Annotated in this window: 58 protein-coding genes (1 of these 58 cut by a window edge); 30 read left to right on the forward strand and 28 right to left on the reverse strand. The window is 70.9% G+C overall.

The genetic code is table 11. The annotated features are described in order from the left end of the window. The 3 genes from ACZ6TU_RS10960 to ACZ6TU_RS10970 form a co-directional block, all read left to right on the forward strand. Positions 1–1,335: the 3' portion of an ABC-F family ATP-binding cassette domain-containing protein gene (locus ACZ6TU_RS10960; RefSeq protein ID WP_467673663.1), read on the forward strand. 264 nt of this gene lie to the left of the window's left edge; 1,335 of the gene's 1,599 nt are visible here — the last part of the coding sequence; its start codon lies beyond the left edge, outside the window; it ends in the stop codon at positions 1,333–1,335. A 351-nt stretch (positions 1,336–1,686) separates the two neighbouring features. Continuing rightward, positions 1,687–1,905, forward strand: a complete 219-nt coding sequence (locus ACZ6TU_RS10965; protein ID WP_010037790.1) for a helix-turn-helix domain-containing protein — start codon at positions 1,687–1,689, stop codon at positions 1,903–1,905. Positions 1,906–2,013: 108 nt separating this feature from the next. Next, positions 2,014–2,817: an enoyl-CoA hydratase/isomerase family protein gene (locus ACZ6TU_RS10970; protein ID WP_467673661.1), complete on the forward strand. Its 804-nt coding sequence runs from the start codon at positions 2,014–2,016 to the stop codon at positions 2,815–2,817. A gap of 78 nt (positions 2,818–2,895) precedes the next feature. Here ACZ6TU_RS10970 and ACZ6TU_RS10975 read toward each other — a convergent pair whose 3' ends face one another. Then, positions 2,896–3,612 carry a nucleopolyhedrovirus P10 family protein gene (locus ACZ6TU_RS10975; protein ID WP_467673659.1) on the reverse strand — a complete coding sequence of 239 codons (717 nt, stop codon included), beginning with the start codon at positions 3,610–3,612 and terminating at the stop codon, positions 2,896–2,898. Positions 3,613–3,699: 87 nt separating this feature from the next. On the opposite strand from ACZ6TU_RS10975, the gene ACZ6TU_RS10980 reads away from it, so the two are divergent. From ACZ6TU_RS10980 to amaP, 5 genes are read left to right on the forward strand one after another with little or no spacing between them, the layout of a single operon-like run. Continuing rightward, complete coding sequence (locus ACZ6TU_RS10980) at positions 3,700–4,176, forward strand: Asp23/Gls24 family envelope stress response protein (protein WP_467673657.1); 477 nt, start codon at positions 3,700–3,702, stop codon at positions 4,174–4,176. A 49-nt stretch (positions 4,177–4,225) separates the two neighbouring features. Continuing rightward, on the forward strand, positions 4,226–4,408 hold the full coding sequence (locus ACZ6TU_RS10985) for a hypothetical protein (RefSeq protein WP_467673655.1): 183 nt from the start codon (positions 4,226–4,228) through the stop codon (positions 4,406–4,408). Next, the gene (locus tag ACZ6TU_RS10990; RefSeq protein ID WP_467673653.1) at positions 4,405–4,818 is read left to right on the forward strand and encodes an Asp23/Gls24 family envelope stress response protein; all 414 of its coding nucleotides are present in this window, start codon (positions 4,405–4,407) and stop codon (positions 4,816–4,818) included. Before ACZ6TU_RS10985 ends, ACZ6TU_RS10990 begins: the two co-directional genes overlap by 4 nt. Further along, on the forward strand, positions 4,815–5,510 hold the full coding sequence (locus ACZ6TU_RS10995; protein ID WP_467673651.1) for a DUF6286 domain-containing protein: 696 nt from the start codon (positions 4,815–4,817) through the stop codon (positions 5,508–5,510). Before ACZ6TU_RS10990 ends, ACZ6TU_RS10995 begins: the two co-directional genes overlap by 4 nt. Positions 5,511–5,515: 5 nt before the next feature. Next, positions 5,516–6,094 carry an alkaline shock response membrane anchor protein AmaP gene (gene amaP / locus ACZ6TU_RS11000; protein WP_467673649.1) on the forward strand — a complete coding sequence of 193 codons (579 nt, stop codon included), beginning with the start codon at positions 5,516–5,518 and terminating at the stop codon, positions 6,092–6,094. Between the two features lie 23 nt (positions 6,095–6,117). Here the strand turns inward: amaP and ACZ6TU_RS11005 are convergent, their stop codons facing one another. The 5 genes from ACZ6TU_RS11005 to ACZ6TU_RS11025 are packed head-to-tail and all read right to left on the reverse strand — an operon-like array spanning position 6,118 to position 11,157. Continuing rightward, positions 6,118–6,873 carry an SDR family oxidoreductase gene (locus tag ACZ6TU_RS11005; RefSeq protein ID WP_469547805.1) on the reverse strand — a complete coding sequence of 252 codons (756 nt, stop codon included), beginning with the start codon at positions 6,871–6,873 and terminating at the stop codon, positions 6,118–6,120. A 5-nt stretch (positions 6,874–6,878) separates the two neighbouring features. After that, on the reverse strand, positions 6,879–8,672 hold the full coding sequence (locus tag ACZ6TU_RS11010) for a glycoside hydrolase family 15 protein (RefSeq protein WP_467673645.1): 1,794 nt from the start codon (positions 8,670–8,672) through the stop codon (positions 6,879–6,881). 33 nt (positions 8,673–8,705) lie between these two features. Further along, a complete protein-coding gene (locus tag ACZ6TU_RS11015) occupies positions 8,706–9,038 on the reverse strand; it encodes a hypothetical protein (protein ID WP_467673643.1) in 333 nt (110 codons plus the stop codon). Then, on the reverse strand, positions 9,035–9,613 hold the full coding sequence (locus tag ACZ6TU_RS11020; RefSeq protein ID WP_467673641.1) for a SigE family RNA polymerase sigma factor: 579 nt from the start codon (positions 9,611–9,613) through the stop codon (positions 9,035–9,037). Before ACZ6TU_RS11020 ends, ACZ6TU_RS11015 begins: the two co-directional genes overlap by 4 nt. Beyond that, a complete protein-coding gene (locus tag ACZ6TU_RS11025; RefSeq protein WP_469547808.1) occupies positions 9,610–11,157 on the reverse strand; it encodes a sodium:solute symporter family protein in 1,548 nt (515 codons plus the stop codon). The genes ACZ6TU_RS11020 and ACZ6TU_RS11025 overlap by 4 nt, the downstream gene beginning before the upstream one ends. Before the next feature lie 168 nt (positions 11,158–11,325). On the opposite strand from ACZ6TU_RS11025, the gene ACZ6TU_RS11030 reads away from it, so the two are divergent. Both ACZ6TU_RS11030 and ACZ6TU_RS11035 read left to right on the forward strand, forming a co-directional pair. Beyond that, on the forward strand, positions 11,326–11,538 hold the full coding sequence (locus ACZ6TU_RS11030) for a DUF3311 domain-containing protein (RefSeq protein WP_086852193.1): 213 nt from the start codon (positions 11,326–11,328) through the stop codon (positions 11,536–11,538). 43 nt (positions 11,539–11,581) lie between these two features. Further along, positions 11,582–13,720 (forward strand): carbon starvation CstA family protein, encoded by a 2,139-nt coding sequence (locus ACZ6TU_RS11035; protein ID WP_467673637.1) that lies wholly within the window; start codon positions 11,582–11,584, stop codon positions 13,718–13,720. Positions 13,721–13,848: 128 nt separating this feature from the next. Here ACZ6TU_RS11035 and ACZ6TU_RS11040 read toward each other — a convergent pair whose 3' ends face one another. The 3 genes from ACZ6TU_RS11040 to ACZ6TU_RS11050 form a co-directional block, all read right to left on the reverse strand. Further along, positions 13,849–14,646, reverse strand: coding sequence for an SURF1 family cytochrome oxidase biogenesis protein (locus ACZ6TU_RS11040; RefSeq protein ID WP_469547811.1), 798 nt, complete (start codon positions 14,644–14,646; stop codon positions 13,849–13,851). Between the two features lie 49 nt (positions 14,647–14,695). Then, positions 14,696–14,929, reverse strand: coding sequence for a hypothetical protein (locus ACZ6TU_RS11045; RefSeq protein ID WP_467673633.1), 234 nt, complete (start codon positions 14,927–14,929; stop codon positions 14,696–14,698). A gap of 107 nt (positions 14,930–15,036) precedes the next feature. Next, positions 15,037–16,038, reverse strand: coding sequence for a DEDDh family exonuclease (locus tag ACZ6TU_RS11050; RefSeq protein WP_467673631.1), 1,002 nt, complete (start codon positions 16,036–16,038; stop codon positions 15,037–15,039). A 267-nt stretch (positions 16,039–16,305) separates the two neighbouring features. Between ACZ6TU_RS11050 and ACZ6TU_RS11055 the strand changes: the two genes are divergently transcribed. Then, on the forward strand, positions 16,306–17,190 hold the full coding sequence (locus tag ACZ6TU_RS11055; protein WP_469547812.1) for a sterol desaturase family protein: 885 nt from the start codon (positions 16,306–16,308) through the stop codon (positions 17,188–17,190). Further along, positions 17,187–17,867: a lysoplasmalogenase gene (locus tag ACZ6TU_RS11060; RefSeq protein ID WP_467673627.1), complete on the forward strand. Its 681-nt coding sequence runs from the start codon at positions 17,187–17,189 to the stop codon at positions 17,865–17,867. Before ACZ6TU_RS11055 ends, ACZ6TU_RS11060 begins: the two co-directional genes overlap by 4 nt. 3 nt (positions 17,868–17,870) lie before the next feature. On the opposite strand, the gene ACZ6TU_RS11065 is transcribed toward ACZ6TU_RS11060, so the two are convergent. From ACZ6TU_RS11065 to ACZ6TU_RS11080, 4 genes are all read right to left on the reverse strand, one after another. Beyond that, positions 17,871–18,083 carry a hypothetical protein gene (locus tag ACZ6TU_RS11065; RefSeq protein ID WP_469547815.1) on the reverse strand — a complete coding sequence of 71 codons (213 nt, stop codon included), beginning with the start codon at positions 18,081–18,083 and terminating at the stop codon, positions 17,871–17,873. Next, complete coding sequence (locus ACZ6TU_RS11070; protein ID WP_467673623.1) at positions 18,076–18,606, reverse strand: hypothetical protein; 531 nt, start codon at positions 18,604–18,606, stop codon at positions 18,076–18,078. Before ACZ6TU_RS11070 ends, ACZ6TU_RS11065 begins: the two co-directional genes overlap by 8 nt. Before the next feature lie 77 nt (positions 18,607–18,683). After that, the gene (locus tag ACZ6TU_RS11075) at positions 18,684–20,204 is read right to left on the reverse strand and encodes a S8 family peptidase (protein WP_467673621.1); all 1,521 of its coding nucleotides are present in this window, start codon (positions 20,202–20,204) and stop codon (positions 18,684–18,686) included. A gap of 59 nt (positions 20,205–20,263) precedes the next feature. Beyond that, entirely contained in the window at positions 20,264–21,793 is a 1,530-nt protein-coding gene (locus ACZ6TU_RS11080) for a S8 family peptidase (protein WP_469547819.1), read from the reverse strand. A 255-nt stretch (positions 21,794–22,048) separates the two neighbouring features. On the opposite strand from ACZ6TU_RS11080, the gene ACZ6TU_RS11085 reads away from it, so the two are divergent. The 3 genes from ACZ6TU_RS11085 (at position 22,049) to moaA (ending at position 25,188) form a co-directional block, all read left to right on the forward strand. Further along, the gene (locus ACZ6TU_RS11085) at positions 22,049–22,405 is read left to right on the forward strand and encodes a DUF485 domain-containing protein (RefSeq protein WP_467673617.1); all 357 of its coding nucleotides are present in this window, start codon (positions 22,049–22,051) and stop codon (positions 22,403–22,405) included. Beyond that, positions 22,402–24,027 (forward strand): solute symporter family protein, encoded by a 1,626-nt coding sequence (locus ACZ6TU_RS11090; protein WP_467673615.1) that lies wholly within the window; start codon positions 22,402–22,404, stop codon positions 24,025–24,027. The genes ACZ6TU_RS11085 and ACZ6TU_RS11090 overlap by 4 nt, the downstream gene beginning before the upstream one ends. Positions 24,028–24,198: 171 nt before the next feature. Continuing rightward, positions 24,199–25,188: a GTP 3',8-cyclase MoaA gene (moaA, locus tag ACZ6TU_RS11095; RefSeq protein ID WP_467673613.1), complete on the forward strand. Its 990-nt coding sequence runs from the start codon at positions 24,199–24,201 to the stop codon at positions 25,186–25,188. Here moaA and ACZ6TU_RS11100 read toward each other — a convergent pair. Together ACZ6TU_RS11100 and ACZ6TU_RS11105 are read right to left on the reverse strand one after the other, a co-directional pair. Beyond that, a complete protein-coding gene (locus ACZ6TU_RS11100) occupies positions 25,185–25,403 on the reverse strand; it encodes a hypothetical protein (RefSeq protein WP_467673611.1) in 219 nt (72 codons plus the stop codon). The genes moaA and ACZ6TU_RS11100 overlap by 4 nt on opposite strands. A gap of 216 nt (positions 25,404–25,619) precedes the next feature. After that, entirely contained in the window at positions 25,620–26,015 is a 396-nt protein-coding gene (locus ACZ6TU_RS11105; protein ID WP_467673610.1) for a DUF3099 domain-containing protein, read from the reverse strand. 242 nt (positions 26,016–26,257) lie between these two features. Between ACZ6TU_RS11105 and ACZ6TU_RS11110 the strand changes: the two genes are divergently transcribed. Beyond that, positions 26,258–26,533, forward strand: coding sequence for a GlsB/YeaQ/YmgE family stress response membrane protein (locus tag ACZ6TU_RS11110; RefSeq protein ID WP_467673608.1), 276 nt, complete (start codon positions 26,258–26,260; stop codon positions 26,531–26,533). Between the two features lie 60 nt (positions 26,534–26,593). Here the strand turns inward: ACZ6TU_RS11110 and tyrS are convergent, their stop codons facing one another. The 3 genes from tyrS to ACZ6TU_RS11125 are packed head-to-tail and all read right to left on the reverse strand — an operon-like array spanning position 26,594 to position 30,875. Continuing rightward, positions 26,594–27,862 carry a tyrosine--tRNA ligase gene (gene tyrS, locus ACZ6TU_RS11115; protein WP_469547824.1) on the reverse strand — a complete coding sequence of 423 codons (1,269 nt, stop codon included), beginning with the start codon at positions 27,860–27,862 and terminating at the stop codon, positions 26,594–26,596. 56 nt (positions 27,863–27,918) lie between these two features. Next, positions 27,919–29,322, reverse strand: coding sequence for a metallopeptidase TldD-related protein (locus ACZ6TU_RS11120; protein ID WP_467673604.1), 1,404 nt, complete (start codon positions 29,320–29,322; stop codon positions 27,919–27,921). Continuing rightward, a complete protein-coding gene (locus ACZ6TU_RS11125) occupies positions 29,319–30,875 on the reverse strand; it encodes a TldD/PmbA family protein (RefSeq protein ID WP_467673602.1) in 1,557 nt (518 codons plus the stop codon). Before ACZ6TU_RS11125 ends, ACZ6TU_RS11120 begins: the two co-directional genes overlap by 4 nt. Before the next feature lie 273 nt (positions 30,876–31,148). Between ACZ6TU_RS11125 and fabG the strand changes: the two genes are divergently transcribed. From fabG to ACZ6TU_RS11140, 3 genes are all read left to right on the forward strand, one after another. After that, positions 31,149–31,853 carry a 3-oxoacyl-[acyl-carrier-protein] reductase gene (gene fabG, locus ACZ6TU_RS11130; RefSeq protein WP_467673600.1) on the forward strand — a complete coding sequence of 235 codons (705 nt, stop codon included), beginning with the start codon at positions 31,149–31,151 and terminating at the stop codon, positions 31,851–31,853. A gap of 5 nt (positions 31,854–31,858) precedes the next feature. Beyond that, positions 31,859–32,626: an enoyl-ACP reductase FabI gene (gene fabI, locus ACZ6TU_RS11135; protein ID WP_467673598.1), complete on the forward strand. Its 768-nt coding sequence runs from the start codon at positions 31,859–31,861 to the stop codon at positions 32,624–32,626. A gap of 200 nt (positions 32,627–32,826) precedes the next feature. Then, a complete protein-coding gene (locus tag ACZ6TU_RS11140; RefSeq protein WP_467673596.1) occupies positions 32,827–33,174 on the forward strand; it encodes a hypothetical protein in 348 nt (115 codons plus the stop codon). Here the strand turns inward: ACZ6TU_RS11140 and ACZ6TU_RS11145 are convergent. Then, complete coding sequence (locus tag ACZ6TU_RS11145) at positions 33,155–33,844, reverse strand: FadR/GntR family transcriptional regulator (protein ID WP_467673594.1); 690 nt, start codon at positions 33,842–33,844, stop codon at positions 33,155–33,157. The genes ACZ6TU_RS11140 and ACZ6TU_RS11145 overlap by 20 nt on opposite strands. Positions 33,845–33,935: 91 nt before the next feature. On the opposite strand from ACZ6TU_RS11145, the gene ACZ6TU_RS11150 reads away from it, so the two are divergent. The 4 genes from ACZ6TU_RS11150 to ACZ6TU_RS11165 all read left to right on the forward strand — a co-directional run bounded on the left by ACZ6TU_RS11150 (position 33,936) and on the right by ACZ6TU_RS11165 (position 36,537). Continuing rightward, a complete protein-coding gene (locus ACZ6TU_RS11150; RefSeq protein ID WP_467673592.1) occupies positions 33,936–35,396 on the forward strand; it encodes an MFS transporter in 1,461 nt (486 codons plus the stop codon). Between the two features lie 68 nt (positions 35,397–35,464). Next, entirely contained in the window at positions 35,465–35,581 is a 117-nt protein-coding gene (locus tag ACZ6TU_RS11155; RefSeq protein WP_467673590.1) for an SGM_5486 family transporter-associated protein, read from the forward strand. A 165-nt stretch (positions 35,582–35,746) separates the two neighbouring features. Further along, a complete protein-coding gene (locus ACZ6TU_RS11160) occupies positions 35,747–35,953 on the forward strand; it encodes a hypothetical protein (protein WP_467673588.1) in 207 nt (68 codons plus the stop codon). Between the two features lie 65 nt (positions 35,954–36,018). Continuing rightward, entirely contained in the window at positions 36,019–36,537 is a 519-nt protein-coding gene (locus ACZ6TU_RS11165) for a SixA phosphatase family protein (RefSeq protein ID WP_469547828.1), read from the forward strand. Positions 36,538–36,648: 111 nt separating this feature from the next. Here the strand turns inward: ACZ6TU_RS11165 and serB are convergent, their stop codons facing one another. Together serB and ACZ6TU_RS11175 are read right to left on the reverse strand one after the other, a co-directional pair. Beyond that, a complete protein-coding gene (serB, locus tag ACZ6TU_RS11170; protein ID WP_467673584.1) occupies positions 36,649–37,863 on the reverse strand; it encodes a phosphoserine phosphatase SerB in 1,215 nt (404 codons plus the stop codon). 128 nt (positions 37,864–37,991) lie between these two features. Then, positions 37,992–40,325 (reverse strand): streptophobe family protein, encoded by a 2,334-nt coding sequence (locus tag ACZ6TU_RS11175; protein ID WP_469547830.1) that lies wholly within the window; start codon positions 40,323–40,325, stop codon positions 37,992–37,994. Positions 40,326–40,566: 241 nt separating this feature from the next. Between ACZ6TU_RS11175 and ACZ6TU_RS11180 the strand changes: the two genes are divergently transcribed. Continuing rightward, positions 40,567–43,098: an ABC transporter ATP-binding protein/permease gene (locus ACZ6TU_RS11180; protein WP_469547832.1), complete on the forward strand. Its 2,532-nt coding sequence runs from the start codon at positions 40,567–40,569 to the stop codon at positions 43,096–43,098. A 107-nt stretch (positions 43,099–43,205) separates the two neighbouring features. Here the strand turns inward: ACZ6TU_RS11180 and ACZ6TU_RS11185 are convergent, their stop codons facing one another. From ACZ6TU_RS11185 to ACZ6TU_RS11195, 3 genes are all read right to left on the reverse strand, one after another. Further along, positions 43,206–43,934, reverse strand: coding sequence for a transglycosylase SLT domain-containing protein (locus tag ACZ6TU_RS11185; protein WP_469547834.1), 729 nt, complete (start codon positions 43,932–43,934; stop codon positions 43,206–43,208). Between the two features lie 344 nt (positions 43,935–44,278). Further along, complete coding sequence (locus ACZ6TU_RS11190; RefSeq protein ID WP_469547836.1) at positions 44,279–45,322, reverse strand: S-adenosylmethionine:tRNA ribosyltransferase-isomerase; 1,044 nt, start codon at positions 45,320–45,322, stop codon at positions 44,279–44,281. Next, positions 45,319–46,017 carry an SDR family NAD(P)-dependent oxidoreductase gene (locus tag ACZ6TU_RS11195; protein ID WP_467673574.1) on the reverse strand — a complete coding sequence of 233 codons (699 nt, stop codon included), beginning with the start codon at positions 46,015–46,017 and terminating at the stop codon, positions 45,319–45,321. Before ACZ6TU_RS11195 ends, ACZ6TU_RS11190 begins: the two co-directional genes overlap by 4 nt. 235 nt (positions 46,018–46,252) lie before the next feature. On the opposite strand from ACZ6TU_RS11195, the gene ACZ6TU_RS11200 reads away from it, so the two are divergent. From ACZ6TU_RS11200 to ACZ6TU_RS11210, 3 genes are all read left to right on the forward strand, one after another. Beyond that, positions 46,253–47,431, forward strand: a complete 1,179-nt coding sequence (locus ACZ6TU_RS11200) for a GAF domain-containing sensor histidine kinase (protein WP_469547839.1) — start codon at positions 46,253–46,255, stop codon at positions 47,429–47,431. Further along, a complete protein-coding gene (locus ACZ6TU_RS11205) occupies positions 47,424–48,065 on the forward strand; it encodes a response regulator (protein WP_467673570.1) in 642 nt (213 codons plus the stop codon). The genes ACZ6TU_RS11200 and ACZ6TU_RS11205 overlap by 8 nt, the downstream gene beginning before the upstream one ends. A 156-nt stretch (positions 48,066–48,221) precedes the next feature. After that, positions 48,222–48,464 (forward strand): chaplin, encoded by a 243-nt coding sequence (locus ACZ6TU_RS11210; RefSeq protein ID WP_059423450.1) that lies wholly within the window; start codon positions 48,222–48,224, stop codon positions 48,462–48,464. 233 nt (positions 48,465–48,697) lie between these two features. Here ACZ6TU_RS11210 and ACZ6TU_RS11215 read toward each other — a convergent pair whose 3' ends face one another. Further along, positions 48,698–49,483, reverse strand: a complete 786-nt coding sequence (locus ACZ6TU_RS11215) for a hypothetical protein (protein ID WP_467673568.1) — start codon at positions 49,481–49,483, stop codon at positions 48,698–48,700. 161 nt (positions 49,484–49,644) lie between these two features. On the opposite strand from ACZ6TU_RS11215, the gene ACZ6TU_RS11220 reads away from it, so the two are divergent. The 3 genes from ACZ6TU_RS11220 to ACZ6TU_RS11230 all read left to right on the forward strand — a co-directional run bounded on the left by ACZ6TU_RS11220 (position 49,645) and on the right by ACZ6TU_RS11230 (position 52,057). Further along, positions 49,645–50,442 (forward strand): ABC transporter ATP-binding protein, encoded by a 798-nt coding sequence (locus tag ACZ6TU_RS11220; RefSeq protein ID WP_467673566.1) that lies wholly within the window; start codon positions 49,645–49,647, stop codon positions 50,440–50,442. 95 nt (positions 50,443–50,537) lie between these two features. Continuing rightward, complete coding sequence (locus ACZ6TU_RS11225) at positions 50,538–50,969, forward strand: NfeD family protein (protein ID WP_086847490.1); 432 nt, start codon at positions 50,538–50,540, stop codon at positions 50,967–50,969. 131 nt (positions 50,970–51,100) lie between these two features. Further along, positions 51,101–52,057, forward strand: coding sequence for an SPFH domain-containing protein (locus ACZ6TU_RS11230; protein WP_467673562.1), 957 nt, complete (start codon positions 51,101–51,103; stop codon positions 52,055–52,057). Positions 52,058–52,117: 60 nt separating this feature from the next. On the opposite strand, the gene ACZ6TU_RS11235 is transcribed toward ACZ6TU_RS11230, so the two are convergent. The 3 genes from ACZ6TU_RS11235 to ACZ6TU_RS11245 all read right to left on the reverse strand — a co-directional run bounded on the left by ACZ6TU_RS11235 (position 52,118) and on the right by ACZ6TU_RS11245 (position 54,208). Continuing rightward, positions 52,118–52,624, reverse strand: coding sequence for an HNH endonuclease (locus ACZ6TU_RS11235; protein WP_467673560.1), 507 nt, complete (start codon positions 52,622–52,624; stop codon positions 52,118–52,120). A gap of 210 nt (positions 52,625–52,834) precedes the next feature. Beyond that, complete coding sequence (locus ACZ6TU_RS11240; RefSeq protein ID WP_467673558.1) at positions 52,835–53,374, reverse strand: YbhB/YbcL family Raf kinase inhibitor-like protein; 540 nt, start codon at positions 53,372–53,374, stop codon at positions 52,835–52,837. A gap of 51 nt (positions 53,375–53,425) precedes the next feature. After that, positions 53,426–54,208, reverse strand: a complete 783-nt coding sequence (locus ACZ6TU_RS11245) for a sporulation protein (protein ID WP_467673556.1) — start codon at positions 54,206–54,208, stop codon at positions 53,426–53,428. Between the last annotated feature and the right edge of the window lie 129 nt (positions 54,209–54,337).

Below are 54,337 nucleotides of genomic sequence, written 5' to 3' on the forward strand. Positions count from 1 at the left end.
GGCCTCGACGTACTGATCCGCAAGATGCGCGACAACGAACAGCGCATCGCCAACGGCCAGGGGTCCACCCGCGAGAAGGCGCTCAAGCAGTACGAGCGGCAGGAGACGGAGTTCCTCACCAAGGGCGGGTACGCCGCCGAGGCCGAGGCCGCCACCATCGCCGCCGCGCTCAACCTGCCCGACCGGGTGCTCGGCCAGCCCCTGCACACGCTCTCCGGCGGTCAGCGCCGCCGTATCGAGCTGGCCCGGATCCTGTTCTCCGACGCGGACACGCTGCTGCTCGACGAGCCGACCAACCACCTCGACGCCGACTCGATCATCTGGCTGCGCGACTACCTCAAGACCTACCGCGGCGGCTTCATCGTGATCTCCCACGACGTCGACCTGGTCGAGACGGTCGTCAACAAGGTGTTCTATCTGGACGCCAACCGCTCCCAGATCGACATCTACAACATGGGCTGGAAGCTCTACCAGCAGCAGCGCGAGGCTGACGAGAAGCGCCGCAAGCGTGAGCGGCAGAACGCCGAGAAGAAGGCCTCCGCGCTGCATTCGCAGGCCGACAAGATGCGGGCCAAGGCCACCAAGACCGTCGCCGCGCAGAACATGGCCCGCCGAGCGGACAAGCTGCTGGCCGGCCTGGAGGCCGAGCGGAAGTCCGACAAGGTCGCCAAGCTGCGCTTCCCCGAGCCCTCCCCGTGCGGCAAGACCCCGCTCATGGCCGAGGGCCTGTCGAAGTCCTACGGATCGCTGGAGATCTTCACCGACGTCGACCTCGCCATCGACAAGGGCTCGCGCGTCGTCATCCTCGGCCTCAACGGCGCGGGCAAGACGACCCTGCTCCGCCTTCTCGGCGGGGCCGAGGAACCCGACACCGGCGAGGTCATCAAGGGCCACGGCCTGAAGCTCGGCTACTACGCGCAGGAGCACGAGACCCTCGACCCGGAGCGCACGGTCCTGGAGAACATGCGCTCGGCCGCCCCCGACCTGGACCTGGTGGAGGTCCGCAAGACGCTCGGCTCGTTCCTGTTCTCCGGCGACGACGTCGACAAGCCCGCCGGTGTCCTCTCCGGCGGCGAGAAGACCCGCCTGGCGCTAGCCACCCTGGTGGTGTCCTCGGCGAACGTGCTGCTCCTCGACGAGCCGACCAACAACCTCGACCCGGCCAGCCGCGAGGAGATCCTCGGCGCGCTGCGCACGTACAAGGGCGCGGTCGTCCTCGTCACCCACGACGAGGGCGCCGTCGAGGCGCTCCAGCCGGAGCGGATCATCCTGCTGCCCGACGGCGTCGAGGACCTGTGGGGAGCCGACTACGCGGATCTCGTCGCCCTGGCCTGAGCGTCAGTGCCGCTTGATCGAACGCGTGATCAACGGCGTATGGATCATTCGGCCTAGCGGTGATCCATCATCTGTGTGAGATCTCCTCGTACCGAGGTGTGTCCTACATCGATTTCGCGGCCGAGCCCCGATTCTTCCGGGCTCGGCCGCGACGCCTTTCTGACCTGGCATTTCCCCTGGCAATCCGTTCGGGCGTGCGGATGCCACTCTGCGGAATTGCATATTCCACTTGTGGGGACGCGCTCCCGTCGTCACAACCTTGTCTCACGGACCTTGCCGAATGGGTGGCCATCAAGGCCCGGAGGGGTGATCATGAGGAGACCAGAGCGCACTTCCCATGAGGAGGCACGGGTGGCCGAGACTCTGAAGAAGGGCAGCCGGGTGACCGGCGCCGCGCGCGACAAGCTCGCGGCAGACCTGAAGAAGAAGTACGACGCCGGTGCGAGCATCCGGGCGTTGGCCGAGGAGACCGGCCGCTCGTATGGCTTCGTGCACCGCATGCTCAGTGAGTCGGGCGTCACGCTGCGAGGGCGTGGCGGGGCGACGCGGGGTAAAAAGGCCACGGCCTGACTCCCGGGTGGCCCCTCGGCTTCGATGGTGGCCACCCGGTCGGTCGACTGATCGCCCGGGTGGTTACTGTGCAGTCACTTAGCTGACCGCACACATCGGAGGCGTTCCATGGCTTCGCCCGACAAGGACCTCGTTCCCGTACTCGACAAGGACGGCGTACGGCTCACCGTCGACGACGCGATCGCCACGGTGACGCTGACCAACCCGGTCAAGCGCAACGCGCAGAGCCCCGCTCTGTGGCGGGCGCTCACCGAGGCCGGGCGGCAGCTGCCGGGCTCCGTCCGCGTCGTGGTGCTGCGGGCCGAGGGCAAGTCCTTCTCGGCCGGTCTCGACCGGCAGGCGTTCACGCCCGAGGGCTTCGACGGGGAACCGTCGTTCATCGACCTCGCGCGTGGCAGCGACGCCGAGCTGGACGCGACCATCGCCGAGTACCAGGAGGCGTTCACCTGGTGGCGGCGCAGTGACATCGTCTCCGTCGCCGCCGTCCAGGGGCACGCCATCGGGGCGGGCTTCCAGCTCGCCCTCGCCTGCGACCTGCGCGTCGTCGCGGACGACGTGCAGTTCGCCATGCGCGAGACCAGCCTCGGACTCGTGCCCGACCTGACGGGCACACATCCGCTGGTGGGACTCGTCGGATACGCCCGCGCGCTGGAGATCTGCGTGACCGGGCGCTTCGTCACGGCCGTGGAGGCCGTGAACACCGGGCTGGCCAATGTGGCCGTGCCCGTCGGCCAACTCGACGACACGGTCCGCGACCTCGCGTCGGCCGTGCTCGCCGCGCCCCGCGACGCGGTCATCGAGACCAAGGCACTGCTGCGCGGCGCCCAGGACCGCACCTACGAGGATCAGCGCGGCGCGGAGCGTCAGGCCCAGGCCCGCCGTCTGCGGGATCTAGCGGGCGTCGAGGACTGAGCCGGGGAGGCTTCCTGGCGTCATCAGGCGAGCCGCCGCCGACTGTGCGGTGCCCGCGACCACGGCGGGCGCCGCCCCTCAGCCGATCCCGCTCACCAGGACCGCCACCGTCGGGTGGTCAGACAGTGTCGTCCGCACCGCTGTGCGGACGTTGCGCGCCACGTCCCGGGACCGGTGGTCCTCGCGCACCGCGATTTCCAGCCGGACGTGGCGGTGCGGCAGCGCGGCCTCGCCCGGGAACTCCTCGATGTGCACGGGGTGGCCCAGTGCGCCGGTCAGGTGAAGCACGCCCGGGACCTTGAGTGCGGCGGCGGCGACGCGGCTCTCGTCCTCGCCCTCGGCCTGCGCGGCGCGCGGCGGCTCGGGGAGACGCTCGGCGGGGCCGTGCGGTTCCGCCTCCTCGTCCAGCAGGCCCGTCACGCGCAGATCCACCTCCGTCACCGTCAGACCGAGCCGCTGCGTCGCGGCCGTCGCCAGCGTGGCCCGCAGCAGGGACGCCGTCGTCGGCAGCGGCTGCGAGGCCGTGGCCGCGAACTCCGCCGTCACCCGCAGCGGCCCGGGCGGCAGAGCGCTCGGCGGAGCCGGAACGGCCGGGCTCCCGGTGTCCGCCGGATCGGCGAGCGCGACACGGAGCGCTTCGAGGCGCACGCCCGGAGAGTCCCGTGCCGCGCGCCGCAGCACCACCTCGGCCGCCCGCTCGGCGATCCACGCGCCGTCCCGCGCGTCACCCAGCGGCAGGAGCCTGCCGAGGCCCAGCTGATGTCTCACTGCCTGCGTCCACCGATCGGCCGTCATTCCTCCAGCCTGCCGCATCAAAGGCGCATAACCACGCAACCGTGCTTACGGTGGTCGAAGGACGACACCCGAAAAGGACGTACGGCGATGACTGACATGACCGAGAACCGGGGCGGGGAGACCGAGACGGCGGCGGCACGCAGGAGTCCGCTGACCAAGCGTGGCGGGGGAGGAGACCCCGGCTCCCGGGGGCGTACGACCATCGCGGACGGCGTCGTGGAGAAGATCGCCGGGCTGGCCGCACGTGATGTGGACGGCGTGTACGCCATGGGCAGCGGCCTGTCCCGCACCTTCGGAGCCGTGCGCGACCGCGTGCCCGGCGGCGCGAAGTCGGTGTCGCGCGGGGTGAAGGTCGAGGTCGGCGAGGTGCAGGCCGCACTCGACCTGGAGATCGTGGTCGTCTACGGCGTGTCGATCGCCGACGTGGCCCGGGACGTACGGGAGAACGTCATCACCGCCGTCGAGCGGATGACGGGCCTCGAGGTCGTCGAGGTCAACATCGCGGTGAGCGACGTGAAGCTGCCGGACGAGGAGGAAGAGGAACCGGAGCGCCGGATCCAGTGAGGCACCTGCCAACGGAAAACGCAGCTACCGAGGAGCCGAGGAGCGCAGCATGAGCATGGCCGTCGCCGGCATGATCGCCGGCATGGCACTGGGATTCGCCGGGTACTTCGGCGGATTCGGCGCCTTCCTGCTGGTGGCGGCGCTGGGCGCCGTCGGATTCGTCGTCGGCCGGTTCCTGGAGGGGGACATGGACTTCGGCGACTTCTTCCGCTCCCGTGAACGGCGGCGGTGACCAGCGTGAGCGCGGGGGCCGGTGAGCTCGACAGCCCCCTGACCGCCGTCCCGCCGGGCGAGCGCGGCGCGACCCGGATCGCCGACCGGGTGGTCGCGAAGATCGCCTCGCAGGCGGCCCGCGAGGCCGTCGGAACGCTGCCGCCCGACGCCGGCCGGCCGTCCGCCACCGTCGTGGTCCGCCTCGGCTCCTCTCGAGGAGGGGGGACCCCCGTCGAGGTCGCGCACGTCCGGGTCCACGTCGAGCTCGACTACCCCTGCGACGTCGGCGCGCGCTGCCGCCAGGTCCGTCGCCAAGTCGTCGAACGGGTGGGCGCCTTGCTGGGAATGCAGGTGCCGGAGGTCGTCGTCCAGGTGGAGCGGCTGCACCTGGTCGCCGGGCCCGGCGCGGTACAGGGGAGGACGCGATGAGCGAACCCCGCGGCACCGAACCGCCCGAGCCCGAGGGCGCCACACAGCGCCTGCCGGTCCTCGACACGTCGGAGACCGGCACCGGACCCGACCGGTCCGCGCCGGCGGCCGGGAACGGACCGCCGCCCGTACTCGACGGCGAAGGCGGCCGCGAACGCCGCTTCTGGTCGGCACGCCGCGTCCCGGCGGGCATCGTCGCCCTGCTGCTCCTGGGACTCGCCGGACTGTTCCTGTACGACATCGCGTCCGTGCGCGCCGACCGGCCCGTCATGAGCTGGCGCCGGGAGCTGGCCCGGCAGCTCGCCGAACGGCCCCTCGACGACTTCTGGGTGCTCGTCGGGGCCGGGATCGCCGCAGCCCTCGGGCTCTGGCTGCTGGTCCTGGCCGCCACGCCAGGCCTGCGGGACGTGCTCCCGATGCGGCGTACGCACGCCGACGTACGCGCCGGACTGGACCGGGATGCCGCCGCGACCGCGTTGCGCGACCGGGCCATGGAGGTGGCCGGCGTGCAGGCGGTGCGGGTGCGGGTGCGCCGGAGGAGAGCGGTCGTCCGCGCCGCGTCGCACTTCCGTGAACTGGACGAGGTACGAACCGACCTGGACGCCGTGCTCACCGAAGCGGTCCGCGGACTGGGACTCTCCCGGCCGCCCGCGCTGTCGGTGCGCGTGCGGCGGCCCGGCCGGAAGGAGTGACAGCGATGCTCAGGGTCGTCAACCGCTTGTTCCTCGGGCTCGTGGGCCTCGTCCTGCTGGTGCTGGGCGGCTCCGTACTGGCCGTCGGCCTCGGCGCTCCGGCACCCTCGTGGTGGATCCACGACAGCAGCGACGACGTGCTGCTGAGCAACGCCGAACGCACCCGCTGGCGGGACGACGGCTGGTGGTGGCCGGCCGTCATCGCCGTACTCGCCGTTCTGATGCTGCTCGCGCTGTGGCGGCTGGTCGCGGTACTCCGCCGACGCCGCCTCGCCGAGGTCCTCGTGGACACCGGCGACGGCGAGGGCGCCCTGCTGCGCGGACGGGCCCTGGAGAACGCCCTCACCGAGGATGCGTCCCAGGTCGACGGCGTCGACCGGGCCCACGCCCACCTGTCGGGCCGCCGCAGCGCCCCCGAGGCCCATGTACGGCTCGGGCTGGAGCCGCACGTGGACCCGGGCACGGCTCTGCACGACCTGACGACCGGCGCCCTGACCCACGCCAGAACATCGGCGGGCCTTGCGTCACTGCCGGCGGAGGTACGGCTGCGGGGGGTCAAGCACGGTGCCGAGAGAGTGAGCTGACTGACCCGGTACGCACACGGCGCTCAGAACCCGTGCCGCGCCCCACCGTCCACCGGCACCATGACCCCGGTCAGATACGAAGCCGCCGGAGACAGCAGGAACGCCGCCACCCGCCCGAACTCCTCGGGCGCCCCGTACCGCCGCAACGGAATACGCGACTCCGACGCCGCCCTGGTCGCCTCGGGATCCGCCGACAGCGCGTCCAGTTCGCGCACGCGATCCGTGTCGATGCGTCCGGGAAGCACCCCGACCACCCGAATCCCCCGCGGCCCCAGCTCGTCGGACAGCGACTTGGCGAACCCGGCCAGCCCCGGCCGCAGCCCGTTCGAAATCGTCAGCCCCGGAATCGGCTCGTACACCGACCCGGACAGCACGAATCCGATGGCACCCCCGGCCTCCAACTCGGCCGACGCGGCGCGAGCCAGCCGCACCGCACCCAGGAACACCGACTCGAACGCCGCCTGCCACTGCTCGTCCGTGTTGTCGGCGACGAACCCGGCCGACGGCCCTCCCACGCTGACGAGGACACCGTCGAAGCGGCCGAAGTGCTCCCGCGCGGCCCCGATCAGCCGGGCCGGCGCCTCGGGGTCGGCGTTGTCGACGGCCACCCCCACCGCGTTCGGGCCCAACTCGGCCGCCGCGTCCGCGACACTCTTCTCGTCCCGCCCCGAGACGACCACCTTCGCTCCGTCGGCGACGAGCTCACGCGCGGAGGCGTTGCCGAGGCCCCGGGTGGCCCCGGTGACGACGTACACCCGGTCCTTCAGTCCAAGATCCATGGTCCCTATCCTGCCCCGTCCTCACCGAACAGGGCGAGGGCGGTGTTCACCAGACCGATGTGGCTGAACGCCTGCGGGAAGTTGCCGAGCTGCCGGCCGCTCACCGGGTCGAACTCCTCGGACAGCAGACCGACGTCGTTGGCGAGCCCCACCAGCCGCTCGAACAGCTCCCGGGCCTCCTTCGTACGGCCCGTCATGTGCAGGGCGTCCGCGAGCCAGAACGAACACACCAGGAAGGTGCCCTCGGAGCCGGGCAGTCCGTCGATGTCCGCTTGGTCCGAGTCGGCGGTGGTGTAGCGGCGCAGGAAGCCGCCGTGGTCCAGCTCCTTGCGGACCGCGTCGATGGTGCCGATCACCCGTGGATCGTCGGGCGGCAGGAAACCGACGCGCGGGATGAGCAGCAGCGCGGCGTCCAGTTCGCGCGAGCCGTAGGACTGCGTGAACGTGTTGCGTTCGGGGTCGTAGCCCTTGTCGCACACCTCGCGGTGCACCTCGTCACGGAGTGCGCGCCAGCCGTCCAGGTCGCCGTCCAGCTCCGGATGGCGCTCCAGGGTGCGTACGGCACGGTCGGCGGCGACCCACACCATCACCTTCGAGTGCACGAACTGGCGCCGGCCGCCGCGCACCTCCCACAACCCCTCGTCCGGCTGCTGCCAGTGGGTGCGCAGGAAGTCCATCAGGGCCGTCTGCAGCGCCCATACGTCCGGCTGGGCGGACAGGCCCGAGATACGGGCCAGGGACAGGGAGTCCATGACCTCGCCGTAGACGTCCAGCTGAAACTGTTTCACGGCGTCGTTCCCGATGCGTACGGGGGCGGACCCGGCGAAGCCGGACAGCCACGGCAGTTCGAACTCGGGCAGCCGTCGTTCGCCCGCCACGCCGTACATGATCTGGAGGTCCGCAGGGTCGCCCGCGACCGCGCGCAGCAGCCAGTTCCGCCAGGCCTCGGCCTCCTCCTGGTAGCCCGCCGCCAGCAGCGCGCCCAGGGTGAGGGTGGAGTCGCGCAGCCAGCAGTAGCGGTAGTCCCAGTTGCGCACCCCGCCCGGCTCCTCGGGCAGTGAGGTGGTGGCGGCGGCGACGATGCCGCCGGTCGGGGCGTAGGTGAGCGCCTTGAGGGTGATCAGGGAGCGGACGACGGCGTCCCGGTGCGGTCCGTCGTAGCGGCAGCGCGACACCCAGGCCCGCCAGTCGTCGACGCTGTGGCGCAGCGACTCGTACGGGTCGACGAGCGGCGGGCGCTCCTCGTGGGAGGGGTGCCAGGTGAGGACGAACGCGACCTTCTCCCCCTTCCGGACCGTGAACTCCGCGTGTGTTCCGAAGTCCTCGCCCCAGTTGCGCACCTCCGGCTCGCTGCGCAGCCATGTCGAGTCGGGTCCGGCGACGGCGACGCGGTGGCCGTCGGCCCGGCGTACCCAGGGGATGATGGAGCCGTAGTCGAAGCGCAGCTTGAGGACGCTGTGGAGCGTCACCTCGCCGTCCAGGCCCTCGACGACGCGTACGAGGTCGGGCGCCTGGTCGCGCTGGGGCATCAGGTCGGTGACCCGGACCGCTCCCTGCTCGGTCTCCCACTCGGTGTCCAGGACGAGGGTGTCGCGGCGGTAGGCGCGCCGGGTGCACCGGTCCGCCCCCACGGGGGCGATGCGCCAGTAGCCGTTGTCCTCGTCGCCGAGCAGCTTGGCGAAGCAGGCGGCCGAGTCGAAGCGGGGCAGGCAGAGCCAGTCGACGGATCCGTCCGTGCCGACCAGGGCAGCGGTCTGTTCGTCGCCGATGAGCGCGTAGTCCTCGATGCTCGGGTGCACGGAGTGCGGGTTCCCGGCAAGTCGGCGAGGCAATCAGGGCGGGGGCCGGGGGAGTGACACGTTTTCGGCGACCGGGGCGCCGGTGCCCGAGAAGATCACACCCGGGTCCGACGGGGCCTGGTTGAGCACCCACAGGCCGATCAGGGTTGCCAGCGTGAAGACGACGGTGACGAGCACGGCGAGCACGAGCCGCCGCCGACGCTCGCGCCGCAGCCACTCGCCGCGTGCCGTGCGGTACGCGTCGGGGTCGGGGAGCACCCCGCCCGCCAGCACTCGAAGCGCCTCGCGGAGTTCCTCCTCGGTGCGGCCGTGGCCGGGCCGGTCCGGACCGGTGCCACGCGACGGAGTCGCATCTCGATGCATCATCGCCGGGCCTCCATCGCCTGGGTCAGGGCGGCGATGCCGCGTGCCGTGTGCGTCTTGACGGAACCGCCGGATATGCCCATCGCGGCGGCTATCTCGCTCTCCTTGAGACCGAGCCAGTGCCGCAGCACCAGGGCCTCGCGCTGCCGCGGCGGCAACTGCTGGAGCGCGTCGATCAGCACGCGCTGGTCGTCCCGCAGCAGCGCGGCGTGCTCGGCGGAGGCGACCGTCCCGTCCGGCGGGTTCTCCTCGTGTCTGCGGGCGACCTGAAGGTGCCGTATCCGCATCCGCGTCAGATTGCAGACGGTGGAGCGCAGATAGGCCTCCGCCGCGGCCGCGTCCCGCAGCCGTCGCCACTTGCGGTAGATCTGGTAGTACGCCTCGGCCACCACGTTCTCCGGGTCGTCGGCGCCGAGCAGGACGGCGAGGCGCAGCATCGAGGAGTAGTGCAGCTCGAAGAGGTGGGCGACACCGGCCTCGCGCTCCAGGTCGGCGGAGTCGCCGGCCGGGGGAGAGAGGGGCTCGGCCGGTGCCGGTGCCGGCACCGGTGGCAGCGTGGGGTTCTGTCTGCGTCTCACGGGTTGTTCGCTCCGGTCTCCGGGCGTCGCCGGACGGTCAGGCGGGACGGCAGGTCGGTCGAGTCGGCGCCGCGCGGGACGCCGAGGCGTGTCAGCACCGCGGTGCCGGCCACCGCGACGGTCAGATTGAGCAGCAGGGCGGCGAGCCCGGCGTAGATCTCCAGCGGCCCGGCGCCGGTGCCGAGCGGCACGATCGACGAGAACCCCTCGCGCACCACCAGGTACGTCCCCGACGCCATGCCCACGGCCCACCCGGCGAGCAGCGCCCGCGGGTGCAGCCGCCCGGTGAACAGCCCGACGGCGACGGCCGGGAAGATCTGGAGGATCCACACGCCGCCGAGCAGTTGGAGGTTGACGGCGTCCTGGTCGCGCAGCCCGAACACGAACGCCACGGCCCCCACCTTCGCGCTGAGCGACACCGCCTTGGCGATGCGCACCTGCCGCTTGGGCGTGGCCGTCGGATGGACGTACTCGACGTACACGTTGCGGACGAAACTCGTGGCCGCGGCGATCGACATCACCGCCGCCGGGACGAGCGCCCCCACGGCGATCGCGGCGAACACCAGCCCGGCCAGCGGCGCCGGCATCAGCCGGTCGACCAGCATCGGCACGGCCGCCTCGGCACCACCGCGCGGCGCCCGCACCCCCGCCGCGAGGGCGGCGATGCCGAGGAACCCGAACAGCGCGAGCAGCCCGGTCCAGGCGGGCAGCGCCACCGAGACCTCGCGCAGGGTGCGGGGTCCGTCGGCGGCGAAACCGGCGGTGAGCACGTGCGGGTACATCAGCAGGGCGAGGGCGGAGCCGAGTGCGAGCGTGGCGTAGGCCGGCTGCTGCGCGGGGGACAGGAGCAGCGCCGGGCTGCCCAGCCGCTGCGCCGCGCCCTCGAAGACCGGGCCCGGGCCGCCCAGCCGTGCGAGGACCAGCCAGGTCACCGCGGTGAGCGAGACGAACACCGCCACCGCCTTCAGCGCCGAGATGACCGCCGGCGCCCGCAGCCCGTGCCGGTACGTCGCCACCGCGAGCCCCGCGAACAGAGCGACCAGCACCAGGTCCCCGGCAGCGCCCCGCGGGTACACGCCCCCGGCCGTCAGGACCGCCCTGATGCCCAGCAGTTGCAGCGCCAGGTACGGCATCGTGGCGAGGATCCCGGTCAGCGCCACCACCAGGGCCAGCGGCGGCGACCCGTACCGGCCGCGCACGAAGTCGGCGGCGGTGATGTAGCCGTGCCGCCGGGCCACGCTCCACAGCCGGCTCAGCAGCACGAAGGCGAGCGGGCAGACGATCACCGTGTACGGCATGGCGAAGAAGGCCGGCGCGCCGTTGCCGTAGGCCAGTCCGGGTACGGCGGTGAAGGTGTACGCGGTGAAGATCGTGCCGCCCAGCAGCAGCCAGGTCCAGCCGGGGCCGAGGGAGCGGTCGGCCAGGGCCCAGCCCTCCAGGGAGGGCAGCCGGTCGACCGGGCGCAGCCGCCGCGCGGTGACGGCGAGCAGCGACGCCCCGCCGATCACGGCGAGGAACGTCGCGGTCATGGCGCCGTCAGCCATGGGTCACCGTCCTTGGTGTGCCTGTGCCCTCGCGCGAGAGTTGCGCGGACGGCCCGTCCGGAGGACAGGAAACCGGCGGGAAATCTTTCTCGAACGCCGTGTCAACCACTTCCGGCGGGTGCGCAACTCTTGCACAGACCGACAGCGAGCGGGAGAGGAGCGCAGGTCATGGCACGCACCGGGCACCCCCGGCTACGGCGCGTCGCCGTCGCCCTGCTGCTGCTCGCACCCGCGGCCGGGTTGCTGTGGGTCCCGCTGTACGCCGGTGCCGGTCCGCGGCTCGCGGGGACGCCGTTCTTCTACTGGTACCAGCTCGCGTGGGTGCCGGGTTGCGGCCTGTGCCTGCTCGCCGCGTACGCGCTGACGGATCGACACCGCTGAATCCGCACTCCCCGTTGCACACCCGTCGAGGTGAGGAGCCGCCATGCCCGCATCAGCCCTGCCCGAATCCGGCCCCGAGGTGCCGGAAAAGTCCCGAACGCGGTCGATTCTGCTGTGGACCGCCGTCTCCCTGCTCGGAGCGGTCGCCTGGGGCGTCCTCGCTCTGTCCCGCGGCGAGCGGATCTCCGCGGTATGGCTGGTGATCGCCGCGCTCGGGTCGTACGCCATCGCCTACCGCTTCTACTCCCGGTTCATCGCCCGCCGCGTCCTGGAGCCGGACGACCGCCGGGCCACCCCCGCCGAACGCCTCGAGGACGGCGTCGACTACCACCCCACCGACCGCCGGGTCCTGCTCGGGCACCACTTCGCCGCGATCGCCGGCGCCGGACCACTGGTGGGACCGGTGCTCGCGGCCCAGATGGGCTACCTGCCGGGGACCCTGTGGATCGTGGCGGGGGTGATCTTCGCGGGCGCGGTGCAGGACATGGTCGTGCTGTTCCTGTCGATGCGACGGGACGGCACGTCGCTCGGGCAGATGGCCCGCGACGAGATCGGCCGGGCCGGCGGGGCCGCCGCTCTGATCGCCGTGTTCGCCATCATGATCATCCTGCTGGGGGTCCTGGCGCTGGTCGTCGTCAACGCCCTCGCCCACAGCCCCTGGGGCACCTTCTCCGTCGCGATGACCATCCCCATCGCCCTGTTCATGGGCTTCTGGCTGCATGTCATCCGCCCGGGCCGGGTCGTCGAGACCAGCCTGATCGGCGTGGTCCTGCTGCTTCTCGCCATCGTCGGCGGCAGCTGGGTCCAGGAGTCCTCACTGGCCCCCGCCTTCACGCTCAGTCCCACGACCCTGGTGTTCTGCCTGGTCGGATACGGCTTCGTCGCCTCGGTCCTGCCGGTGTGGATGCTGCTCGCGCCGCGCGACTACCTCTCCACCTTCATGAAGATCGGCACCATCGCCCTGCTCGCGGTCGGCGTGGTCGTCGCCGCGCCCGTCCTGCGCACGGACGCCGTGAGCGACTTCGCCTCGTCGGGCGCCGGACCCGTCTTCGCCGGGGCGCTGTTCCCCTTCCTCTTCATCACCATCGCCTGCGGCGCGCTGTCCGGCTTCCACGCGCTGGTCTCCTCCGGGACCACCCCGAAGCTGATCCGGAAGGAGTCCCAGGTCCGGATGATCGGCTACGGCGCCATGCTGATGGAGTCGTTCGTCGCGATCATGGCGCTGATCGCCGCGGCGACCCTGGAACCGGGCCTCTACTACGCCATGAACGCCCCGGCGGCCCTCCTCGGCACGACGGCCGAGTCGGCCTCCCACGCCGTCGCCGGCCTCGGCTTCACCATCACCCCCGACCAGCTCACCCAGGCCGCCAAGGCCGTGGAGGAGCAGACGCTGATCGCCCGCTCCGGCGGGGCCCCGACCCTGGCCGTCGGCATGTCGGAGATCTTCTCCGGGGTCTTCGGCGGCGCCGCGATGAAGGCCTTCTGGTACCACTTCGCCATCATGTTCGAGGCGCTGTTCATCCTGACGACGGTGGACGCGGGCACCCGCGTCGGCCGTTTCATGCTCCAGGACATGCTCGGCAACGTGTGGAAGCCGGCCGGCCGGGTCAACTGGAAGCCGGGCATCTGGCTGTGCAGCGCCCTCGTCGTGGCGGCCTGGGGCTACTTCCTCCACACCGGCGCCACCGACCCGCTCGGCGGGATCAACCAGCTCTTCCCGCTCTTCGGCATCGCGAACCAGCTCCTCGCCGCGATCGCCCTCGCCGTCTGCACCACGGTCCTGATCAAGTCCGGCCGGCTGCGTTGGGCGTGGGTCACGGGCGTCCCGCTCGCCTGGGTCGTCGCGATCACCTTCACCGCGGGTTGGCAGAAGATCTTCTCCTCCGACCCGAAGATCGGCTTCTTCGCCCAGCGCGCGCGGTACGCCGACGCCCTCGACGCCGGTCAGGTCCTGCCGCCCGCCAAGAACCTCGACGACATGCACGCCGTGGTCACCAACTCCACGGTCGACGGTGTGCTGATCGCCCTGTTCCTGCTGCTGGTCGCCGTCGTGATCGGCAACGCGGCGGTCGTCTGCGCGCGGGCGATACGGGCCCCGGGCTCGACTCCGGTCACCGAGGCGCCGTACGTCGAATCCCGCCTCGACGTGCCGGACGAGCCGCTGGCGGGAGCCCGTACGTGAGGGCGGTGCGCTGGGCACGGGCGGTGCGCTGGTACGTGCGGGAACTGACGGAGGTACTGAACCGGTCGCACCGGGAGGAGTGCCGGCAGGGGCGCTGCTGCTGACGCGGCCGGGGGTGCCGGCGGGGGTCACACCGCCGCCGGTTCCGCCTCACTCGCGTCGGCTTCCCCGGCCGCCGCCTGCGCCCGGTCCCGGGCCTCGCGGCGGGCCAGGACCACCCAGCCGACCGGTACGGCGGCGGCGAACAGCCACCACTGGATGGCGTACGCGTAGTTCAGCGCGGCGTCCTCCTTGCCGGGGTCGCCGAGCAGCTCGGGGACGTCGTCCTTGGGCTCGGGAGCCGTCTGCGCGATGTAGCCGCCGAGCACCTGCGCGTCCAGGCGCCGGGCCTCCTGCTCGCTGTTGATCAGCATGATCTGCCGGTCGGGCAGGCCCTTGAGGTTCTTGATGCCGCTGGCCGCGGTCGTCTCGTCGGGCATCAGCCGCCCCGTGACGGTGACCTCGCCGCTCGGCGGTGCGGGGACCTTCGGGAACGCGGTCTGGCTCGGGCCGTCCGAGGGGATCCAGCCCCGGTTGACCAGCAGAACCTTGCCGTCGTCGAGGACGAACGGGGTCAGGACGTGGTAGCCGACCTCGTCGTCGGAGTTGGTGCGGCGGCGGACGACGACCTCGTCCTCCGTGTCGAAACGGCCCTTCGCGGTCACCGTCCGGTACCGCTCGGTGCTGGTGACGGTGTGCCCGGGCCCGGTCAGCTTCTCCACGGGCACCGGCTCGGCCGCCAGCGCGTCGGTGACCAGCTGGTTCCGTGCGGTGCGCTCCTCGTAGCGATGCATCTGCCAGAAGCCCAGCCTGATCATCGTGGGGATGAGAAGCAGGGCGATCAACGTGAGGATCACCCACTGCCGGGACATCAGGAAGCGGTACACCCCACGACCGTACAACTCGGTCGTGGGGTGTATTCAGGCGGGTACGGGTTCAGACCTTGTCGACAATTCCCACCTTTCCCTCCGCGCGGGCGCAGTGGGCACCGCAGTACCAGTGGCCGTCGACCTCGACGCCCTGGCCGATGATCTGCACCCGGCAGTGCTCGCAGATGGGGGCCATGCGGTGGATCGCGCAGGCGAAGCAGTCGAAGACGTGCACCACCCCCTGCGCATGCACCTCGAAGGTCATTCCGTACTGATTGCCACATACCTCACAGGTCGCCATGCGCCACAGGGTGAGCCGTCGCCCCGGCCGGGGCGAGCGGCCACCGGGCGAGTCGCCCGCCAATCACCCGTCCGTACGGTCGCCCCGCGACACCGCTCCGCGTGCGGTCACCCCTCCGCCGCCGGCTCCACATCCGCGAGGAGCTGCCCGAACGCCGCCTCGTCCACGATCGGCGTTCCGAACTGCCGGGCCTTGACCACCTTGGACGTGCCCGAGTCCGGGTCGTTCGTGACGAGCAGGCTGGTCAGCCGGGACAGGCTGGTGGCCACGTGCAGCCCGGCCTCGGTCGCCCGGTCCTCCAGCAGTTCGCGCTCGGTCGAGGTGTCACCGGAGAAGGCGACCCGCATGCCCTGCTTGAGCCGCCCGCCCGTCTCGTAGCGCCCCGGGTTGGGGTAGGGGCAGGCGGGGCGCTTTCGGGAGGGGCGCCAACTGGTCTGGCGGTAGCCGCCGTAGCCACGCGGGCCCGCCTGCTGCCCGATGCGGGGCGTGGCGGGGCGGTCCGACCACTCCGTCAGCGGTCGGCACTCGTGCAGCGGCAGCCGTACGCCGCTCGCCGCCGCGGCCCTGAGGCTGGGGCGGAACGCCTCGGCCAGCACGCGCGCGTCGTCCAGCGCGTGGTGTGCCCGCCGCTGGACGACGCCGAAGTGCGCGGCGAGCGACTCCAGCTTGTGGTTGGGCAGCGGAAGCCCCAGTTCCTTGGAGAGCGCGATGGTGCACAGCCGCTGCCGCACCGGCGCCTCGCACTTCGCGCGCGCGTACTCCCGGGCGATCATCTGCCAGTCGAAGACGGCGTTGTGCGCGACGAGCACCCGCCCCTGCAGCCGGGCCGTGAACTCCTCGGCGATGTCCTGGAAGAGGGGTGCGCCCTCGAGCGCCTCGCTCGTCAGTCCGTGGATCCACACGGGGCCGGGGTCACGCTCAGGGTTGACCGTCGTGTACCAGTGGTCCTCGACCTCGCCGCGCGCGTCCAGCCGGTAGACGGCTGCCGAGATGATGCGGTCGTCCCGGGCCAGGCCCGTGGTCTCCACGTCAACGACCGCGTACCCCTTGGGATACGCGGTCGGCCACGACGTGGGAGAGAACGCTGCGGTCGTCAGGTCTTCCAGCATGGTTCCTGAGGATACGGGCCACGACTGACACCGCCGTCCGTCAGGTGCGCAACCTCCGCTCTTCCGATGCTCCCTCAGGCGTCTTGTCCGGTCTGTCCGTTCGTGAGACGTACGTCTGATCGATGCTCAGGTACTCCTGGCAGGGCCCTCACCCCTGTCGTTCTGCTCGGTTTGGCGGAGACCGCCAAGAAGCAAGCGCGTACCGTCGGTAATACTTGTCGGTAACAACGTCTGGTCGGGGCGGAGCGGCGGTCCTACGGTTCAGGCATGCCGAACCTGCCCGATGTCGTGCTGTGGTCGATACCCGCCTTTGTGCTGCTCACCGTGGTCGAGATGGTGAGTTGCCGTCTCCACCCCGACGAGGACGCCGCGGGCTACGAGGCGAAGGACGCCGCGACGAGCATCGGCATGGGACTCGGCAGCCTCGCCTTCGACTTCCTCTGGAAGATCCCGATCGTCGCCCTCTACACGGCCCTCTACGAACTCACGCCCCTGCGCGTGCCCGTGCTGTGGTGGACCGTCCCGCTGATGCTGTTCGCGCAGGACTTCTTCTACTACTGGTCCCACCGCGGCCACCACGTCATCCGCATCCTGTGGGCCTGCCACGTCGTCCACCACTCCAGCCGGAGGTTCAACCTCACCACCGCGCTGCGTCAGCCCTGGACGTCCCTGACCGTATGGCCGTTCTACGTCCCCCTCGTCGCCGCCGGAGTGCACCCGGCCGCGCTCGCCTTCTGCTCCTCCGCGAACCTCGTCTACCAGTTCTGGATCCACACCGAGCGGATCGACAAGATGCCCCGGTGGTTCGAGTTCGTCTTCAACACCCCGTCGCACCACCGTGTCCACCACGCCTCCCAGGGCGGTTACCTCGACCGCAACTTCGGCGGCATCCTCATCGTCTGGGACCGGCTGTTCGGGTCCTTCGTCGCCGAGACCGTGCGGCCCGTGTACGGACTGACCAAGAACATCAACACGTACAACCCGCTGAAGGTGGCGACGCACGAGTACGTGTCCATCGCGAAGGACCTGAAGGCGGCGCGCGACTGGCGCGAGCGCGCGGGGCGCGTGTTCCGGGGGCCGGGGTGGGGGCCCGCGCCGGTCGCGGCACCGGTGTCCACTGCCGGCACGACTGCCGAGAGCACATCGGCGTGAGCCACTCCCGACTCCTCCTCGGCGCCTTCGGTCTCGCCGTCGCCGTCGACCTCGGCTCCCTCGCGGCCGGCTGCGACGCCGGGCACGCCGTCGCCAAGCCGCTGCTGATGCCGCTCCTGGCGCTCTGGACCGTCCTGCGCCGGGCGCCCCGGCCGCTCGTGGCCGCCCTGCTGTTCGGCTGGGGCGGGGACGTGCTGCTGCTGTCCGACGCCGAGCCGGCCTTCCTCGCCGGCATGGGCTGCTTCGCGGCGGGACACGTCTGCTGCCTCGCCCTCTTCCGGACGCACGGCAGCCGGTACGCGGTCCCACGCGCGCGTGCTGGCCTGCTCGCCCTGGGCTACGCCACCGCCCTGGCCACCACCGTCGCGCTGCTGTGGCCGGACCTGCCCGCCAACCTGCGCCTGCCCGTGGCCGGGTACAGCCTCCTGCTCACGGCCATGGCGTACAAGGCCGCCATCCGGCTCGGCCTCTTCACCGGGCTCGGCGGTGCGCTCTTCCTGCTCTCCGACACGCTCATCGCCACCGGCGTCGCCGACTGGCCGCAGCCGCCCGTGCCGGACTTCTGGATCATGCTCACGTACATCGCCGCACAGGCCCTCCTCGCCGGCGGCACGATCGAGGCGCTCAACGCGCGCAGGGCGCCGGCCGCGACGTACGGAGAGATGCGCGCCACCTGAGGCTCACCAGCGGATGGGTACCGGAAGGGCCGTCAGCGGCCCGGACACGGCGACCACCAGGCCCAGCGCGGCCGCCTCCGCCCCCGCCGGCGCACAGGCGGTCAACGGGTCGGCCGCCCGGCGCAGTCGCTGCGCTGCCCACAGGGCGACCACGGCGGCCGGCGGCCACGAGCCCTCCACACGGCTGGGCGAATCCGCGAGAACGAACTCAGGCAACCTTCGATGCGGCCGACCACCACAACCGGACTTCCCTGCGCACGTCCGTCGGCCGCAGCTCCCATCCCTGCGCGAGCGCGACCTCGGCGACGTACCAGCCACCTACGCCGCGGTAGTCGCGCAGGCCTATCGCACACTCCACGGGCGGTCGCGGCTTCTTCGGGTCCACCGGGACCGAGGCCCGGGCGGTCCACTTCGCGACCGCCTTGTCCACGCGTGCCATGTAGAACTCGGCGTCGCCCTCATGGCGCAGCTCCGGCCAGGACACGCACCAGGAGGCCAGGCGCGCGACCCGGTTCATCACCACGTCCATGGCGCCGAGGTAGCCGCGTTCGAGGGTGTTGCTGAACGCCGTGATCACCTCGGCGAACATCCCGACGACGATGAACGCCGCCGCGACCGCCACCCACAGCACGCACACCACCGGGAACCACACGATGCTCCCGGCGAACCGCAGGGCCAACTGCCACCGTGGTCTCACCGGTTCGGCGGTCCAGGTCGAGGGGGCTTCATACACGTCCATGACAAGGAATCCTGCCGCAGGGACGCAGCGGGCCGGGCGGATGCCCCCGCCCGGCCCGGGCCGCCTTCACACGAGCTCTACTTGGTCACCGCGTCCAGCGCGTCCGCGATGCCCCAGCCGTAGAAGCCGTTGCGGTTCTTCGAGCCCTCGCACACCGCGTCGATCTTGCCGTCGGCGTCGATGTCGTACGGGTCCGTGCACGGCGTGGCGTCGGCCTGCGCGTACAGGAGGGCCTTCACCAGGGCCGGAGAGGCGTACGGGTGCGTCGACTTGATGAGGGCGGCGACGCCCGCGACGTGCGGGGACGCCATCGACGTACCGGCCATGTAACCCCACTTGCCGCCCGGCAGCGTGCCCAGGATCAGGCCGCTCGTGGCCGGCGGTTCCGGCTTCTGGTAGGCCGTCGAGTCGCCGCCGGGGGCGGCTATGTCGGCGACGCCGAGACCGTAGTTGGAGAAGGACGACTTGATGCCCTTTGCCCCCGTCGAGGCGACGGTGACGACGCCCGGCAGCTGGGTCGGGATGTCGAGGCACTCGGACGGGTCGACGACCCGCCCGCCCGGCGTGGAGTCGTTCGGGGACGACGGGTCGGTGATCTCGTCGGCCGCGAGGTCGTAGTTCTCGTTGCCGGCCGCCGCGACGTTGACCGCGCCCTTCTTCTCCGCGTACCGCGAGGCCCTGCTGACCGCGTCCAGCAGCGCCTTCTGGTCCGGGTCGTTCTTGCAGTTGAAGTACCAGGGGTCGGTGTAATAGCTGTTGTTGGTGACGTCGACCCCGTGCTCGGCCGCCCACACGAAGCCGCACACCACGGCCTCCGTGTAGAAGAAGCCGTCCGGGTTGGACACCTTGATGCCGGAGACCTTCACCCCGGGCGCGACACCGGTCATGCCGACGCCGTTCTTCGCGGCGGCGATCTCACCCGCCACGTGCGTCCCGTGCGGGCTCTCCGCGGCGCCCGGCCGCCAGGCTCCGTCGGAGGTGTCCGGCTTGCCCGACACGCAGTTGACCGACGCGCCGCGGTCGAAGTTGGGCGCGATGTCGGGGTGGGTGTCGTCGACGCCGGTGTCGATCACGGCGACCGTGACCTTCTTGCTGCCCAGCGACTTCTCGTGCGCCTTGTCCGCCTTGATGGCGGGCAGATCCCACTGCTGCGGCTCCAGCGGGTCCTGTCCGGGGGCCGCCTCGGCCCTGGCGACCTCGGCCGCGCTCAGCGCCTTCGGAGTGCCCAGGTCGGTCGTCGACGCCGACGACAGCGGCTTGGTGCGGGTGGCACCGGCCGACTGCACCCCGCGCACCTTGCGGATGCTCTTGGCGAATTCGGGGTTCGAGGAGTGGACGACGATGACGCCGATCTGGTCGTACGACGTCACGATCGTGCCGCCGGCCTTGCCGACGGCCTTCTTCACGTACGCCGAAGTGCCATGGCCCGGCTTGATGTTGACGACGTAGCTGAGCGAGGTCGCGTCGGCCGAGACCGCCGCGGGCGCCTCGTCGGCGGCCGTGGCCGTGGTGTTCGGCAGGAACGCGAGGGCCGTGGCCATGGCCATCCCGGCCGGGATCGCGACGGCGCGGCGGTAGCGCGCGTGCGGCGCTGTCATGGTGTCTCCAGTTCGTTCGCGGTACGGGCGGACTGTGCGGGAGGTCTGGGAGGCGCGCGTCACTTGACAGCGCGCAGCGCGTTGACGATGCCGTACCCGTAGAAGCCGTTGACGCTCTTGCCGCCCTCGCACACCGCATCCTGCGTGCCGTCACCGTCCTGGTCGTACGACTCGGGGCAGGCGGTCCGGTCGGCCTGCGCCTTCAGCAGGGCCTGGAGCTGGGCCGGGGACGCCCAGGGGTGCTTGGACTTCAGCAGCGCGGCCACACCGGACGCGTGCGGGGAGGCCATCGAGGTGCCCTGGAGGAAACCGTACGCGCCGTTCGGCAGGGTGGACAGGATGCGGCCGTCCTTGGAGGGCGTGTCGGGTATCTGGTAGCGCCGGTCACCGCCCGGCGCCGCGACGTCGACGACGTCCTTGCCGTACGTCGAGAAGTACGACTTCTCGTTGTCGACGCCTGTCGAGCTCACCGTGACGACGCCCGGCAGCTGGGTCGGTATGTCGAAGCACTCGTGCGGGTCGATGGTGCGCTCGACGGGCGTGGTGTCGTTCGGGCTGGAGTCGTCGACGATCGCGTCCGCGTCCAGGTCGTGGTTGGAGTTGCCCGCCGCGGCGACGTTGAGCGTGCCCTTCTTCTGCGCGTACAGCTGCGCCCTGTTGACCGCGTCGACGATGGCTCGCTGGTCCGGATCGTCCATGCAGTTGTACAGCCACGGGTCGACGTAGTAGCTGTTGTTCGTGATCTCGACGCCGTGGTCCGCGGCGAACACGAACGCGCAGACGACGCTCTCCGGGTAGAAGAGGCCGCTCGCCCGGTCGGTCACGTTGATGCTGGAGACCTTCACACCGGGTGCGACGCCCGCCACGCCGATTCCATTGCGCGCGGCGGCGATCTCACCGGCCACGTGCGTGCCGTGGTAGTCCTCCGGGGTGTACGGCCGCCAGGCGCCCTCGCTGGTGTCGGGCTTGCCGCCGGCGCAGTTCGCGGACTGGGAGGCCGAGAAGTTCGGGGCGATGTCGGGGTGGGTGTCGTCCACTCCGGTGTCGATCACGGCGACGGTCACCTTGCGGCTGCCCGGGTTGATCTCCGCGGCCTTGTCGGCGCCGATCGCGCGCAGATCCCACTGGTCGGCCTCGAGGGGCTCACTCTCGGGCGTCTTCGCCGAGGCGGCCTCGGTGCGCTTGGCCTGGGCGGCCGTCAGGTACTCGGCCGCGCCCTCTTCCTTGGTCCCCGCGGCGGTCAGCGCCGCCGTCCTCGTCGCACCCGCCGACTGGACCCCGCGCACCGTGCGGACGGTCTTGGCGAAGTCGGGGTTCGACGAGTGGACGACGATCACGCCGATCCGCTCGTACGTGGCCACGACCGTGCCGCCGGCCGCGCCGATCGCCTTCTTCACCGACGCGATCGTGCGACGGTCCACCTTGGTGTTGACGACGTACGCCAGCTTCGGCGCGTCCGCCGTCTGCGCGGCCGACTCGGCACGCGGGGCCGCCGACGCGGCAGCGGGCAGGAAGCCCAGCGAGGCCGTCAGGGACAGCACGACGGGCACGGCGAGGGCGAGCCGGCGTCTGGAACGCAGATGAGACATGGGGTCTCCACATCCTCCGGAAACGAAACCGGCCCGAGGCACAGGTGGTGCTCGGGCAGGTACATGACGAGATGGTCAGGGCGAAGCTATCCCGCGCTCTCGCTGGCCAGCAACGTTTTGCCGAAACGACTTCGGAAAGAACGCCGGGCGGTTGAACCGGTTCTCGCGTGCCGCCGTGACGTTGGACAAGGAGCGCGAGGACACTCGCCTCCGTCCCCGTTCAAAACCGCTTCCGTCATCGCGAGGAGACGCTCCGTGGCCACCGACGCACCGCCCCCCTCGAAAGAGCAACACAAACTCCCCTCACCCGAGGAGTTCACCGAGGTGCAGGAGAGCGCGGAGTTCGGTGAACTGCGCCGCTCCTACCGCTCCTTCGCCTTCCCGCTGACCATCGCCTTCATCGTCTGGTACCTGCTGTACGTCCTGCTGTCCAACTACGCGGGCGACTTCATGGGCACCAAACTGTTCGGCAACATCAACGTCGCCCTCATCCTCGGCGTCGCACAGTTCGTCACCACGTTCCTCATCGCCTGGTGGTACTCGCGGCACGCCGCCGCGAAGCTCGACCCCAAGGCCGAGGCCATCAAGTCCCGGATGGAGGGCGGCGCATGAGCCCCGTACAGCAGACCGTTATCGCCGCGAACGAGGCCAGCGAGCACCGCCCGCTGATCATCACCCTGTTCGCGCTGTTCGTCCTGGCCACCCTCGGCATCACCATCTGGGCGGGCCGCCAGACCAAGGACGCCGCCGACTTCTACGCGGGCGGCCGCCAGTTCAGCGCCTTCCAGAACGGCCTCGCGGTCTCCGGCGACTACATGTCGGCCGCGTCGTTCCTCGGCATCGCGGGCGCGATCGCCATCTTCGGCTACGACGGCTTCCTGTACTCCATCGGCTTCCTGGTCGCCTGGCTGGTCGCCCTGCTCCTGGTGGCCGAGCCGCTGCGCAACTCCGGCCGCTACACCATGGGTGACGTGCTCGCGTACCGCATGCGCCAGCGCCCGGTCCGCACCGCCGCCGGTACCTCCACGATCGTCGTGTCGATCTTCTACCTGCTCGCCCAGATGGCCGGCGCCGGCGTCCTCGTCTCGCTGCTGCTCGGCATCACCTCCGACGCCGGCAAGATCCTCATCGTCGCCCTCGTCGGCCTCCTGATGATCGTCTACGTCTCCATCGGCGGTATGAAGGGCACCACCTGGGTCCAGATGGTCAAGGCCGTGCTGCTCATCGGCGGCACCATCCTGATCACCTTCCTGGTGCTGCTGAAGTTCAACTTCAACATCTCCGACCTGCTCGGCACGGCCGCCGAGAACAGCGGCAAGGGCGCCGCCTTCCTGGAGCCCGGTCTCCAGTACGGCGCGACCGGCACCTCCAAGCTGGACTTCATCTCCCTGGGCATCGCCCTGGTGCTCGGCACCGCCGGCCTGCCGCACATCCTGATCCGCTTCTACACGGTGCCCGACGCCAAGGCCGCACGTAAGTCCGTGAACTGGGCGATCGGCATCATCGGCGGTTTCTACCTGATGACCATCGCGCTCGGCTTCGGCGCCGCCGCGCTCATCTCGCAGGAAGAGATCATCGCGTCCAACCCGTCCGGCAACACGGCGGCACCCCTGCTCGCCCTGCACCTCGGCGGCGTCGACTCCACCTGGGGCGCGATCCTGCTCGCCACGATCTCGGCGGTGGCCTTCGCGACGATCCTCGCCGTCGTCGCCGGCCTCACCCTCGCCTCGTCGTCGTCCTTCGCGCACGACATCTACGCCAACGTCATCCGCAAGGGGAAGGCCTCCGGCGCCGAGGAGGTCCGCGCGGCCCGCTGGGCGACCGTCTTCATCGGTGTCGTCTCCATCGGCCTGGGCGCCCTGGCCCGCGACCTGAACGTGGCCGGCCTGGTCGCGCTCGCCTTCGCGGTCGCGGCCTCCGCCAACCTGCCGACGATCCTCTACAGCCTGTTCTGGAAGCGGTTCACCACCCAGGGCGCCCTGTGGTCGATCTACGGCGGTCTGATCGTCGCCGTCGGCCTGGTGCTGTTCTCGCCCGTCGTCTCCGGCGACCCCAAGGCGATGTTCCCCGAGGTCGACTTCGCCTGGTTCCCGCTGAAGAACCCGGGCATCATCTCCATTCCGTTCGGCTTCCTCATGGGCTGGCTCGGCACGGTCCTGTCCAAGGAAGAGCCGGACGTCAAGAAGTACGCCGAGCTGGAGGTCCGGTCCCTGACCGGCACCGGCGCCCACTGAGCACGAACCCCCTCACGCGGCCGCGTCGTAGGAACCTCCAGGTCCCTGCGGCGCGGCCGCGTCCCGCGTCGTGGGATCGGGTCTGTGGTGATGTCAGTGGTGTCACGTAGGCTCGCAGGTGCCGGAGAAACAGGGCTCCGGGCACGATCCGCGTCGAGGGAGGGGGCCCACGTGCTCATCGACACCTACGGCCGAGTGGCCACCGACCTGAGGGTCTCGCTGACCGACCGGTGCAACCTGCGCTGTACGTACTGCATGCCCGAGGAGGGCTTGCAGTGGCTGGCCAAGCCGGACCTGCTCACGGACGACGAGATCGTCCGCCTGATCGACATCGCGGTCACGTCCCTCGGCATCGAGGAGGTCCGCTTCACCGGCGGCGAGCCCCTGCTGCGCCCCGGCCTGGTCGGCATCGTCGAGCGCGTCGCGGCCCTCGAACCGCGCCCCCAGATGTCGCTCACGACCAACGGCATCGGCCTCAAGCGCACGGCGGCGGCCCTGAAGACGGCAGGCCTGGACCGGGTCAACGTCTCCCTCGACACGCTCCGCCCGGACGTCTTCAAGACCCTCACCCGCCGCGACCGCCACAAGGACGTCATCGAGGGCCTGCACGCCGCGCGCGACGCGGGCCTCACCCCGGTCAAGGTCAACTCGGTCCTGATGCCCGGGCTCAACGACGACGAGGCCCCCGACCTCCTCGCCTGGGCCGTGGAGCACGACTACGAGCTGCGCTTCATCGAGCAGATGCCCCTGGACGCCCAGCACGGCTGGAAGCGCGACGGCATGATCACGGCAGGCGACATCCTGACCTCCCTGCGCACGCGCTTCGAGCTGACCGCCGAGGGCGACGAGGCGCGCGGCTCGGCACCGGCGGAGCGCTGGCTGGTCGACGGCGGCCCGCATGTCGTCGGCGTGATCGCCTCGGTCACCCGCCCCTTCTGCGCGGCCTGCGACCGCACCCGCCTCACGGCCGACGGCCAGATACGCACCTGCCTCTTCGCCCAGGAGGAAACCGACCTCCGCGCCGCACTCCGCTCGGGCGCCCCGGACGAGGAGATCGCCCGCGTCTGGCGCCTGGCCATGTGGGGCAAGAAGGCGGGAGCGGGCCTGGACGACCCGACGTTCGTCCAGCCGGACCGGCCGATGTCGGCGATCGGTGGCTAGGGGTTCTGCGAGGAGTCCCATTCCTTCAGCAGGACCACGTCCTTCAGGAAGCCCCGCACCCCGAGGAACTGCGACAGATGCTCGCGATGCTCCTCGCACGCGAGCCATGTCTTGCGCCGCTCCGGCGTATGGATCTTCGGGTTGTTCCACGCCAGCACCCACACGGCATCCGCACGGCAGCCCTTCGCGGAACAGATGGGCGTCTCGTCACTCACAGCTTCGTCTCACCACTGCACACAGAAAAGGCGACGCCGAGCAGCCACGGGGGGAGCTGCCCGGCGTCGGTCCGTCGCTCCGACGGGGGATGCGGAGCGCGTACGAAGTATGTCACGGGTAACCCCGAGCCCGGCACCTGAACAACATGATTGATCTGAGCTTTTCTTGAGCTTGGCGGGAAGATGACTTCCGTTTGTGGTCGCCCCCGAGCGCCCCTACCGCTCCTGCGACTCGGTCCGCGCGCCCGGCACCGTCCCGGACACGGCATCTTCCTCGGCGGATTCCGCGGGACCGTCCTGCGTCCCCGACGGCGCGATCATCGGCCGCACCGGCGGCACGACGAACGTCGACGGCAGAGACGGCGCGTTCTCACGCCCGGCGTTGGCGATCACCACCGCGATGTACGGCAGCACCAGCCCGAGCACCAACGCCACGATGGCGACGTGCCGTTCGACGTTCCACAGCGTGGCCGCGAGGATCACGGAGATCGTGCGGACCGTCATCGAGATCACGTACCGGCGCTGACGCCCGCGGACGTCGTCCTGAAGTCCGGCTCGGGCGCCGGTGATCCGGAAAACCTGGACGTGTCCGCCGCCATGCTGCTTCCGCATCGCATTCCACCATCCGCCCGTATCGGTCGCCCCGCCCCGTAGCCGTCCTCGGCCGGTCGGGGAGCCTGGCCGGGACAGCTCCCACGTTACGCCGCGCCTGCGTCGGCTACGAGAGCGGGGCCGGTCCGGCACGGGCTGACAGCCTGAGCCGTGCCGCGTACAGCCATCCCCGGCATGCGGCGTAGGGCACCTGGGCCGACACTGGGCGTAGTGCTCACGTCGAGCCGTACGAGGAGGCAGCGATGGGCTGGTTGTGGGCGATCATCGTGGGACTGGTACTCGGCCTGCTCGCCAAGGCGATCATTCCGGGCAAGCAGCACGTTCCCCTGTGGCTGACCGTCATTCTGGGCATGCTCGGCGCCATCGGCGGCAACGCCGTCGCCCGGGCGGCCGGTGTGGACGCCACCTCGGGCATCGACTGGTGGCGGCACGTGTTCCAGCTGGGGGCCGCGATCATCCTCGTCGCCATCGGCGACAGGGCGTACACGGCGGTCCGGGGCAACAAACGAAGGGCATAACGGGGCGCACGGCGAAGGGGGCGGCCTCCGTCACGGAGACCGCCCCCCTCGCTCGCACACTCAGGCGCCGGTGACGTCCACCGCCGCCAGGTTCTTCTTGCCCCGGCGCAGTACCAGCCAGCGGCCGTGCAGCAGGTCCCCCTTGGCGGGGACCGCGTCCTCGCCGGCGACCTTGACGTTGTTCACGTAGGCGCCGCCCTCCTTGACCGTGCGGCGCGCGGCCGACTTGCTGGCCACCAGGCCGACCTCGGCGAACAGGTCGACGACCGGACCGAGCTCGGCGACCTGGATGTGCGGGACCTCCGACAGGGCCGCGGCCAGTGTCCGCTCGTCGAGATCCGCCAGCTCGCCCTGCCCGAAGAGGGCCTTGGACGCGGCGATCACGGCGGCCGTCTGGTCGGCGCCGTGCACCAGCGTCGTCAGCTCCTCGGCCAGCGCCCGCTGCGCGGCCCGGGCCTGCGGGCGCTCCTCGGTCTGCTTCTCCAACTCCTCCAGCTCCTCGCGGGAACGGAAGGACAGGATGCGCATGTACTTCGAGATGTCCCGGTCGTCCACGTTCAGCCAGAACTGGTAGAACGCGTACGGCGTCGTCATCTCCGGGTCGAGCCAGACGGCTCCGCCCTCGGTCTTGCCGAACTTGGTGCCGTCCGCCTTGGTCATCAGCGGCGTCGCCATGGCGTGCACCGTGGCGTCCGGCTCCAGCCGGTGGATCAGGTCCAGGCCCGCCGTGAGGTTGCCCCACTGGTCGCTGCCGCCCTGCTGGAGCGTGCAGCCGTAGCGCCGGTACAGCTGGAGGAAGTCCATGCCCTGGAGGAGCTGGTAGCTGAACTCCGTGTAGCTGATGCCCTCGGAGGACTCCAGGCGCCGGGCGACGGAGTCCTTGGTCAGCATCTTGTTGACGCGGAAGTGCTTGCCGATGTCCCGCAGGAACTCGATCGCGGAGAGGTTCTCCGTCCAGTCGAGGTTGTTGACCATGACGGCCGCGTTGTCGCCCTCGAAGTCCAGGAACGGCTCGATCTGCGAGCGCAGCCTGCCGACCCAGCCGGCGACCGTCTCCGGATCGTTCAGCGTGCGCTCCGCGGTCGGACGCGGGTCGCCGATCAGACCCGTGGCACCGCCGACCAGCGCCAGCGGCCGGTGACCGGCCTGCTGGAGCCGGCGCACGGTCAGCACCTGCACCAGGTGCCCCACGTGCAAGGACGGCGCCGTCGGGTCGAAGCCGCAATAGAACGTGACGGGACCGTCCGCGAGCGCCTTGCGCAAAGCGTCCTCGTCAGTGGACAGGGCGAACAGCCCGCGCCACTTCAGCTCGTCGACGATGTCCGTCACGGTTCTCGTGTCTCCTTGATGATCTTCGGGCAGTCGGGTGACAGCCGACTACGAGGTTATACGCCCTGACTGACAGAGCTCATATTGAAATCCGGGACGCGCAGCGCGGGCATCGCGGCCCTGGTGAACCAGTCGCTCCACTCTCTGGGCAGCGTCCTCTCGGTGCGCCCGGCCTCCGTGGCCCGGCCGAGGACGCCGACCGGCGACTCGTTGAACCGGAAGTTGTTGACCTCGCCCGTGACCTCGCCGTTCTCGACCAGGTAGACGCCGTCCCGGGTCAGGCCGGTGAGCAACAGCGTCGCCGGATCGACCTCCCGGATGTACCACAGGCAGGTCAGCAGCAGGCAGGGCCCACGATGGTCCGTGTTCGCGACCATCTCTTCCAGGGAGCGGTCCTCGCCCCCGTCCAGGACGATGTTGTCGATGCCAGGCGCCACGGGCAGCCCGGTCAGCCCGGCACTGTGGCGGCTGGTCGTCAGGTGCCGCAGCTCGCCCCGGCTCATCCAGTCGGTGGGCGCGAGCGGAAGCCCGTTGTCGAACACCGACTGGTCGCCCCCGGAGGAGTGCGCGATCACGAAGGGCGCCGACTCCAGGCCGGGCTCGTTCGGGTCGCTGCGCAGCGTCAGCGGCAGGTCGGTCAGCTTCTCGCCGACCCGGGTACCGCCGCCCGGCTTGGAGAACACCGTGCGGCCCTCCACCGCGTCCCGGCCCGACGCCGACCACATCTGGTAGATCAGCAGGTCCGCGACGGCCGTCGGCGGCAGCAGCGTCTCGTACCGGCCCGCGGGCAGTTCCACGCGCCGCTCGGCCCACCCGAGGCGCACCGCCAGCTCCGCGTCCAGCGCCGCCGGGTCGACGTCCTTGAAGTCCCGCGTGGAGCGACCGGCCCAGGCGGACCGGGTCCGGTCCGGCGACTTGGCGTTCAGCTCCAGCGTCCCGTTCGGCTGGTCGTGCCGCAGCCGCAGCCCCGTGGACGTCCCCACGTAGGTCGACACCAGTTCGTGATTGGCGAAGCCGTACAACTCCCGGCCGCCCGCACGCGCGCGTGCGAAGGCCTCGCCGAGTGCCGGCGCGAAGTCGGCGAACACGGCGGAGGAGGTCTCGGCGGGCGCCTCCGTGAATTCCGGCGCCTGCGCGACGCCCGTGACCAGCGGCTGCGCGTCCTCGGCGGGCCCGGCGCCGCGCGCGGCGGCCTCGGCGGCCCGCACCAGCGGCTCCAGCTCGTCGGCCGTCACGGCGGACCGTGACACGACCCCCGAGGCCGTGCCCTCCTTGCCGTCGACCGTCGCGATGACGGTGAGCGTGCGTCCGCGCGTGACACCGTTCGTGGTCAGCGCATTGCCCGCCCAGCGCAGGTTGGCGGTGGACTGCTCGTCGGCGATGACGACACAGCCGTCCGCCCGGGACAGTTCGAGGGCGCGCTCGACGACCTCGTGCGGCTTGCTCGTGCGCGCGCTCATCGACCGGCCTCCTGGGTCGTGTTGAGGATGTTGACGCCCTTGAAGAGGGCCGACGGACAGCCGTGCGACACGGCCGCGACCTGGCCCGGCTGGGCCTTGCCGCAGTTGAAGGCGCCGCCCAGGACATAGGTCTGCGGACCGCCGACGGCGGCCATCGAGCCCCAGAAGTCGGTGGTCGTCGCCTGGTAGGCCACGTCCCGCAGCTGCCCGGCGAGCCGCCCGTTCTCGATCCGGTAGAAGCGCTGCCCGGTGAACTGGAAGTTGTACCTCTGCATGTCGATCGACCAGGACCGGTCGCCGACGACGTAGATGCCCCGCTCCACGCCCCCGATCAGGTCCTCGGTGGCCATCCCGGCCGGGTCCGGCCGCAACGACACGTTGGCCATGCGCTGCACCGGCACGTGCCCGGGGGAGTCGGCGTAGGCGCATCCGTTGGACCGCTCGAAGCCGGTCAGCCTCGCGATCCGCCGGTCCAGCTGGTAGCCGACGAGCGTGCCGTCCTTCACCAGGTCCCAGGACTGCGCCTCGACGCCCTCGTCGTCGTACCCGATGGTGGCGAGCCCGTGCTCGGCGGTGCGGTCGCCGGTGACGTTCATCAGCTCCGAGCCGTAGCGCAGCTTGTTCAGCTGGTCGAAGGTGGCGAAGGAGGTGCCGGCGTAGGCGGCCTCGTAACCGAGCGCCCGGTCCAGCTCGGTGGCGTGCCCGATGGACTCGTGGATGGTCAGCCACAGGTTGGACGGGTCGACGACCAGGTCGTACAGGCCCGCCTCGACGCTCGGCGCGCGCATCTTCTCGGCGAGCAGTTCGGGGATCTGCTCCAGCTCGCTCTCCCAGTCCCAGCCGGTGCCCCGCAGGTACTCCCAGCCGCGACCCACCGGCGGCGCGAGGGTGCGCATCGAGTCGAACTCGCCGCTCGACTCGTCCACCGACACGGCGTTGAACACCGGGTGCAGCCGCACTCGCTGCTGTGTGGTCACGGTCCCGGCGGTGTCGGCGTAGAACTTGTTCTCGTGGACGGTGAGCAGCGAGGCGTCGACATGGTCGACCCCGTCGGACGCCAGCAGCCGCGCGCTCCAGTCCGCGATCAGCCCGGCTTTCTCCTCGTCGGGCACGGTGAACGGATCGATCTCGTACGACGAGATCCACGTCTTCTCGGCGTGCACGGGCTCGTCGGCCAGCTCGACGCTCCCCCACTGCCCGAAAGGCGTGGGAGGTGCCACCACGTCCGACCCGGCTGCCTTGATCACCTGGGCGGACAGCCTGGCCATCGCCACCGCCTGCCCTGCGACCTTGGCGGCGGCGTCCAGGCTGAGGTCGACACCGGACGCGAAACCCCACGTCCCGCCGTGCACGACGCGTACCGCGTACCCGAGGTCGGTGGTGTCCGAGGACCCGGCGGGCTTGGCGTCCCGGAACCGCCAGGAGGCGCCTCGCACCCGCTCGAACCGGAAGTCCGCGTGCTCGGCGCCCAGCGCACGCGCGCGTGCGAGGGCCGCGTCGGCGAGGGCGCGTAGGGGGAGGGCCGTGAAGGCCTCGTCGATGGTATGAGGCACCGCCGTCTCTTTCTGTCGAGGTGACCGTGGTTGCCGTACGTCGTGACTGCTCCGATCATGTCGTCTCATCCCGCGCGCGGGCCACGAGTTTCCCGACCCGGGCGCGCGGCTTTCTGTAGGGACCCGACAGTGAGTCCCGTTCGCCACTGTCGGTGCCCGATTGTCCGCGGGCGTGTCCGGACCGATAGGTTTTCGGGGAAGCCGCCTGTCATCGCCGCCTGTCGTCCAGGCGCCCCGGGCGGGGTATCAGACCGCTATCGAAAGGGTGATCCGTTGAGCCGCTCGGTTCTCGTCACCGGAGGCAACCGGGGCATCGGCCTCGCCATCGCCCGCGCTTTCGCCGATGCCGGCGACAAGGTCGCCATCACGTACCGCTCGGGCGAGCCCCCGTCGGGCTTCCTCGCTGTCAAGTGCGACATCACCGACACCGAGCAGGTGGAGCAGGCCTACAAGGAGATCGAGGAGGCCCACGGCCCCGTCGAGGTCCTCGTCGCCAACGCCGGCGTCACCAAGGACCAGCTCCTGATGCGCATGTCCGAGGACGACTTCACGTCCGTCCTCGACACCAACCTCACCGGCACCTTCCGTGTGGTCAAGCGCGCCAACCGCGGCATGCTGCGCGCCAAGAAGGGCCGCGTCGTCCTGATCTCGTCGGTCGTCGGGCTGCTCGGCTCCGCGGGGCAGGCCAACTACGCCGCCTCCAAGGCCGGCCTCGTCGGCTTCGCGCGCTCCCTCGCCCGTGAGCTGGGCTCGCGCAACATCACCTTCAACGTCGTCGCGCCCGGCTTCGTCGACACCGACATGACCAAGGTGCTCACCGACGAGCAGCGCGCCGGCATCGTGTCGCAGGTGCCGCTCGGCCGGTACGCGCAGCCGGAGGAGATCGCCGCGGCGGTGCGGTTCCTCGCCTCGGACGACGCCTCGTACATCACTGGAGCCGTCATCCCCGTTGACGGCGGACTGGGAATGGGTCACTGATCACCATGAGCGGAATTCTCGAGGGCAAGCGCGTCCTGATCACCGGTGTGCTGACGGAGGCCTCCATCGCCTTCCACGCCGCCAAGCTGGCCCAGGAGCAGGGCGCCGAGGTCATCCTCACGGCGTTCCCGCGGCCCACGCTGACCGAGCGCATCGCCAAGAAGCTCCCCAAGCCCACCAAGGTCATCGAGCTCGATGTGACCAACGACGAGCACCTCGGGCGCCTGGCCGACATCGTCGGCGAGGAGCTCGGCGGCCTCGACGGCGTCGTGCACTCCATCGGCTTCGCCCCGCAGGACGCCCTCGGCGGCAACTTCCTCAACACGCCGTTCGAGTCGGTCGCCACCGCCATGCACGTCTCGGCGTACTCCCTGAAGTCGCTCACCATGGCCTGCCTGCCGCTGATGCAGAACGGCGGCTCCGTCGTCGGCCTCACCTTCGACGCGCAGTTCGCCTGGCCGCAGTACGACTGGATGGGCCCGGCCAAGGCCGCCCTGGAGGCCACCAGCCGCTACATGGCCCGTGACCTGGGCAAGCAGAACATCCGCTGCAACCTGGTCTCGGCCGGACCGCTCGGCTCCATGGCCGCCAAGTCCATCCCGGGCTTCGGCGAGCTGGCGTCCGTGTGGGACTCCCGCTCCCCGCTGGAGTGGGACCTGAAGGACCCCGAGCCGGCCGGGCGCGGCATCGTCGCGCTGCTGAGCGACTGGTTCCCGAAGACCACCGGCGAGATCATCCACGTGGACGGCGGTCTGCACGCCATCGGAGCCTGATCTCCCGTACGGAGCCTGATCTCCCGTACGGAGCCTGATCCCCCGTACGTCGTCGGCGCCCCGTTTCCCGCAGCGCGCGGGGAAGCGGGGCGTCACCCGTTCGGCTCATCCGGCCGGGCGGGAGAGGCTCACAACCGGGCACCCTGGAGTACGCGTTCACCACGCGGTCCCCTCCCCAGCACGGCCGAGGAGGTCCCCTTGTGCGCTTGTCCCGCCGAACGGCCTCACTGTCCCTCGCCGTCGCTCTCGTGATGACGCTGGCGTACGAGGCGGTGCCCCACGCGCGCGTGCCCGCCGACGAGCAGGAACCGGCGGAGCCGTTCGGCGCCGCGTGCCGGACCCGCGTCACCGGCTCCCGGGTGACCGTGTACTGCCACAACCCCTACCCGGAGGCCGACCGCGTGAGCCTGCACGTCGAGTGCGCCCGCTGGTGGGACATCGACACCGACAGCTCACCGGTGGAGGCCGGGCCCGCACAGACCGTGCGGCTGACCGGACGCTGCTGGAAGGAAGTCGGCAAGGTGTGGATCAGTCACCGGCGGGGCTGATCCCGCCCAGGCGGCACAGGAACGGATAGCGGGCGGCCTCCGCCGCCGCCTGCGCCGCGTCCCCCGCGCGGATCGCGTCGAGCAGCCGTCCGTGCTCCATGTACGTCTCCGGCGTCAGCTCCTCGCCGACATCCTCGCGCAGCCAGTCCCGCAGCACCTCGCCCAGGTCCGCGTACATGGCGGTCATCACGTCGTTGTGGGAGGCGGACACCACGGCCAGGTGGAAGGTCGCGTCCGCGGTCACGAACGCCTCCGCGTCACCCGACTCCCAGGCCTCCTCACGCCGCAGCAGCAGCGCGTCCAGCTGCTTGAGGTCCTTCTCCGTACGCCGCTCCGCGGCCAGTCTGGCCGCGGCCGACTCCAGTGTGGAACGCAGCTCGGCGATGTGCCGGGGGTCGGCACCGGCGAACCGCCGCTGCATCACCCCCGCCAGCTCACTCGTCGCCACGACGTACGTGCCGGAGCCCTGGCGGATGTCCAGCAGGCCGTTGTGCGCGAGGGCGCGAACGGCCTCGCGGACCGTGTTGCGGGCGACACCCAGTTGCTCGACCAGTTCGGGCTCGGTCGGGATGCGGGAGCCGACCGGCCACTCGCCGGAGGTGATCTGGGCCCGCAGGGCGGCGATGACCTGCTCGGAGAGCGCCGAACGTCGGGGATGGCTCAGGGGCATGGCACACCTTCGCACGACCGTGGCGCCGGAGGGCAGCCGGGAACGAGACGGACTGGACAGTCAATCATCCCATGATTCTATGATGGGCCTCATGGCTAGCGAGGAAACCCGGACGATGACGCCCCCGACCGTACGCAGCTCGGCCGCGCACGAGGCCCGGGAACCCGGCGATACGTCCACGCGAGCGTGGACGACGCGGTTGCTCGTCCTCGGCATCGTGCTGTCCGCGCTGAACCTCCGCCCCGCGATCACCAGCCTCGGCGCCCTCCTGGAGGAGGTCCGCGACGGGCTCGGCATGAGCGGCAGCGTGGCCGGGCTGCTCACCTCCGTGCCGCCGCTGTGCTTCGCCGTCTTCGGCGTCATGGCCCCGCGGCTCGCCCGCCGCTTCGGAGCCGGCGCCGTGGTCTGCGCCGGCATGGCGGCCATCGCCACCGGCCTGGCGGTCCGGCCGTACGCCGGCGGCACGGCCGGCTTCCTGGCCGCGAGCGCCCTCGCCCTCATGGGCATCGCGGTCAGCAACGTCCTGATGCCGGTCATCGTCAAGCACTGGTTCCCCGACCGGGTCGGCTCCATGACCGGTCTGTACTCCATGGCGCTCGCCCTGGGCACGGCCCTCGCGGCCGCGGTCACGGTGCCCCTGACCGACGCCCTGGGCGGCAGCTGGCAGTCGGGCCTGGCCCTGTGGGCGGGGTTGGCCGTGGCGGCGGTCCTGCCGTGGCTGTCTTTCGTCCGGGGGCGTGCGCCGGGTGTGGCGGCGTCCGGGCCGGGGGAGCGGGCCGGAGTCGCGTCCGGGCCGGGGGAGCGGAGCCGGGGCACGGAGACCGGGCCGGGGGAGCGGAGCCGGGGCACGGAGACCGGGTCGGGGGAGAGGGCCGTGGGCCCGGAGACCGACGGCGACCGGCCGGAGCGGGACCGGGAGACGCCGGCCTCGGCTCCCACCGGATCCGCCGCCGGGGAGGCTCCGCGGCTGCGGATCACCCGGAGCCGTACCGCCTGGGCCCTGGCCGTCTTCTTCGGGCTCCAGGCCACCGCCGCGTACATCACCATGGGCTGGATGGCGCAGATCTTCCGGGACGCCGGTGTGCCCGCGGGCACCGCGGGGCTTCTGCTGGCGGTCACCATGGTGATGGGCGTGCCCCTGGCCTTCGTCATACCGCGCCTGGCCACGCGGCTGCCGCACCAGGGCCCGATCGTGCTCGCCCTGGGCGTCTGCGGCCTCGCCGGCTACGCCGGGCTGTACCTCGCGCCGGCCGCCGGCGCCTGGGCCTGGGCCCTGCTGCTCGGCGTCGCCAACTGTGCCTTCCCGCTCGCCCTCACCATGGTCGGCATGCGGGCCAGGACCGGCCCGGGCGTGGCCCAGCTGTCGGCGTTCGCGCAGAGCACCGGCTATCTGATCTCCATCCCGGGGCCGCTCCTGGTGGGCGTCCTCTACCAGCACAGCGGCGGCTGGGGCCTGCCGATCGCGCTGATGAGCGCCCTGATGATCCCGCAGATGGCGGTCGGATTCCTGGCGGGCCGGGACCGCACGGTGGAGGACGAGGCGGCCCGCTGAACCCCGCCTCGGGGACTTGGGGTCACCCCCGGGCGTCCGGCGGCCGGGGCGGGTGCGAGACTTGCCCCATGCCAGTGCTCGACCCGAATCCCCAGCACGGTCAGAAGAAGATGCTGCTCGTGTTCGGCGCCTTCTTCGCGATCTTCGTCATCATCGGCATCATCGCGACCATCGCCTCGCCATGACCGGCCCTCGCCCGGCCCATGGTGGGGCTGGCCCCCTGTCCCCTAGGGGGTGAGGGTCAGGGTCAAGTGGGTGGATCACCGGATGGGTCGGCGGCCGGGGATTCCGTAACTTCGACGTGTGACCGCGAGACGCGGGCACGGACCATTCGAAGAGCGGAGGCACCCATGTCGGCTCCTACGCACACCCGGCCCCATCCGGCGACCCGGGCCGGCGCCGACAGCCGGCTGCCCTGGTGGGCCCTCGCCCTGCCCACGCTCGCCTTCGTCGCGCTGCTCGTGCTGATCCTGAACCCGTCCGACGCCCAGGCGTCCACCGGTGACCCCGTGATCACTCACCTCTTCGAGCGGGTCCAGCAGCTGATAACCCGCTGAGCACGGCTGAAGACGGTGGTCAACTCCCTGCGCCCCATGGCCTGTTTCGTGCGAAGCTGGATCTTATGAGCGTCGCAGAACCCCGCAGGATTGTCCTCTTCCGCCATGCGAAAGCCGACTGGCCACAGGTGAGCGATCACGAGCGTCCGCTCGCCGACCGGGGCCGAAAAGAATCGGCGGAGGCCGGGCGCAGGCTGGCCGACACCGGCCTCCCCTTCGACCTGGCCCTCTGCTCCACCGCGGTCCGGACCCGGGAGACCTGGAAGCTCGCCGTCCAGGAGTTCCCGCAGCGGCCGAAAACCGTCTACGAGGAGCGGATCTACGAGGCCTCGCCGGGCGAACTGATCGCCCTGCTCAACGAGACCCCCGACGACGCGCAGAACATCCTCGTGATCGGCCACAACCCAGGCGTCCAGGGCCTCGCCGACATCCTGGCGGGCACGGCCGAGGGTGACGCCCGCGACCGCATGAGCCGCCGTGGGTTCCCGGCCGCCGCCTTCGCCGTCCTGTCCTTCACCGGCTCGTGGAAGAGCGTGGAGCCGGGCGTGGGCACGCTGCTGGACTACTGGGCACCGACCGAGTGACCGACTTCGGGTGATCGGAGTCCGGCACCGGTGGGTGCCGGGCTCTCCCGGCCGGTTCAGACCGTGTCGCCGGGGCCCGACCGTGTCGCCGGTCCGTACCGTGTTGCCGGTTCAGACCGTGTCGAGGGTGTCCGCCACCTCGACCTCTTCGCGCGTGATGCCCAGCAGGTACAGCACGGTGTCCAGGAAGGGAAAGTTCACCGCGGTGTGCGCGGCCTGGCGCACCACCGGCTTGGCGTTGAAGGCGACGCCCAGACCGGCCGCGTTCAGCATGTCCAGGTCGTTGGCCCCGTCACCGATCGCCACGGTCTGCGACAGCGGCACACCCGCCTCGGCGGCGAACCGGCGCAGCAGCCGGGCCTTGCCGGCCCGGTCGACGATCTCGCCCGTGACCTTGCCCGTCAGCTTCCCGTCGACGATCTCCAGCGTGTTGGCGTGAGCGAAGTCCAGCCCGAGCCGTTCCTTCAGATCGTCGGTGACCTGGGTGAAACCGCCGGAGACGACGCCGACTTGGTAGCCGAGCCGCTTCAGCGTACGGATCAGGGTGCGGGCGCCCGGCGTCAGCCGCACCTCGCTGCGCACCTTGTCCACGACCGAGGCGTCCAGCCCCTCCAGCAGCGCCACGCGCGCGTGCAGGGACTGCTCGAAGTCCAGCTCGCCGCGCATCGCGGCCGCCGTCACCTCGGCGACCTTGTCCTCGCAGCCGGCGTGCGCGGCGAACAGCTCGATGACCTCGTCCTGGATGAGCGTCGAGTCGACGTCCATGACGACCAGGCGCTGCGCGCGCCGGTACAGACCGGCGGCGACGACCGCCACGTCGATGCCGAGCTTCGCCGCGTCGGGTGCCAGGGCGGTGCGCAGCGGCTCGGTCTCCACACCGGACACGGCGAACTCGACGGCGGTCACGGGGTACTTGGCGAGCCGGAAGATACGGTCGATGTTGCCGCCGGTCTTCGTGATCCGCGCGGCGATCGCAGCCGTCGCCTCCGCGGTGAGCGGATGCCCGAGCACGGTGACCAGGGAGCGGCCCAGCCCGCGCGGCCGGTTGTCGCCGAGGCCGGAGATGATCTCCGCCTGCATCTTCATCGACTCGGCCCAGCTGTGGACGGTCGCCCGCAGATCGCCCTCCAGCCCCTGGGGCGGCTCGGTCACGAGCGCGCACAGCACCATTCGGCCACGGGTGACGACCTGCTCGATGTCGACGACGTCGACGGAGTAGGCGGCGAGGGTGTCGAAGAGGCCGGCCGTGATGCCCGGACTGTCCTTGCCGAAGATCTTGACAAGGAGGGTGGGGACGTCGGAGGTCGAGGTCTGCGAAGCGCTCATGGTGGTTCTACCGTATCCGGCGGGCAGGTCACACCGCCCGTGAGGTCCGTCTGGCGGACAGCGAACAGTGGGTGTCGCGTGGGTGGCGCGAACCTTGCGTTCGGGTGCGGCGTCCCTGTCTCCCCGGATCACTCGCCGCCACGCGGTTTCCGCGGCGGCGGGGGAGGAGGCGGAGGAGGCGGCGGCCCGTCGTCCGGCCGGGCCGGCGGCCGGCGACCGCCCTTCGGGCCGGGTGGCTGCCGGGGCCCACGCGGAGGATGCCCGACCGGCCGCGCCACCGTGGGCGCGCCGTACACGTCACCGTCCCGGCGCGCAGCCGGGTCACTGCCTGGGCTGGCTTCGTGCGGTGGCTTGGGTTCGCCGGGGTGTGGGGGGTGCCCGGGTGGCGGTGGTTGTCCGGGGCGCGGTGGTGGGCTGGGGTGCTGGGCTTGGCTGGGTCGTGGGGTTTGGTCGGGGCGCGGTGGTGGGCTGGGGTGCTGGGCTTGGCCGGATCGTGGGGCTTGGCCGGGCTGCGGGGCTTGGTCGGGTCGTGGGGCTTGGTCGGTTGGCGAGGCTTGGTTCGGTCGCGGGAGGCGGCCGGGCCAGGGGGCCTCGCCCGGCGGCCGCCGACTCTCCGCTCGTTGCGGATCCTCCCGGGCCTGCCTGCCGTGCTCCGGCGGCCCATCGGACGCCGCTTCCTCGTCGGCAGGCCGCGCGTCCTCCGGTTCTCGCAGCTCGTCCGGTACCCGGAGGTACGGATTGGTGGCCGGGTTCGGCGGCCGGTACGGCATTCCCGGGGCGTACGGCCCGGCTTCCTTCCCGCTCGACGACGCGCGCCCGGCGCCAGCCTCGCCCCGGACCCCGGACGGCCCGGCGCCGACGTCGTATCCGGCTTGCCCCGCACCGGCCCCTGGCCCGGCTGGCCCGGCACTCGCGTCGCCCCCGGCCTGCCCGTACCCGGCCCACCCAGCACCGGACCGGCTCCCTGCTCCACCGACCCCAGACACACCGGCCCCAGACACACCGACCCCGGCCACCCCCGCCCCCGCCCCCGCCCCCCGAGCCAAAGCCGACGCCCACCGCCCCGCAGCCCCGCTCGCCCACGCGAGCAACGCCCCCACCGCCCCGGCCCCCGCACCCCACACCGCGCCCAGCAGCAGGGCCGTGCCGAGGTGCCCGTGCAGTTCGATGCCCGCGCCGAACGCGTCGAAGCCGAGCACGGACAGGGAGGCGGTCACGGACACGTCCGTCAGCCAGACGAGCAACGGCAGGGCCGGCGCGGTCGCGACCCCCAGCCGCAGCCCACACCGCCCCGCGAAACCGAGGGCACCCGAACCCCGTACGTCCCCAGGGCCAGGCCCCCCTGACACACCCCCCACCGGCGTCCGCACCGCCGTCAACACCCCCGCCAGCAGCATCATCGAGGCCGCCGCCACCCCCAGCAGCCACACCCGCCCGTCCAACTCGGCCAGCCGCCCCAGCGTCACCGGCTGGTCGGAGCGGACCGCGAGAAGGTCGTCCAGGGGGTCCGGCAGGAGGCGGGTCAGTTCACCCGTAGCCCGGCCGTCCCACGGCACGAGCAGGCCGATCGGGACGCCCAGCCACACCCCGTTCGGTGCCCCGAGCAGTGCCGCGCCGACGATGCGCCGCGGATGGTCGTCGCCGGTCGCCGCGTACGCCGCCGCCGCGAGCCCCGCCGCCACGGCCACCAGCAGCACGGTCACCACCGCGGAAACGGCGGGCCGTACGACCCGGTGCACGGCCTCCCAGCCCCGGGGCAGCGGCGTGTGGCGCGACGCCAGCAGGGCGATGAGCAACAGCCCGGCCGACCAGCCGAGCCCGCCGAGCAGCGTGGGCGCGGTGTCGACCGTGAAACCGACCGCCGCCTGCGCGTCGACCAGGTCGCCGAGCCGGTCCGGCAGCAGTCCGCCGATGTCCCCGATGGACCCGAGCCCGGGGATCTCCACGCCTCCGCCCTCGCCGCCCCCGGTCAGGTCGTCCAGGCCCAGCGCGCCGCCGTCGATCGTGATGACGTCGTGCCCGGCCCAGGCCAGCCCGCCCAGCATCGCCACGAACAGCGCGACCACCGAGCCCGCACGCGCCAGGAGTTCGGCCGGCGATATCACAACTCCCGCCGCCCGCAAGGACCGTAGGAAGAAGTACGACAGCAGCACCGCCCCGACCAGGCTCACCCCCAGTGGCGTGATCTCGATGGCCGTGTCCGCTTCCGCGCCCGTGAGACCGAACGCCGACACATCACCGGACGGCGTGACCGAACCACCCGCCCCAAGCGCCACCACCGCCGCGGTCATCGGCCCCAAGGAGCCCGCCGCGTCCGCCTCCAGCAGCCGCAGACCCAGCGCCGCCGTACCCGCCATCCCGATCAACGCCCAGCTCACGGCGGCGACGGCGGACATCAGCACGTCCCCCCACGGCACACGTGTGCCGTCCCTCGCCGTCTCGGCACCTGTACCCGCACCCATGGCAGACCCCCCGATCCGCTGCGCGGCGGGAACACCGCGCATGTCCCCCTCGCGTCGAAATACCACTCTCCGGCCCGTTTTCAACCCCGTCAACGGAAACGGCTGAAGCGCCCGAACGCGGTCTTCGCAAGGCCCGACTTTCGGTCAGACGGCCGCTCCTGAAATAGTTCCACCCGATGTTCGACATCCCTAGACTCCCCATGTCGGGGGTAACTCGGGGGACAACTCAGTGGGGCATGGAGTGCCGGAACTCGTACTGGAATCAAACGGACGTACCTGGACGCTTGATCCGTCCAGGGCATACACCCTCGGACGTGATCCGCAGGGGGACGTCGTCTTCGACGACGCCAGGGTCTCCTGGCGTCACGCCACGGTCAGCTTCAACGGCCGCAGTTGGGTCATCGAGGACCACGGCAGCACCAACGGAACGTTCGTGCAGGGACAGCGGATCCATCAGATGGAGCTCGGCCCCGGATCGGCGGTGCACCTGGGCAACGCGACCGACGGCCCGCGCCTGAATCTGTCCGGTGCGGCGGCCTCCGTCGCCACGCCGCAGGCCCAGCCCCAACAGCAACCGTACGCCGCGCAGGGCGCGAACCCCGGGTGGGCCCAGCAGGCGCCGCACCCTCAGGCGCCCCACCAGCAGGCCCAGGCCGGCTGGCAGCAGCCGCAGCAGCCGCAGCAGCCCGCGGCGCACATCCCGCAGCAGCAGGGTCCCGGCGGCGTCGCGGGGGCGCCGCCGGTCTACGGCGACCGCAGCCCGACCACGTTCCACCAGTTCTCCCTCGGCCGCGTGATGCGCATCGGCCGTGCCCTGGAGAACGAGCTGGTCGTCTCCGACCTCCAGGTCTCCCGGAACCACGCCGAGTTCCACGCGACGCCCGACGGCCGCATGGAGATCCGCGACCTGGGCTCGCACAACGGCACCTACGTCAACGGCCAGCCGATCCCCAAGGGCGGCACACAGCTGCTCGGCCCGACCGATGTCGTCGGCGTCGGTCACTCGACGTTCCGGATCGTCGGCGACCGGCTCGAGGAGTTCGTCGACACCGGTGAGGTGTCCTTCTCCGCCCGCCACCTGACCGTCACGGTCGACGGCGGCAAGCAGATCCTCAAGGACGTCTCCTTCGGTGTCCCGGAGAAGTCGCTGATCGCGGTCATCGGCCCATCAGGATCCGGCAAGTCCACCCTGCTCAAGGCGCTCACCGGCTACCGCCCGGCCGACCAGGGCGAGGTTCTCTACGACAACCGGAACCTCTACAAGCAGTTCGCCGAGCTGCGCCAGCGCATCGGTCTGGTCCCGCAGGACGACATCCTGCACAAGGAGCTGACCGTCAAGAAGGCCCTCAAGTACGCGGCCAAGCTCCGCTTCCCGGCCGACACCACGGCGAGCGAGCGCGACGCCCGTATCGACGAGGTGCTGCGCGAGCTGAAGCTGGACATCCACAAGGACAAGAAGGTCACTTCCCTCTCCGGTGGCCAGCGCAAGCGCGTCTCCGTGGCCCTGGAGCTGCTCACCAAGCCGTCGCTGATCTTCCTGGACGAGCCGACCTCCGGCCTCGACCCGGGCATGGACCGCGACGTCATGCAGCTGCTGCGCGGCCTGGCGGACGACGGCCGTACGGTCCTCGTCGTCACCCACTCCGTGGCGGAGCTGGCGCTGTGCGACAAGCTGCTGGTGATGGCGCCCGGCGGCGCGGTGGCCTACTTCGGCCCGCCGGAGGAGGCGCTGAACTTCTTCGGCTACGACACCTGGGCCGATGTCTTCTCCGCCTTCGAGAACTACCGCGACTACGACTGGGCGGGCCGCTGGAAGGGCTCGCAGCACTACCAGATGTACGCCGCGGACATCGACGCCGTAGCGCCGCAGTCCGTACAGGGTCCGCCGATGCAGGCGATGAAGCCGCCGAAGCCGCAGGGCTGGATGTCCCAGTTCGTCACGCTGGTGCGGCGCTACGTCTCGGTGATCGCGTCCGACAAGGGCTTCCTCGCCCTGATGGTGATCCTGCCGGCCGTGCTCGGCGCCGTGAGCCTGCTCATCGACGCGGACCGGGGCCTGCTGCCCAACCCGGCCAACCCGCAGACCGGCCGGATCATCCCGAACGGCACGGCCACCACGGTCCTGCTGATCCTCGCGGTCGGCGCCTGCTTCGCGGGCGCGGCGAACTCGGTCCGTGAGCTGATCAAGGAACGGGTCATCTACGAGCGGGAGCGCGCGACCGGCCTGTCGCGCTCGGCGTACCTGATGTCCAAGGTGTTCGTGCTCGGCATGATCACCGTCCTGCAGGGCCTGCTGGTCGGCGTCATCGGCTTCTCCAGCCGGGAGATCCCCGAGGAGGGCCTGGTCTTCGGCAGCGCCACGCTGCTGGAGCTGTCCGTGCCGATCATGGCGCTGGGATTCACCTCGATGATGTTCGGCCTGATCATCTCGTCGCTGGTCAAGACCGCTGAGAAGACCATGCCGCTGCTGGTGATGTTCGCGATCATCCAGGTCGTCTTCACGGGCTGCCTGTTCACACTGCACGGCTCGATCGGCGTCAACCAGTTCTCGTTCCTGATGCCGTCGCGCTGGGCGGTCGCCGCCTCCGGTGCCACGCTGGACTTCAACAAGATCAGCCCGCCCGAGACGGCCGGCGACACCGACCCGCTCTGGGAGCACACGGTCGGGGCCTGGGCCATGGACATGGGCGCGCTCCTCGTCCTCGGCGTGATCTGCGGCTTCTTCGTGGCCCGCTTCCTGCGCCGCCACGAGCCCGAGGTCATGCGCAAGTAGGCACGGGCCTTCAGGCAGGCACAGCCACGACGCCCGAAGGGCGGCACCCCGTCAGGAGGGTGCCGCCCTTCGGCGTTCCGTACAGCGAGCAGAGGTCCGCGCCGGCCTCAGTACGCGCTGTCGACGTTGTCCATCGAGCCGTACTTGTCGGCCGCGTAGTTGCAGGCGGCGGTGATGTTGGCTACCGGGTCGTAGATGTCCCAGGAGGTGCCGGGGACGTGCCAGTGCTTGAAGGTCGGCGGGATGACCTGCAGCAGGCCCTTCGACGGGATGCCGTTGATGGCGTTGATGTCCCAGTTGTTGATCGCCTTCGGGTTACCCGAGGACTCGCGGATGATGTTGCGCTTGATGCCGTCGTAGGAGCCGGGGATCCCGTGCTTCTTCATGACGTCGAGCGACTCGCGGATCCAGCCGTCGAGGTTGTTCGGGTAGCTCTTGGCGGCGGCCTTCTTGGCCTCGGCGCGCTTGGCGGCGCGGCTCGCGGCCTCCTTGGCCTTGCGCTCGGCCTCGGCCTTCTTCTTCGCCGCCTCGGCGGCGGCCTTCTTCTTGGCGGCGGCAGCGGCGTCGGCCTTCTTCTTCGCCGCGACCTGCTCCGCCTTCACCGTGGCACTGGCCATCTGGTCGGTGACGCTGGCCTTGACGTCCTTGATCTGCTCGGTGCTGAACGCCACCGCAGCCGGCTGAGCGGCCTCGGTCGTGGTCTTGGTCGAGGCGCCGCTCGGTACCGCGGAGACTCCGATGGCGACGGCGCCGAGGGTGGCGACACCGGCCATGGCGATCTTGTGGTGACGGGTCAGGCTACGACTCTGAACACGGCTGAAGATGTTCTTGGGCATGCTGCTGTGGACCTCTTCGAATAGCGCGGGAGTCGCTCGGCGTCCGGCGTTGGACTCGGTGTGTTTCCGACACGAACGCCGCGGAGGTGAACCCACGGCGCTGAGCGACGCCAGCAATTCTTAGCGGCCGCAAAATGGCGTGGCAAAGGTGTGACGTACGAAGTCAGATAGTGGATCAGGGAGGGGCAAATCGGGGCAGATTAGACCGTATGGCCCGCTCAATAGGTGGGGCTTTGTCTCCTATGCACTTTCGTACGTGACGTGGGTCCTATGCGCGGGCTCACATCGGGCGGCACCCCTTCTCACCACCCGTTGCACAAGCGATGCTCTGCGTGAGGGTTCTCTCACGGCAGGACGAGGTGCACGTCCCCGAACTCGTGCCACAGGTACCGGCCCTGGAGCGCAGCCTTGTAGCCACGCTCGATCGCCACCCGCCCCGCGACCGCCTCCAGCATCAGCAGATGCGAGGCCTCGGGCTCGTGCAGCCCGGTCAGCAGCCCGTCCACCACCCGCACCCCGCGCTCCGGCGTGACGACGAGATCCGTCCACCCCGCGCGCGTGTGTACGACCCCGTCGGAGCCCACCGCCGACTCCACGGCCCGCACCGCCGTCGTCCCGACCGCCACCACCCGGCCTCCGCCGGCCTTCGAGGCGTTGATCAGCCGCGCCGACGCCTCGGGCACCGCGAAGCGCTCCGGATACGGCGGCTCGTGCATCTCCGCCGATGCCACCCCCGTGTGCAGCGTGACCGGCGCGAACTGCACGCCCCGGCTCACCAGCTCCGCCACCACCCGCGCCGTGAAGGGCCGCGCCGCACTCGGCATCTCCGCACTGCCCGCCCCGTCCGCGGACGGCAGCGCGAACACCGTCTGGTAGGCGGACAACGGCTGGTCGCGCTCCGTATAGGAGTAGCGAATGGGCCGCCCGTGCGCCCGCAGCAGCCCCGGCACGTCAGGCCCGGCGGCCCGCGCCCACCACAGCCGCCCGCTCCGCCCGCTCAGCGGCTCCTCAAGAACCAGCCCCCCACCTCCCGGCAGGCACACCTCCGTACCCGCGGGTCCTCCGGCACGCGCGCGCGTGGTGCCCCGCCCGTCGGGCTCCCGCAGCTCCACCGCCCAGCGGCCGTCGTCCCCGCGCGTGGAGAAATGCACCACCACGCGCGCGTGCCCGAGCCACCCGTCGACGGCCGACGCCAGCGTGGCCGAGGTGTTGACCACGAGCAGATCGCCGGCCCGCAGCAGCAGCGGCAGCTCCCTGAACGTGTGATGCGCCACCTCCGCACCCCGCGACACCAGCATCCGCACGGCGTCCCGCTCCAGTCCGGCACCCCGCTGCTCCACCGGGACCCGGGCCGACAGCTCCTCCGGTACCCGCACGGTCGGCGTCATCGGACCCCGTCCACCAGAGCCGGAGCCCCGTACCGCCCGCTCGCCGGCCGCTCGTCCAGCAGCCGCAGGAACCCCGGCACCGCAGTCGCCGGCTCCGGCCGCGGATCGTGATCGTCCGGTACGGCCGCCGCGTACAGGTCCGTGGCCATGTCCCCGGGGTCCACCGCCCAGACCCGCAGCCCCGGCTCCTCCACGGCGAGCACCGCCACCAGCTGGTCGAGTGCCGCCTTGGACGCCCCGTAACCGCCCCAGGTCTCGTACGCCTCGGCGGCAGCGTCGGAGCTGATCGCGATGACTGAGCCCGCCCGCGAGGCCCGCAGCAGCGGCAGCGCCTCCTGGACCAGGCCCAGCCCCGCCACCAGGTTCACGTCCAGCGCCCGCCGCAGCCCCTCCAAGGGCAGCTCCTCCAGCCGCACCAGCGGTTCGGCGCCCAGCGCGCTCGCGTTGTGCACCAGCAGGTCGACGCCGCCGAGCCGCCATGCCGCCGACACCAGTGCCGCACGGTGTGCGGCGTCCGTGACGTCCCCGGGCAGGGCGGTCACGCGCGTGCCGTACGCGGAGACCGCCTCTGCCGCGTCCCTCAGGACTTCGGCGCCCCTCGCATCGAGCACCAGATCCCAGCCCCGTCCGGCCAGGGCCTCCGCGAGCGCCCGGCCCAGGCCCTTCGAGGCCCCGGTGATGATCGCAACCGGCATGATCCGCTCCCTCGTCGTGATCGTGTGCCCTCAACGTAGGAACGGCACCACCCGGACCGCCTCGGACACGGGCCGCAGACCACCGGGTCCCTTCGCCCTACGCCACCGGCCCGACGCCCCCGGTCCTACGCCACGCCGCCCGGCCGCGTCGGCCCCGCGACCTAGGCCCACCGGACCCGGCGCCACCGCCACCGGTCCGATCCGCGCTGTCACAGCCCGCCGGTACCGTGAGGACATGAGTCACGGTCCACGGTCCGGCCTCGCCGCGGTGAGCTCCGCGTTGCTGGCCATGAGCAGGCATCTCGAGGTGCGCGATGTCCTCAAGACGATCGTCGCCTCGGCCCGCGAGCTGCTCGACGCGCAGTACGCCGCGCTCGGCGTCCCGGACGACCACGGCGGCTTCGCCCAGTTCGTGGTCGACGGCGTCAGCGAGGAGCAGTGGAAGGCCATCGGCCCGCTCCCGCGCCAGCACGGCATCCTCGCCGCGATGCTCCACGAGGCCAGGGCCGAGCGCCTCGCCGACGTCCGCAAGGACCCCCGCTTCGAGGGCTGGCCGAGCGCCCACCCCGACCTGGTCGACTTCCTGGGCCTGCCGATCCGCGACGGCGACGAGGTCATCGGCGCGCTGTTCCTCGCCAACAAGCTGCGTCCTGTGGAGGGACACCCCCCACACCCCCCGTGTCCAGAATCCGAAGGCAGTTGCGGCTTCACCCAGGACGACGAGGAACTGCTCGGCATACTCGCCCAGCACGCGGCGATCGCCCTCACCAACGCCCGCCTCTACGAACGCAGCCGCGAACTCACCATCGCCGAGGAACGTTCCCGCCTCGCCCACGAACTGCACGACGCGGTCAGCCAGAAGCTCTTCTCCCTCCGCCTGACCGCCCAGGCCGCGGCCCGCCTGGTGGACCGGGACCCCTCCCGCGCCAAGGGCGAACTCCAGCAGGTGGCGGCCCTCGCCGCCGAGGCCGCCGACGAACTGCGTGCCGCCGTCGTCGAGTTGCGCCCCGCCGCCCTCGACGAGGACGGCCTCGTGGCCACCCTCCGGACGCAGGCCCAGGTCCTCGACCGCGCCCACTCCGCCCGCGTCACCTTCGCCGGCCGCGGTGTGAAGGCCCTGCCCGCCTCCCAGGAGGAGGCCGTCCTGCGGGTCGCCCAGGAAGCCCTGCACAACGCACTGCGCCACTCCGGCGCCGACCACGTCGACGTGACCCTGGACCGCCGCGGCAGCGGAGCCGTCCTGAGGGTCACCGACGACGGCAGCGGCTTCGACCCGCTGGCGGTCCGCCGCGCGGGACGCCACCTGGGCCTGGTCTCGATGCGGGACCGGGCCGACGGGGCCGGCGGCACGCTGACCGTGGAATCGGCGCCCGGCAAGGGCACCACGATCGAGATGGAGGTCCCCGGTGGCTGACGCAATCAAGGTGCTGCTCGTCGACGACCACCAGGTCGTACGCCGGGGCCTGCGCACGTTCCTGGAGGTACAGGACGACATCGAGGTCGTCGGCGAGGCGGCGGACGGCGCCGAAGGAGTCGACCGCGCGGAGGAGCGGCGGCCCGACGTCATCCTCATGGACGTCAAGATGCCGGGCATGGACGGAGTCGCCGCCCTGCGCAGACTCCGCGAACTGGACAACCCCGCGCGCGTGCTGATCGTCACCAGCTTCACCGAGCAGCGCACGGTGGTCCCGGCCCTGCGCGCGGGCGCCGCCGGCTACGTCTACAAGGACGTCGACCCCGACGCCCTCGCCGGAGCCATCCGCTCCGTCCACGCCGGGCACATCCTCCTCCAGCCGGAGGTCGCCGACGCCCTGCTGTCCCAGGAGGAGGCCAACTCGGGCCCCGGCAGGGCCGGTTCGCTCACCGACCGGGAGCGCGAGGTGCTCGGCCTGATAGCGGACGGCCGCTCCAACCGGGAGATCGCCCGAGCCCTCGTCCTCTCCGAGAAGACCGTCAAGACCCACGTCTCGAACATCCTGATGAAACTCGACCTGTCCGACCGAACACAGGCCGCCCTGTGGGCCGTTCGCCATGGCGTGACCGGCTGACACGCTCACCCCACGGCAACACGGAGGGTTCCATTCCGGACTGAGATTCATACTGTCGTGGGAACGTCCCTCATTTGGCGCATCCTCAGTGGGTCTCCGCCGTTCTCCAGTGCGTGCTGCGGCGCCTGCCGCGGCAATCGCAAGGAGGGCTCAGAAGTGAAGAACCTGAAGAAGGCCGCTGCCGTGACGATGGTGACCGGTGGCCTGCTGGCCGCGGGCGCGGGCATCGCCTCCGCCACCAGCGCGCACGCCGACGGCCAGGCCGTGGGCTCCCCGGGCGTCGGCTCGGGCAACGTCGTCCAGGCCCCGGTGCACGTCCCGGTCAACGTGTCCGGCAACAGCGTGAACGTTGTGGGCGTCCTGAACCCCGCCTTCGGCAACCACGCCGTCAACCACTGACGCCCCACCTCCGTCTCCGAGCCGGAGGTGACACCGGCCTCCCAGCACGCCTGGGAGGCCGGTCAGGCATGTACTGGGTCGGCTCAGCCTGCGGGCAGTCGTGCCGCTGGGGCGGCACGGGTGGGCGCTGGGGGTACTCGAAGAGCTTGGGGGAGGCACGAGGCACTCCGCTACGCCGGGCTACACACCCACCCGCCTCCAGCACGGACGCCGAGCGCCTCCACAACCGACGGTCACCGCACCCCCCGCTCCCGCTCCTCCACAACGGAGTTGTACGCCGCGACCTGCGCCCGCCGAGCCGTCCGCTCCACCGGCCGCAACGCCTCCCTCCGCGCAGAGATCTCAGACGCACTCACCGCACCACCGTGCCCACTCTCCGTCGCCACAGCGATGAGCGTCCCCACCCGCTGCGCCAACTCCAGCACCCGCACCGCCCGCGACGGATACCCGGGCGCCAGCACCTCCCGCCCCCGCTCGGCCCGCGCCCGATACGCATCGACCGCCGCCTCCGCCACCGGCCCCGCCCCGGCCACATCCAGCCGCGTCAGCACTTCGGTCGCGTCCCTGAGCGCCTCCGCCAGCTCCCGCTCCGCCTCGCCCAGCGACGGCACATCCGCAGGCGGCGCCTCCCGCACGGTCAGCACATGCCACACCACCTCGACCTGCACTCCTTCGGGCCCGGCCTCGTACACGTCCGGCACCAACCCGAGGGCGGCCCCGTAACAGACCACCGCCTCCTCGGCCTCCAGCGCCCGCGCGTTGAACTCCGGCGGCCCACTCAGCCCCAGCGGATGCCCCGGCGCGGGCAGCGCCACCCGCAGTCCGGTCACCCCGAGCGTCCTCAGCCGCCCCAGCGCGAGCGTCAGTCCGACCTGGCCCGACTCACCCGGCAGCCCCTCCACCCGGTGCACCGCGTCCTCACCGACGATGGCGAGCACGGCGTCGTCCGGAGAGACAAGTCCGGCCAAAAGGGCATTTCCCCAAGCTGCGAGACGTCCAGCGCGCGGTTCCATGAGCATGTCCCCACCCTAGGACCCTCCAAGGACCGGACCGAGGGAATGTCCCGGCCGACCGGTGGCGTAGATTTCATGGAGGGCTGCGCCCACCGGCGCGGCGGACCGAGCCACAGGCTTACGCGACAGCCGAGACCGGCCACACTGCAAGGGGAGACAACGCGCTCATGAGCGATGTTCTGGAGCTTCAGGACGTATCCGTGGTCCGCGAGGGCCGGGCTCTGGTGGACCAGGTCTCCTGGTCGGTCAAGGAGGGCGAGCGCTGGGTCATCCTGGGCCCGAACGGCGCCGGCAAGACCACCCTCCTCAACCTCGCTTCCACCTACCTCTTCCCCAGCTCGGGCACCGCCGCCATCCTCGGCGAGACCCTCGGCAGGCCCGGCACCGACGTCTTCGAGCTGCGCCCGCGCATCGGCATGGCCGGCATCGCCATGTCCGAGAAGCTCCCCAAGCGCCAGACGGTCCTGGAGACGGTGCTGACCGCCGCGTACGGCATGACCGCCACCTGGCACGAGGACTACGAGGAGATCGACGAACAGCGCGCCCGCGCCTTCCTCGACCGCCTCGGCATGAGCGAGTACCTGGAGCGCAAGTTCGGCACGCTCTCCGAGGGCGAGCGCAAGCGCACCCTCATCGCCCGTGCCCTGATGACCGACCCCGAGCTGCTGCTCCTCGACGAGCCCGCCGCCGGCCTCGACCTCGGCGGCCGCGAGGACCTCGTCCGCCGCCTCGGCCGTCTCGCCCGCGACCCCATCGCCCCCTCGATGCTCATGGTCACCCACCACGTCGAGGAGATCCCCCCGGGCTTCACGCACGTCCTCATGATCCGCCAGGGCAAGGTCCTCGCCGCCGGCCCGATGGAGCTCGAACTCACGTCCCGCAACCTCTCCCTCTGCTTCGGCCTCCCGCTCGTCGTCGAACAGGCGGGCGAGCGCTGGACGGCGCAGGGCCTTCCGCTCTCCTGACCCGGCCCACCGCCACACAAATCCCAAAGCAAGAACGGCATTTCACACGCTGGGCGCCCTGTCGGCGACAGGGCCCTCGGACCTACCATGACCATGTGGAAATCGACGCATGGCTGTGGTGGCTGATCGGCGCGACAGCGCTCGGCATCGCGCTCGTGGTCACCGCGATGCCCGAACTCGGCATGCTCGCGGTGGGCGCCATCGGCGCCGCGGTGGTCAGCGGCGTCTTCGGCGGCGGAGCCGTCGCCCAGGTCGTCGTCTTCGCCGTCATCTCGACGGCGGGCATCGCCGTCGTACGGCCCATCGCGAACCGGCATCGCGCCCAGCGGCCCCAACTCGCCACCGGCGTGGACGCGTTGAAGGGCAGACAAGCCGTCGTCCTGGAACGCGTCGACGCCTCCGGCGGACGGATCAAGCTCGCCGGAGAGGTCTGGTCGGCCCGCGCCCTCGACACGGACCGTGCTTACGAAGTAGGCCAGGAAGTGGACGTCGTGGACATCGAGGGAGCCACTGCGATCGTCATGTGACCTCGCAGGACGTAACTGGAGTGAACTCCTCGCCAGCTACGCGACGGTCTGACAGACTCGACCAGCAAGATCTTCGACAACCATAAGATCTGCCGAAGACGCCGAGGCGGAGAAGGGTACGGGGAACGACGATGGAACCGATCATCATCGTCCTGATCATTCTGGTGGTGTTGGTCTTCATCGCCCTGATCAAGACGATCCAAGTCATCCCACAGGCCAGCGCGGCCATCGTCGAGCGCTTCGGCCGCTACACGCGGACACTCAACGCGGGCCTCAACATCGTCGTCCCGTTCATCGACACCATCCGCAACCGCATCGACCTGCGCGAACAGGTCGTCCCGTTCCCGCCGCAGCCGGTGATCACCCAGGACAACCTGGTCGTCAACATCGACACCGTCATCTACTACCAGGTGACCGACGCGCGGGCCGCGACGTACGAAGTCGCCAGCTACATCCAGGCGATCGAGCAGCTCACGGTCACCACGCTCCGCAACATCATCGGTGGCATGGACCTGGAGCGGACCCTGACCTCCCGCGAGGAGATCAACGCGGCCCTGCGCGGCGTCCTCGACGAGGCCACCGGCAAGTGGGGCATCCGCGTCAACCGCGTCGAACTCAAGGCGATCGAGCCGCCCACCTCCATCCAGGACTCGATGGAGAAGCAGATGCGCGCCGACCGCGACAAGCGCGCCGCCATCCTCCAGGCCGAAGGTGTCCGGCAGTCCGAGATCCTGCGCGCCGAAGGCGAGAAGCAGTCCCAGATCCTGCGCGCCGAAGGTGAGGCGAAGGCAGCCGCACTGCGCGCCGAGGGCGAGGCCCAGGCCGTCCGTACGGTCTTCGAGGCCATCCACGCCGGCGACCCGGACCAGAAGCTGCTCTCCTACCAGTACCTCCAGATGCTCCCCAAGATCGCCGAAGGCGACGCCAACAAGCTCTGGATCGTCCCCAGCGAGATCGGCGACGCCCTCAAGGGCCTTTCCGGCGCCATGGGCAACTTCGGTGGCATGGGCGGTGGTTCCGGCAACGGAGGCGCGTCCGGAGGCGGCGTCCCCGCCCAGGAACGCCGCGAGAAGCCGTCCCTCGACTGACCCGACACGCACGAAGGGGGCCCGCTTCCCGGGGAAGCGGGCCCCCTTTCGTTGTGACAGCTAGGCCGCAGGCTGGGCCAGCCACTCCGGCAGCGCGTCGAAGTCGTCCTGCCCCAGCGCCAGCAGCATCGCGTCCGCCGGAGTCGGCTCGAACGGGTGCCGCAGCAGCGGCATCCCCGCCTCCTCCGGAGTCCGGTTCGCCTTACGGTGATTGTCCTCCGCACAAGAGGCCACCGTGTTCAGCCACGTGTCCTGACCCCCCTGCGACCGCGGCACCACATGGTCGACGGTCGTCGCCCGCCTTCCGCAGTACGCGCACCGGTGCCGGTCCCGGACCAGCACACCCCGCCTCGACCACGGCGCTCGTCTTCGGAAGGGCACCCGTACGTACTGGCAGAGCCTGATCACACGGGGCGCCGGTATGTCGACCGCGGCTCCCCGCATCCGCAGTTCGGGGTGGGCCTGCTCGACGACGGCCTTGTCCTGAAGCACCAGAACGACGGCTCGGTTCAGCGTCACCGTCGACAGCGGCTCGAAGCTCGCGTTGAGTACCAGCGTGTCCCGCATACCAGCCCACCTCCCGTGTGCACCGGCCCACCCCCTGGCGGGCTGGGATCAACTCTGGCCGGGCACGCCGAGATGGACAACGCAATATCTGCTGCTCCCACGGGGGGTGACCCCCGCGACCCCCGGCAACAAAAATGCCCGCTCCTGATCAATTCCAAGACCAGGAGCGGGCAAACGTTCCGTGAACGCTGGGATGGCAGGGCGGTTCGCTCAGCCTTCGGCGGGCACCTCGTACTCACCGATCAGCTGAGCCCGGCCGATCGTGTGGAACCGCAGGTTGAAGCCCACGGCGGCGGGCGAAGCCTCCGCGTCCGGTCCGAGCTTCTCCTGGTCCACGGCATACACCGTGAACACGTACCGGTGCGGCCCGTCCCCGGGCGGCGGGGCGGCACCGCCGAACTCCTTGCTGCCGTAGTCGTTACGAGCATGGATCGCGCCCTCGGGCAGACCCTCGAACTTGCCGCTGCCCGCGCCCGCCGGCAGCTCGGTCACCGACGCCGGGATGTCGAACAGCACCCAGTGCCAGAACCCGCTGCCCGTCGGGGCATCGGGGTCGTAGCAGGTCACGGCGAAGCTCCTGGTCTCGGGCGGGAAGCCCTCCCACCGCAGCTGCGGCGACGTGTTGCCGGCCGCGTAGACCTGAGCGTCCTGGAGCGTCGCACCCTCCTCGATGTCCTTGCTCGTCACCGTGAACGACGGCACGGGCGGATGGAAGTCGTGGGGGAGCGGCCGCCGCTTGAGCTCGGTCACCTCGGTACCTCCTGATCGGTTCTTGCAGTTGACCCCGAGCCTAGGGGGTGTCTAGAACCAGTTGCGCTTGCTGCCGACCTCGGAGAGCCACTGGTTGAGGTACGCCGTCCAGTCGGTCCCCTGGTAGTCGTTGAGACCCACCTGGAAGGACCGGAACGTGTCGCTGCCCTCGCTGAAGAGCCCCGGCTTCTTGTCCATCTCGAGCACCACGTCCATGGCCTGCTCGTCGGCCACGAAGCTCAGCTCGACCTGGTTCAGCCCCCGGTACTGCTGCGGCGGGTAGAACTCGATCTCCTGGTAGAACGGCAGCTTCTGCCGCGTACCCCGGATGACACCGCGCTCCATGTCCGCGTTCTTGAACCGGAACCCCAGCTGGATGAACGCGTCCAGGATCGCCTTCTGGGCCGGCAGCGGATGCACGTTGATCCGGTCCAGGTCACCGGAGTCCACCGCCCGCGCGATCTCCAGCTCCGTGGAGACCCCGATGTGCATCGAGCGCAGCTCCTGCCCGTCGATCGTCGTGATCGGCGTCTCCCACGGAATCTCCAGCCCGAACTGCACCGCGTGTACCGCGTTCGCCTGCAGCTCGAACGCCCCGCCCAGCCGTGACTTCGTGAATTCGATGTCCTGCTTGTACTCCTGGTCGCCGCTCTCCACCTCGACCTTGGCCTGCAGCCCGACCGAGAGCCCCTCGATCTGCTGGTTCACGGACCCGCCCTGAATCCGCACCTCACCCTGGACGACACCGCCCGGCACGACGTTGACCTCGTGCAGCACCGTCTCGACGGAAGCCCCGCCGGCCCCCAGGCTCGCGAGCAGCTTCTTGAACGCCATGTCTCTCCCTCTCGCCCACTACGGGTGGATCCTTGATCCATACAAACGCGATCCGGCCGTGGCCGGTTCCATGCCCTCACCCTGGCAAGGCCGGGTCCCTGAGGCCACCCCGCCGCACCACCCGTCTCC

This window comes from Streptomyces sp. NPDC052064, assembly GCF_055585925.1.

Bases quoted from the DNA above. Each gene is read 5' to 3' on its own strand.
- ACZ6TU_RS10985 (WP_467673655.1), top strand. From the start codon at position 4,226: ATGAGCATGGCCGTCGCCGGCATGATCGCCGGCATGGCACTGGGATTC.
- ACZ6TU_RS11030 (WP_086852193.1), top strand. From the start codon at position 11,326: ATGGCACGCACCGGGCACCCCCGGCTACGGCGCGTCGCCGTCGCCCTG.
- ACZ6TU_RS11235 (WP_467673560.1), bottom strand. From the start codon at position 52,624: ATGCGGGACACGCTGGTACTCAACGCGAGCTTCGAGCCGCTGTCGACG.
- ACZ6TU_RS11035 (WP_467673637.1), top strand. From the start codon at position 11,582: ATGCCCGCATCAGCCCTGCCCGAATCCGGCCCCGAGGTGCCGGAAAAG.
- ACZ6TU_RS10995 (WP_467673651.1), top strand. From the start codon at position 4,815: ATGAGCGAACCCCGCGGCACCGAACCGCCCGAGCCCGAGGGCGCCACA.
- ACZ6TU_RS11120 (WP_467673604.1), bottom strand. From the start codon at position 29,322: ATGAGCGCGCGCACGAGCAAGCCGCACGAGGTCGTCGAGCGCGCCCTC.
- ACZ6TU_RS11155 (WP_467673590.1), top strand. From the start codon at position 35,465: ATGCCAGTGCTCGACCCGAATCCCCAGCACGGTCAGAAGAAGATGCTG.
- ACZ6TU_RS11075 (WP_467673621.1), bottom strand. From the start codon at position 20,204: ATGACAGCGCCGCACGCGCGCTACCGCCGCGCCGTCGCGATCCCGGCC.
- ACZ6TU_RS11005 (WP_469547805.1), bottom strand. From the start codon at position 6,873: ATGGATCTTGGACTGAAGGACCGGGTGTACGTCGTCACCGGGGCCACC.
- ACZ6TU_RS11160 (WP_467673588.1), top strand. From the start codon at position 35,747: ATGTCGGCTCCTACGCACACCCGGCCCCATCCGGCGACCCGGGCCGGC.
- ACZ6TU_RS11045 (WP_467673633.1), bottom strand. From the start codon at position 14,929: ATGGCGACCTGTGAGGTATGTGGCAATCAGTACGGAATGACCTTCGAG.
- ACZ6TU_RS10970 (WP_467673661.1), top strand. From the start codon at position 2,014: ATGGCTTCGCCCGACAAGGACCTCGTTCCCGTACTCGACAAGGACGGC.
- ACZ6TU_RS11110 (WP_467673608.1), top strand. From the start codon at position 26,258: ATGGGCTGGTTGTGGGCGATCATCGTGGGACTGGTACTCGGCCTGCTC.
- ACZ6TU_RS11190 (WP_469547836.1), bottom strand. From the start codon at position 45,322: ATGACGCCGACCGTGCGGGTACCGGAGGAGCTGTCGGCCCGGGTCCCG.
- ACZ6TU_RS11080 (WP_469547819.1), bottom strand. From the start codon at position 21,793: ATGTCTCATCTGCGTTCCAGACGCCGGCTCGCCCTCGCCGTGCCCGTC.
- ACZ6TU_RS11145 (WP_467673594.1), bottom strand. From the start codon at position 33,844: ATGCCCCTGAGCCATCCCCGACGTTCGGCGCTCTCCGAGCAGGTCATC.
- ACZ6TU_RS11230 (WP_467673562.1), top strand. From the start codon at position 51,101: ATGGAACCGATCATCATCGTCCTGATCATTCTGGTGGTGTTGGTCTTC.
- ACZ6TU_RS11175 (WP_469547830.1), bottom strand. From the start codon at position 40,325: ATGGGTGCGGGTACAGGTGCCGAGACGGCGAGGGACGGCACACGTGTG.
- serB (WP_467673584.1), bottom strand. From the start codon at position 37,863: ATGAGCGCTTCGCAGACCTCGACCTCCGACGTCCCCACCCTCCTTGTC.
- ACZ6TU_RS11195 (WP_467673574.1), bottom strand. From the start codon at position 46,017: ATGCCGGTTGCGATCATCACCGGGGCCTCGAAGGGCCTGGGCCGGGCG.
- ACZ6TU_RS11105 (WP_467673610.1), bottom strand. From the start codon at position 26,015: ATGCGGAAGCAGCATGGCGGCGGACACGTCCAGGTTTTCCGGATCACC.
- ACZ6TU_RS11215 (WP_467673568.1), bottom strand. From the start codon at position 49,483: ATGCTCATGGAACCGCGCGCTGGACGTCTCGCAGCTTGGGGAAATGCC.
- fabI (WP_467673598.1), top strand. From the start codon at position 31,859: ATGAGCGGAATTCTCGAGGGCAAGCGCGTCCTGATCACCGGTGTGCTG.
- amaP (WP_467673649.1), top strand. From the start codon at position 5,516: ATGCTCAGGGTCGTCAACCGCTTGTTCCTCGGGCTCGTGGGCCTCGTC.
- ACZ6TU_RS11165 (WP_469547828.1), top strand. From the start codon at position 36,019: ATGAGCGTCGCAGAACCCCGCAGGATTGTCCTCTTCCGCCATGCGAAA.
- ACZ6TU_RS11070 (WP_467673623.1), bottom strand. From the start codon at position 18,606: ATGGACGTGTATGAAGCCCCCTCGACCTGGACCGCCGAACCGGTGAGA.
- ACZ6TU_RS11050 (WP_467673631.1), bottom strand. From the start codon at position 16,038: ATGCTGGAAGACCTGACGACCGCAGCGTTCTCTCCCACGTCGTGGCCG.
- ACZ6TU_RS11025 (WP_469547808.1), bottom strand. From the start codon at position 11,157: ATGGCTGACGGCGCCATGACCGCGACGTTCCTCGCCGTGATCGGCGGG.
- ACZ6TU_RS11220 (WP_467673566.1), top strand. From the start codon at position 49,645: ATGAGCGATGTTCTGGAGCTTCAGGACGTATCCGTGGTCCGCGAGGGC.
- ACZ6TU_RS11015 (WP_467673643.1), bottom strand. From the start codon at position 9,038: ATGATGCATCGAGATGCGACTCCGTCGCGTGGCACCGGTCCGGACCGG.
- ACZ6TU_RS10980 (WP_467673657.1), top strand. From the start codon at position 3,700: ATGACTGACATGACCGAGAACCGGGGCGGGGAGACCGAGACGGCGGCG.
- ACZ6TU_RS11245 (WP_467673556.1), bottom strand. From the start codon at position 54,208: ATGGCGTTCAAGAAGCTGCTCGCGAGCCTGGGGGCCGGCGGGGCTTCC.
- ACZ6TU_RS10975 (WP_467673659.1), bottom strand. From the start codon at position 3,612: ATGACGGCCGATCGGTGGACGCAGGCAGTGAGACATCAGCTGGGCCTC.
- ACZ6TU_RS11150 (WP_467673592.1), top strand. From the start codon at position 33,936: ATGGCTAGCGAGGAAACCCGGACGATGACGCCCCCGACCGTACGCAGC.
- ACZ6TU_RS11090 (WP_467673615.1), top strand. From the start codon at position 22,402: ATGAGCCCCGTACAGCAGACCGTTATCGCCGCGAACGAGGCCAGCGAG.
- ACZ6TU_RS11200 (WP_469547839.1), top strand. From the start codon at position 46,253: ATGAGTCACGGTCCACGGTCCGGCCTCGCCGCGGTGAGCTCCGCGTTG.
- ACZ6TU_RS11185 (WP_469547834.1), bottom strand. From the start codon at position 43,934: ATGCCCAAGAACATCTTCAGCCGTGTTCAGAGTCGTAGCCTGACCCGT.
- ACZ6TU_RS11055 (WP_469547812.1), top strand. From the start codon at position 16,306: ATGCCGAACCTGCCCGATGTCGTGCTGTGGTCGATACCCGCCTTTGTG.